Origin of the sequence: Paenibacillus sinensis (assembly GCF_019904155.1) — a bacterium.
GTDB lineage: Bacteria > Bacillota > Bacilli > Paenibacillales > Paenibacillaceae > Paenibacillus_AQ > Paenibacillus_AQ sinensis.
Map to the genome: position 1 here is coordinate 57,672 of NZ_JAHCMB010000051.1, position 40,975 is coordinate 98,646.

Genomic DNA, 40,975 nt, shown 5'->3' on the forward strand with positions numbered 1-40,975 from the left:
CAGTTCCTCGGAGCGCCCCAGACCATAGAAAAAGGCGGTGTCCAGAAAATTGATCCCGCTCCGGATTGCCTCGCGGACAAGCTCCTTGCCAACCTCTTCATCCAGATTCGGATAGATGTTGTGCCCGCCAACTGCATTGGTGCCTAAACCGATCGGATGAACATACAAATCGGACTTTCCGAGCCGAGCTTTTTCTGTCATTTCAGATAACCTTCTTTCGTTAGACTAATATTGTAGGATGGGCGTATAGTTCCTTGGTTATGCTGTGGCTGGCCTTTACCATAACAGGAATGAGGCTCCGCATCGTTTTTTTGGGCATATTCCCGGCAGAGTCAGCAATAGAGAATGATGCTACGACCTTTTGATCATAGAAAATAGGGCAAGCGATACAATGCATTCCTTCGAGAAATTCCTCATAATCAGTGGCATAGTGCTGCTGTTGGATGACCTCAAGATGGCGGAGAAACAACTCGGGGTCCGTAAAAGTCTGTTCGGTTGCTCTCGTTAAGGATAGATGCTCGGTCAGCTCCAGCTGCTCCGTCTGTCCCAGATTGGCCAGCAAGACCTTTCCCAGCGCACTTTGATGAAGGGGAGTAGACCCCTTTTTGACATACATCATCTGCTTGGAATCGGCATGGAACACCTGATGTTCAACGATGTTGGTGCCGTCCAGAGTGCCAACGAATATATTTCTCGCGACTTTCACCCCTAATTGATAGAAGGTTCGCAAATTAGACCAGTTAGGTGCTTGACCGCTGTCATGATCAGCGGCAAACAGATGCGGGTGAAGCTCATACAGCTTACCGACCTTGGTGATGTAATTCATCTCTTCCAGGGTGTATAACAGCCGAAAAGCAGTGGTCTTGTTTATTCCCAGATAGTCCGAGATATCGGCAAGCTTTAGCCCATGCTTCTCCTTTAACAGATCTAGAATTTGCAGTCCTTTTCTTAAACTGGATACCTCATATCTGGAAATGATCCTCACCTCAGCCTCAAATCTAGCATAAATGAAATTCCGCAGCTTAATCAATGAACGCAGCTTTTGTTTCACAATGTGAAATATTCAAGCTCAGTATCGTCTGCAGATGAGCAAAATAAAAATACGTACCCGAGCGACTTGAGCATAAAAGCGTCAAGGCGCTGCGGACACGTATTTAAGTAATACTTTACAGATTGTAGACGGTACTCTCACTCTTAATGAGCCCTACTCCCACATATAAATTGGGGGCAAAATGGGGGGCAAACAAGCAATGAGCTTCAAGTATTGGTTCAAAAAGCCTTGCTGCAACAAGGTTTTATCGAACTTATCCAATACTGCCCTCCATCTCGAATTTGATGAGACGATTCATCTCAACTGCGTACTCCATCGGAAGCTCCTTGGTGAACGGCTCGATGAAGCCCATAACGATCATCTGGGTCGCTTCGGCTTCCGACAGACCGCGGCTCATCAGATAGAAGAGCTGCTCCTCGGATACCTTGGAGACGGTCGCTTCATGCTCCAGCGTAATGTTATCGTTCATGATCTCGTTGTATGGAATCGTGTCCGAGGTGGACTGGTTATCCATAATGAGCGTGTCGCACTTGATGTTCGACTTCGCGCCTTCCGCCTGACGGCCGAAGGAAGCGAGACCGCGGTAAGTCACCTTGCCGCCGTGCTTGCTGATCGACTTGGAGATAATGGTCGAAGTTGTATCCGGCGCCAGATGAATCATCTTGGCTCCGGCATCCTGGTGCTGGCCTTTGCCTGCAACCGCGATGGACAGAACAGAGCCCTTCGCGCCGCGTCCCTTCAGGATAACGGCTGGATACTTCATTGTCAGCTTGGAACCGATGTTGCCGTCGACCCATTCCATCGTCGCGTTCTCTTCAGCGACCGCGCGCTTCGTTACCAGGTTGTAGATGTTCGGCGCCCAGTTCTGGATCGTCGTATAGCGGACGCGGGCGTTCTTCTTGCATATAATTTCAACAACGGCACTGTGCAGCGAGTTCGTGCTGTAGATCGGAGCGGTACAGCCTTCGACATAGTGTACGAAGCTGTCTTCGTCTGCGATAATCAGCGTTCTCTCGAACTGGCCCATGTTCTCGGAGTTGATGCGGAAGTACGCCTGCAGCGGCACTTCACATTTCACGCCCTTCGGAACATAGATGAAGCTTCCGCCCGACCAGACGGCGCTGTTCAGCGCGGCGAACTTGTTGTCGGTCGGAGGAATAACCGTGCCGAAATACTCCTTGAAGATTTCAGGATGCTCGCGGAGAGCCGTGTCGGTATCCGTAAAGATAACGCCCTGCTCTTCCAGATCCTTCTGCATGCTGTGATAGACAACCTCGGATTCATACTGGGCGGATACGCCGGCGAGGAACTTCTGCTCCGCCTCCGGAATACCCAGCTTGTCGAAGGTCTCCTTGATTTCGGAAGGCACTTCCTCCCATGTCTTGCCCTGTTTCTCAGAAGGTCTTACATAATATTGAATGTCATTGAAATCCAGTTCGTCGAGGTCTCCACCCCAGCGCGGCAGCGGCATCTTGCCGAACTGCTCCAGGGATTTCAGCCGGAAATCCAGCATCCATTGCGGCTCATCCTTGATCGTTGAAATTTCTTTGACAATTTCCGGCGTCAGGCCTTTACCCGTTTGGAATACCGCCTTGTGCTCGTCCCGGAATCCATATTTGTACTCTTCAATCTCAGGCGCTTTCTTGGCCATGGGGTACGCCTCCTTCAGTTCGTTTAGTGATGATGCCGTTCTTCCTCGTCGATGCCTTTGCGCAGCGCATTCCAGGCCAGTGTCGCGCATTTGATGCGGGCCGGGAATTTATTAACGCCGGAAAGAGCTTCGATATCCTCGTAATCGTCGAACGTCACGTCCTCGCCTTTCATCAGAGAAGAGAAGCGTCCGGCCATATCGAGAGCCTGCTCCACTGTCTTACCTTTAACCGCCTCGGTCATCATTGAAGCGGAAGACATGCTGATCGAGCAGCCTTCCCCGACATACCGGGCTTCCTTGACAATCCCGTCCTCGACCTTCAACTGAAGCGTGATGCGGTCGCCGCAGGTGGGATTGTTAAGCTCCACCTTCATGGCGTCATCCGCAAACAGGCCGCGGTTCCGGGGATTCTTATAATGATCCATAATGACGCGTCTGTACAAATCATCCAATTGCATCGGCGAAATACTCCTTTGTGCGGATTAGTGCCGAAGCCAGTCGGTCAATATCTTCTTCGTTGTTGTATAAATACAGGCTGGCCCGTGCCGTAGAGCTGACTTCCAGCCAGCGCATCAGCGGCTGGCAGCAGTGATGACCCGCGCGAATCGCGATTCCTTCCGCGTCGAGCACTGTCGCTACATCATGGGGATGAACATCCCCCAGGTTGAAGGTAACAAGTCCCACCTCGCGGCCCCGAGGACCGTAGATCGAAATGCCGTTGATTTCGGAGAGACGCTGCTCGGCGTACTTCGCGAGCTTCATCTCATGCTGGTGAATCTCATCGAGGCCAACTTCCAGCAGGAAGTCGATTGCCGCTCCAAGACCCACAGCACCGGCGATGATCGGTGTGCCGCCCTCGAACTTCCAGGGCAGCTCCTTCCAGGTGGATTCATACAGCCCCACATCGTCGATCATTTCGCCGCCGAATTCGACCGGCTCCATCGCCTCCAGCAGCGCCCGCTTGCCGTACAGGGCGCCGATGCCGGTAGGTCCGCACATTTTGTGGCCGGACAAGGCGTAGAAGTCGCAGTCCAGATCCTGGACATCGACCTTCATATGCGGCGTGCTCTGCGCGCCGTCGACCACCATGATAGCTCCGTGCCGATGGGCGATCGCCGCCAGCTCCTTGACCGGGCTCGTAACGCCCATGACGTTCGAGACATAAGCTACGGAGACAATCTTGGTGTTATCCGTGATTGTCTTCTCGGCGTCTTCCAGAAGGATGCTTCCATCCTTCTGGAGCGGAATATACTTCAGCGTAGCTCCCGTCTTCTTCGCGAGCTGCTGCCAGGGAATCAGATTGCTATGATGCTCCATCTGGGTGATCACAATTTCGTCGCCCTCTCCGACATTCGCCGGTCCATAGGAGGAAGCGACCAGATTAAGGGCCGTCGTCGTTCCGCGTGTGAACACGATCTCCTTCGTGCTGCGCGCATTGATGAATCGGGCAAGCTTCTCCCTCGCTCCTTCATAAGCGTCGGTCGCACGGCTTCCAAGCGTGTGCACGCCGCGGTGCACATTGGAATTGTCATGCTCGTAGTAGGACTTGATCGCTTCGATAACCTGGCGCGGCTTCTGCGAGGTCGCTGCGCTGTCCAGATATACAAGAGGATGACCGTTGACGTTCTGATTCAGAATTGGAAATTGCTCACGGATGGCGCTGTTCATTGTCCTAACTTCCTTTCCACGAGAGACTGAAGCTGTTCGCGAAGTCCCTCCAGTGGAATTTGCGATACAACCGGCGCCAGGAAGCCATAGATGACCAGCTTCTCCGCTTCGCCCCGCGAAATGCCGCGGGACATCAGATAGTAGATCTGCTCCTGATTGACCTGACCAACGGATGCCGCATGACCTGCGGAGACATCGTCCTCGTCGATCAGCAGAATCGGATTGGCGTCGCCTCTGGCCTTGGGACTCAGCATGAGCACCTTCTCGGTCTGCTGGCCGTCGGCGCGGGTAGCACCTTTCTCAATCTTCGTGATGCCGTTGATGATGGAGGTTGCACTCTCACGCATCACGGCGCGGGTGATCATATCACTCGGCGTACTTTTTCCGAAATGCTGGGCTTGGGTCGTATAATTCAATTTCTGGGAGCCCGAACCTACCGCGATTACCTTGGCGTCCGAGGTGGAGCCGTTGCCCTTCATCACCGATTTGGTGTCGCTGGCGGTATCGCCGTCGTTCATCTCCCCTATGATCCACTCGATCGATCCATCGTTCTCCAGAACGGCACGGCGGTAAGTAATATCCGTCATGTCCGCGCCGAATTGGTGTACGCTGGCGAAGCGGACCTTGGCGCCCGCAAGGGCGAATACTTCAACGGCTCCGTTATGGAGTCCGGCTTCGCTCTTGGACGATACATAGTTATCGACATAAGTGACCGAGCTGTTCGTGTCAGCCACGATCAGGATATGCGGAGCGAATGTCGCTTCGGCGTCGTCGCTCAGGAAGATCGCCTGCAGCGGCGTATCGATGACTACATTTTTGGGAATATAGAGGAATACGCCTCCGTTCCACAGCGCCGCATGCAGCGCCGCTACCGAATGCTCATCCGGCTTGATTGCGGTGTGCAGGTAGCTCCGGACCAAATCCCCGTGCTCGCGGACGGCGGTCTGCAGATCCGTGAAGATTACGCCCTGCGAGGCCAGCTCGGGAGCCAGGCTCGTATACACCGCGCCGGAGTTGCGCTGAATGATCAGGCTGCCTCCTTCAGCGCCCGTAAGCGCATCGATCGAGGAGGGAACATCGCTCAGCGCGGAGATCGCCGCGCTTTCTTTATAAGTACCATACTGTTGAATGTTCCACCGTTCAATCTTCATCTTCTCAAGCTTCGGCAGCTCCAGCTGCCCGGCAAGCTCAAGCGCCTTCAGGCGGCTTTCCTTCAGCCATTCCGGCTCTCCGCTGCTCAGCGACAGCTCGCTTAAACGGCCGGCATCCACCGGAAGAATGGTTTGCGTCGTCATAAATGGTCTCCTCCTTCCTGCCGTTTGTTAAGCTTCCTGTCCTACGGTCTCATCTTCGATTCCAAGCTCTTCCTTGACCCATTCGTAACCTTCGGCTTCCAGACGCTCCGCGAGCTCCGGACCGCCGGACTTCACGATTCGGCCCTGCATCATAACATGGACAAAATCAGGCTTGATATAGTTGAGCAGACGCTGGTAGTGAGTAATGACAAGGAATCCGCGGTCTTCGCTGCGCAAAGCGTTAACGCCTTGGGCCACGATCTTCAGCGCGTCGATGTCAAGTCCGGAGTCGATCTCGTCCAGAATGACGATCTTCGGTTCCAGCATCATCATCTGCAGAATTTCATTGCGTTTCTTCTCGCCGCCGGAGAAGCCTTCATTCAGGTAACGGTGCATGAACTGCGGGTCCATCTCCAGGTCCTTCATCTTGCCTTCCATCAGACGGATGAATTTGATCAGCGATATTTCGCTGCCTTCCTCGCGGCGGGCGTTGATTGCGCTGCGCAGGAAGTCGGAATTCGTGACGCCGGCGATTTCGCTCGGGTACTGCATGGCCAGGAACAATCCCGCGCGGGCGCGTTCGTCAACAGCCATTTCCAGCAGGTCTTCGCCTTCAAGAGTTACCGTTCCTTCCGTTACTTCGTATTTCGGGTGTCCCATGAGCGAGGAAGCCAGCGTACTCTTGCCTGTGCCGTTCGGTCCCATGATGGCATGAACCTCGCCGCCCTTCATTTGAAGATTCAATCCTTTCAGAATCTCTTTCCCTTCAATCGTCGCCTTCAAACCCTCAATGACAAATTCTGCCGCCATAAGTATTCCCTCCATTGATCGATTTGCGAAATCAGAAGTTTGTATGCAACAGGTTTCCCTGATCCCAGCATTATGTTTGTATTGCTTATCAAATTAAAATAATTATAATTTGATTCTCACTGATTATCAATGATTTTCACTCATTTTATTATAACAAACCTTCACTTTCAAACTGAATTTTCATTTTCAAGGGTTTTCAGGACGGTTATTGGGGGCTTTGTCAAATTATTGCCCAAAATGGACAGAATTTCATTCCTGCGTTCGGTATAAGCCTGCTCGCTTAGGACCGGAGTCATTTTTATCGCCGGTGGAGGCGGATCGAGGGCAATCCAGGAGCGGCAGCCGCTATATTCGGGAAGCATCGGGATTACGGCTGGCACTTCCAGCAGATACACGCGGAGCAGCAGCACATGCAGCGGCTGCTTGGCCTTCCACTTCAGCCTCTCCTCAGCCAGCTGATCACTCCATACATGAAAAGGCGACAGAAGCTCCAGTTGTTCGAAGTCATAGATCTCCAGATCGTCGGTTGCCTCGGCACATGCCTTCAGCACAACTGCACCGGACTCGCTGTCGTAATCCGAGAAGGAGCGCTCGACATAAGGTTTGTACTCCTCCTTCATCAGCTCAATCCGCTGATGTTCGTAGGTCGGGAACAGATAGAAGAACCGGCTCTTCAGCTCAAACCGCCTCGTCTCTTCAGCAATCCCGCCCTTGCGGAGCACAAGGATCTGATCCCCTCCGCACAGCGCATCGACAGCCGACGCCCATTCTTTCAGGGCTACAGGGCTCTGATTCACGGCAATCTCCCTCCTTAGTGCAGCGGATTTCCAAGCTGTTTGTTATTGTCTATTATAGCGGCATTCGCAGCATTTCGACAGACCGATGTAAAAAAGCCTGCCGCAGACCTCCGCCAAATGGCTGGCATTCCACCAATTTAGAGCTGATGGCTATACCTTTCCTTCCCTGGCGGCGGCATATTCATCCTTTTTTTCACCTGACTTCAAACACAAAGAGAGACACCTTCATAAGGTGCCCCCTTTATTAAACGATGACCTTCATCAGCGGAGAAGCTTCACCGAAGGAACGTCCTCACTCCGATAATGAGCCGCCGGTCGCGGTCCGGTCAGGATCATCATCCGAGGAATGAGCGGAGCATCCAGCTCTGCTTCTCCAGATCGGAACGGATTTTGATGAACAAATCGCCCGTAGGCTGATCTCCGGCTTCTTCGGCCAGCTCAATTCCTTCCGCAAGCTCTTCGGCGACCGTCGTGAAGTCCTCGATCAGGGTCTGAACCATGGCACGGGTATCTTCCTTGCCTGTCGCTTCCTCAATGCTCGCAATTTCAAGGTATTCCTTCATCGTAGCCGCGGGAGTTCCCTTGATGCTCAGCAGACGCTCGGCAACCTCGTCCATTTTAAGGGTAACATCATCATACAGTTCCTCGAATTTCACATGCAGAGAGAAGAACTGCTCGCCCTTCACGTACCAATGGTAGTTGTGTATTTTGACATAAAGGACGTTCAGGTTGGCTACCTGCCGGTTCAAAGCCTGCTCGATCGAAGTGCTGCTTGCCTTGTTCGTTGCTTTTGCCATGGTAAATCCCTTCCTTATTCGAAAAAGTAGCCGGCCTTGCTAGTCTTACCCGGCCCTGCGGCTGTCTACTGTCCCTTTAACCGTCTCCAAGATTGTCGAAACAGCAATCGCGCTTATCCATCATATTGTCAAAAAAAGATAAAGCAGCGATAGTAGCATGCTCGCCCTTTCCGTCGATTATTCGGCTTCCCGTTCTTTCGTAAATATGTAAATGTTGAAAAAGACCGCCTTCCAGAAAGGAAGACGGCCTTGATCGGCGGCTGCATCCGGATTATGCTACAGCATCTTCAGCAGGGCGTCCGCACCCGACATGCCCGGCACGATTCCCATTCGCTCGGCCTGCACGGTAACGGATTCGAGCGGTGCTGCGAGAAGCTGCTCAAGCGTCCGCACTCCCACGGCACGGCCGGCTATAATGCCTCTGTCCGCGAGGCGTTCGTTCAGCAGTCCGACATCCAGTGCCCCGCACATAATGTAGCCTTTGTCGGTGCTGATGGTCAGCAGCGTCGTCTTGGGGAGCTTCACCTCAACACCGACCAGCTTGTGCCCCCCCACCTCAACCGGCTCCAAAGTCACCATACTTAAGGCGCCTCCTTCCCTTCACTAAATCTTCTGTATGTGTATGTTCGCCCGCCTGTATTCGTGTAGACGATAGTCCCGGATTTTTGGGCAAAACCAGGAGACTATGGGCCTATTTCTTTCTCATCCGGGTATATAAATATTTCATATTTAGTGTTATAGTTTATTTACTAAGTACCATTTCTATTGTAAATGCTGGGGGAATTATGGACGATAAAAAACTTCAAAGCAAAGACGGTCACTACTTGTTTAACGTCGACATCCTGATTAGTGCCAACACCGACCCGCTTGCTTTGCAATATCTGCTTGAACTGATGAACGGGAGCAAGGTTGTGACCGACTTCAAGATCAATTCAGAGCTTCCCCTGGGCAAGACGATCGACGGACTGTTAAAAGCGAGAATCGCCAAGTCACGCTTGGAAAACGCTACCAAAGAAGGGAAAAACGCCGGTGCCGACAAGCCCGAGGCTCCGCAGCCTGCAGCCCCCGCAACCGGGGGGACGAGCAGACCGGCACGGCCGAAGCAGCAGATGTCCCTGCCGGAGGACGCATTTGGACAGATTCGGACCTTTATCCAGGAGAACCGGCTTGTCCGGCTGAGAGCGAACCGCCAAGGCAAGCAGGTGTCCCTGCCCTGCCGCATCCTTAACTTCGACGAGACAGCTGGAACCCTGAACGTCTATCATGTGGATGAGAAGCAGGTATACATGTTCAATCTCAACGAAATCGATGAATTCACGTAAGACAGATGAGGGTGCTTCCATAGCCGCCAAGCGGCCGGAAGCACCCTCATCTGTCTAATGGCCACCGCCCGCCTGACAATAGGCTGTTGCAGCGGCATATTGGTCAGCTTTTTCTGCGGGAAAATGCCTCTATGGCGAACAGCAGCCAGCCGACGATAAAGCATACGCCCCCGATCGGAGTAATGGCGCCGAGTACCTTGATGCCCGATATGCTGAGTGCATACAGACTGCCCGAGAACAGCACGATTCCCGCGATCAGCAGACCGCCCGTCCAGCGCAGTCTCCGGCTCTCTCCCCAGTGGCCTGCGGCCAGACCCACGATCAGCACACCGAGGGCATGCATCATATGATACTGAACCCCTGTCTCGAAGACCGCCATAGAGCTTTCGCTGAGCGTCGATTTCAAGATATGAGCCCCAAAGGCGCCAATGGCAACCGACAGCATCGCCAGCAGCGCTCCCCAGGCTGTAAACATGCGTTGCACAGCAGACATCTCCTCACTTGCTTGGTCTGGAATCATGACCATCTTATCACAATCGGTCAAACGTTGGAAAATCAGGTCATAATATGCGTATTACGCTTGCATGAATGGGGTCATTTGTGAAAAACTGTATGTAGCGTTTACGCATAATCGACCTTACATCAGGTCATGAAGGAGTGAACAACCTTTTGAACGAACAGGATCTCACTAAGAACGAGTATCCGGGGACGGAGACACCGTCCGGAGCTTCGCCTGCATTTTCACCTTATCCTTCCCCTTATCCGGGGGACCGGTCACTGCTCAAGCATTCGGGACCCGGTATCGCCTCATTTGTCATCGCAATGGTTGCGCTGGCCGGTTACATTATCGCTTTTGCCGTCGCCGGAAGCATGATGGGACCTTTGATTGATGAAACAGACGGGCTCAGCTCGGGCTCGGGAGGCGCCTTCCTCCTGCTCGGCTTCTCCATGCTTGGACTTGGCGCGCTTAATGTGATCGGCGTCATCGTCGGAATCATCGGCCTGGTGCTTCGCCAAAGGCGCAAAGTATTCGGAATCATCGGTACTATCATCAACTCTTTGGTCATCGTAGCTTTCGTCCTGTTGATCGCGCTTGCGCTTGCGGCGGCAGGCAGTCTTAGCTAAGCTGGACCGGCCTCAAGTCAAAAATGCCCCTTTCTCTCTTCTCCTGGCATCGTCAGGGCAAGTGGAGGAAGGGGCATTTGATGATCGGGGTCGCCGTTAGTTCATCGGTTGCGCCGATTATTTTGCTTTGGCCAGCTTGGTCAGCACATGCTGCTTGAGTGTCGCGTCTCCCGGAACCGCTCTATCCACGTATTCAAAGACGATCTTGTCTTCTTCATTCAGTGTATCGGGGACATTCTCCAGACCTTCGCCAAGTTCAAACGCAACCGGTCCGTCCTTGGTCTCGATCTCGATCGAATGGCTGTCGATTTGTCCGTTATATACACCGGTGCCGCTAATGGGGGCAGACTCGGCGGGCGCGCTCTGGCCCGGAGCGGCGGACGGTTCGGCACTTGGAGCCGCCGCACTGGCTGATGGAACGACGCTCGGAGACACGGCAGCCGATGCCTCTGGGGATGTGGATGTCGTTGCCTCTGGAGCCAGGGCTGCGGTTGCGGACGGTGAAGCTTCAGCCGAAGCAGCGGGAGAAATAGTGGCGGAAGGGGCTTCAGCGGCTTTGTCGCCTCCGCAGGCCGACAGGGCCAGCGTTAATACGGCGAGAGCGGCGGCCGATAGCGATCGATGTCGTTTCATAGAGTTTGAACCTCCTACTTTCGTTTCGCGCTGTTTCGCGTCTATCTCTTAAACGCAGCTAGGGCAGGCGGGGTTGCATTTTTTTATCCTTGCAGCAGCCAATCCAGTCCTATTCATCATCGAAAAAGAAAGAGACCGAACTTGCAGCATACTTGCCATCCTGCTTGACATACCGGACCTCGGCTTCTCCGACGAAATCGGAAATCCCATAGGAGCCCGCCAGAAGCGCAATCAGTGCGCCATCCCGGATTTCGTACCGGATAACCGAGCCGAAGCTCAACTCTTTGCTCTGAGACGAGTCCGATCCTGCAGTTCCACTGCGGTCCAGAGTCTGGTCCATAGCCGATCCGTCTGCGGTTACCCGGATATGAAGCTTCTCCCCGCTGCGTTCAACGGACGACTGAATTCGGCTGCGGACAGCCTGCAGTGCATCTTCCACCGGAATCTCGCGGTAGGTAAGACTGTCCACCACATGAATTTCTTCCAGATATACACCGGTTCCGCTCCCTGCGTTCAGGACGACAATTGCCTCCCGGCGTCCGTCATCGTCGATATCCTGGTCTTCGAGACGGGGCGGCGACTCTACATTGGAGGGATTCACCCAGCCCGGATAGGATTTCAGCTTTTCCTTCCATTCCAGGGTAATGCCTTTGTACTCCCCGTCCCGCTCCGCCATCGGAAACAGGCGCGTCCTTGTTCCCGGCACGGAAGCGATTGCGTTTCTCTTCTGGATGACCTGCACCTGGTTATCTTCCCGGTCCCAGTAACAATCCGCCCCGGCCATCTCGGCAATAAACCTTAGGGGCAGCATAATCTCCCCATTTGAGACAGAGATGGCAGCGCCTATCGGGTACCGCATGTCCATATCCTCCGCATAATCGGCGCCTGGCTTGAAATCAAACACTCCGCCTCGATCCACCCAAAGTCTTGCCAGCGACTCTTCGTCGATCCAATGCACGGAAATCCCCTTCAGATTGGAGAGCAGGGAAATCGGAACGAACGTGATTCCGCTGCGGATATAGGAAGCCTGTCCGGATTGAACCGGCTGGCCATTCCATACGATCGATACAGTCTTCCGCTTACTCTCGGGGCCTGGCTTATGTTCTGGCTTCAGTATATCGGTCTTCTGTTCATCTGTCCCCGGTTGAACGGTTGCGGCGTTCTGTGCGGCGGATACTCCAGGCGGGTGTAAGGCTGTCAGTACAGCAACGGAAGCCAGCAGCGACAGCACGGCAGCTTGAAACTTCATGAGGGCGGACTCCTTCGCTATCTCTTTTTCTCTATTATAGACGCAACCGTCGGCCCAATAGTTACCACGCGTTTACAATCCGGACTAAAATCCGACTCATCTCCCGGTTATGCTTCTTCATAGGCGATGATCCCGTTCACCACCGTCATTTTCGTGCGGACCGACAGCAGCTCGCCTTGATTTCGGGTGATATCCCGGTCAATAACGGTAAAATCCGCGAAGTATCCGGTCTCAATCGCACCACGTTCCCGCTCTTCACCCGCAGCCGCCGCGCTGCCGCGGGTGAACAGGTGAATCGCGGTATCCACGCTGAGCTTCTCCTCCGGCAAATAACCCTCATGCTTCTCTCCGGGTCTGCTGCGGGTGACCGCCGCATGCATACCCAGAAAAGGATCGAGCGGCTCGATCGGGGCGTCGCTTCCGCCTGCGCAAACAACCCCGGAAGCAATCAGCTTCTTCCAGGCATACAGATATTCCGTCCGATCCGGTCCCACACGGTCCAGCACCCAGGGGAAGTCGCTGGCTACGAACCGGGGCTGAATATCGGCGATCAGCCTCAAGCCGCGCATCCGCTTCACCAGCGCCTCATTCAGCACCTGGGCGTGAATCAGCCGGTCGGGAAGCCGTGAATCGTATGGCAGAGGCACACTCTCCATTGCGCCAAGCGTCAAGCCGGCCGCGCCGTCCCCGATCGCATGAACCGCAACCGGGTACGAGAGGCGCCGCGCCTCCGCCACGAGCTCAGCCAGCCGCTCCCGGCTGTGGAGCGCCATTCCCGATGTATGCGGCGCATCATGGTAAGGCGCAGCCAGCAGCGCGGTCCGGCCGCCAATTGCTCCATCGGAGAAGAGCTTGACCGCGCCGATGCGCAGCCAGTCGTCTCCGCTCCCGGGACGGAGACCCAACCCTTCCGCTTCCGGAAGATAATCATGGAAGAGCAGCTGATGCGTGCGGAAGCACAAGCCTTCTTCACGCAGCTCCTTATGGATGCGCAGCATCGTATCGACGCTCCCGAGCAGCCGGAGATCCTCCGTATGCCCCGCCGTCAGCCCGAGAGACAGAGCATGCCGGCAGGCCCGGCGCATGGCGTCCTTCAGCTCCGTATAATCGGGAGCCGGCGTTACAGCGTTAAACGGTCCGCAGGCGTCTTCATAGACCCAGCCGTTAAGCCGGCCGTCCTCCCCCCGGCCGTAGGCGCCGGAGACGGGGTCGGGGGTAGACTCCGCAACGCCCGCCAGCCGGAACGCTGCGCTGTTGCCCAGGAAGGCGTGGAAGCAGGTGCGGGTCAGAAAGACCGGATGGCGATCCGTTACGGCATCAAGCTCAAGCCTCGTCGGCGCAATTGGCGGATCGAACTGGTTCTCATTCCAATTGAGCCCGAGAATCCATTCCCCCTCCGGTAAGGTACAGGCCCGTTCGGCGACCATTGCCAGCATTTCCTCCTTGGAAGCTGCACCCGTGAAATCCAGCATCCCCAGCTTCATGCCCTGCATGCCAAGATGCAGATGCGAATCGGCAAGACCAGGCAGGACGAACCCGCCGTCCCAATCGATCTTCCGGTAATCCTTTCCCGCAAGCTGAAGCATAAGCTCGTCCCTGCGGCCTATCGCCGCTATTTTGCCGTTCTCCACATATACGGAATCCGCATCCTTCGGTCCGGCTGTATACAGCCTTCCGTTAATGAACAATGTGCCTGACATTGCCGCAAATCTCCTCTCTTCTCACGTCAGGCTGTGAAGCCTGTCCGCCGTTCGTCCATCAAGCATATCGCAAAGCAGTGCAGTTAGGAAGTTAAGCGGCCAAAGTCCAGCCTGCCGGATTCCATAAGGTTCGGGCGCACATATCCCTCGTACACGCGAATATACTTTAGTTACAACTGCCGGCAGCAGCCGGGAATTTGTATTCGTACAACGGATGCGCCTCTATCCGGACGAACAGAAGGCGCATTTTTCGTTCCATATCTTAGGAGGTGATCATCTTTGCCGCACTCGCCGGAGTCTTTTTCGTTCGTCGTGTCGAAGGAGGACTGGTCCCTGCACCGCAAAGGACACCAGGATCAGGAGCGCCACCAGCAGAAGGTCAGGGAAGCGATCAAGAGCAATCTGCCCGATCTGGTGACGGAAGAGAATATCATCATGTCGGACGGCAAGCAGATTGTGAAAGTGCCGATCCGCAGTCTTGACGAATACCGGATTATCTACAATTTCCGCAAGCAGAAGCATGTCGGCCAGGGCGACGGAGACAGCCAGATCGGCGATGTACTGGGCAGGGAGCCCTCGCAGAGCAGCGGTCCCGGCAAGGGAGACAAGGCTGGCGATCAGCCGGGTCAGGATCTCGTGGAGGCCGAGGTCGATATCGAGGATTTGGAGGATATCCTGTTTCACGATTTCGAGCTGCCGCATCTGAAGCCGAAGTCGAAGGAAGAGATTGAGGTCCGCTCCATCGTCTTCAACGACATCCGCAAGAAAGGCATGATGTCGAATATCGACAAGAAGCGCACGCTGCTTGAGAATCTGCGCCGCAACGGCCGGAACGGCAATCCCGGCATTCACGGCATCTCTCCCGACGACCTGCGCTACAAAACCTGGGATGAGACGCGCACTCCTCATTCCAACGCCGTCATCATTGCGATGATGGACACCTCGGGCAGTATGGGAACCTTTGAAAAATACTGTGCCCGCAGCTTCTTCTTCTGGATGACCCGCTTTCTGCGCCGCCAGTACGAGAAGGTGGAGATTGTCTTCATCGCCCATCACACGGAGGCCAAGGAGGTCAGTGAGCATGACTTCTTCACCCGGGGCGAGAGCGGGGGCACCATCTGCTCCTCGGCCTATCAGAAAGCGCTGGACATTATCGATTCGCGATTCCCGCCGTCCAAATACAATATCTACCCCTTTCACTTCTCGGACGGCGACAACCTGAGCTCGGACAACGAACGCTGCGTCAAGCTGATCGGCGAGCTGCTGAACCGGAGTAACATATTCGGTTACGGCGAAGTCAATCAGTACAACCGGAGCAGCACGCTGATGTCGGCTTACAAGCATATCAAGAACCCGCAGTTCATGTACCATGTCATCAAGGACAAGAAGGAAGTGTATCAGGCGCTCCGAACGTTCTTCAGTAAAAAAGAAGCCGTGGCGAAGTAGCCCGCAAGCCGCCGGGAGGGCGGCTGGGTTCGGTTTCGTGTCTCTGGTTCGCATTCGGCCTCGTGGCTCTGGTTCGCATTCGGTCTCGTGGCTCTGGTCAGCATTCGGTTTCGTTGGCTCTTGTTCACATTCGGATTCGAGCTTGAGTCTTCATCTTAAAGATCTGCACTTGCAGCCAAAAAAAGGCTGTTCCCGGCATCCTACTCGGATATCCGGAAACAGCCTCTTCTCTTCTCAACCGCAATCCCCCGGTTTAGTGCAGCCGGGCGATTATCATCATTATTTCAGCAGACGGAACAGCACCGCTGCCGCCTCTGCTCTCGTGGAATAGGCCTTCGGGGCAAGCTGGCTTGCCGAGCGGCCGTTCAGAAGACCGGCGCTCAGACTCTGATTGAACGCCTCAACCGCCCAGCCGCTGATGCCGGCCCGGTCCGAGAACGCCCCGGTCAGATCATTGGCTGTGGAAGGCGTCTTGCCTGTCAGGTTCAGCGCGCGGATGAGCATTACCGCCATCTCCTCGCGGGTAATCCCGTCATTAGGCTTGAACTGCTTGTCTCCCCCGCCTTGAATCAGTCCCGCTTCATAAGCGGCCGCAACAGTTTCGGCGTACCAGCTTCCCGCCTTGACGTCCGTGAATGGAGTGAACTCGTTCTGCGTTGCCTCAAGTCCGAGACCCCGGACAAGCAGTGCCGCGAATTCGGCCCGGGTGACTCTGCCGCTCGGATCGAACTGCGTCAGCGTCTTGCCCTGCACAATATGCTTGGCGGCCAGGTTCCGGATTTCGGTGTAGCCCCAGAACGCAGGCGTTACATCAGTGAATGATTTATCATAAGTCAGCGCGGCGTACGTGCTGAAATGATAGACCTGAGCGGTTACAGTACCGGCATCTGCGGCTGTGCCGCCGGCATATTCAACCGTCCCGGTATCGGAAATATGGTAAATGCCCGCGAGCGCGGCATCCGCCTTAGCGTCAACCGGGAGGCTCAGCGCAACCGGCCGGCTGAACCGGGTGAGCTTCTTCGCTGTGCCGTCCGGCAGAACGGCGAACAGCTCGAGGTCATAGGCGCCGCTGGCCGCAGCCAGCGCGGCGCCGGATTGTGCGCCCGCCCGCACAAGGACGGGTGCAAGCGAATCTGCGGCCACTGGCGTCAGCCGCAGCAAGAGATGCGCGCCGCTCCGGCTATCCGCCGGAACGAGCGCCTGCAGCTCGGCCAGCGTAGCGGCCGGCAGCGCAAGAGACAGATCCTGCGAATGCAGCCGCAGGGTCTTGTCTCCCAGGAGAGCGGCCGCGTTCACTGGCAGCTGTACCTGCTTCGCGCGGGCGACCGTTCCGATCTCGACCGTGATGACGCCGCCCGTGCCTGCACTGCTCAGAGCCGGCTCGTCGACAATCACGATATCGGAAGCCGGGCTTGCGGAAGGCGAAGCCGAGGACGGTGTCGCTGCTCCGGTATCCGGCGTTGGAGTTGGCTCCGGAGTTGGAGTCGGCGTCGGTGTCGGAGTAGGGCTCGGACTTGGACTTGGCGAAGGACTAGCCGATGGCTCAGGCGCCAGTGTCTTCAGCGCCAGAATTACCGTGCCGCCATCATCCCGGGACGGCAGGCTCACATTCACCCGTCCCTGTGCATCAACGGTGTAGTCCACACCATTATACTTATCGGCCAGAACGGTGCCGGCCGGATACGATACGGTGAACTCCGCCGTCTTGGCTTCCGTCGCCGTATTCAGACCGACGTAGACGGTGCCGCCGTCCTCTCCGTCATAGCTTCTGGCGTACACCAGATAGCCGTCTCCATCCCCGCCCGCAATCTTGGCGTGGGTCCCCTTGGCGAAGATTTTGGAATAGTCGGAACGGATATTCAGCAGCTTCTTGTAGTGGTCGTGCAGGGTCTGCTCCGCGGACACCTTGTCCCATGCCATGTCGTAACGGTTGAGATTGCCTGCCGACTTGCCGGACTGGCCAAGCTCTTCACCGTAATACACGACTGGCTGACCCTTCACCGTCATCTGCAGAGCCGCTGCTACCTTCAGCTTGCCTTCGTCTCCTCCGGCCCGTTCGGACAGGAAGCCGTCCTCGTCATGGCTGCTGAGGAACTGGCCCATCGTAGCGGTATTGTCCATCGCCGCATTGCGATGCTCCAGATAAGCCTCGGTCTCGTCGATCTTGCCATTGATGAGATCCGCTGCCGATGACTTGAACTGGAAGTCAAGCAGGGAGTCCATTTCGCCGGAACGCAGCTTGCCGCCGTCTGCATCAATGCTGGCACCGTAGTATTCCCCGATCATTTTGAATGCTGGATTGATAGACGTTAATTCGTTCTTGAAAGCTTTCCAGGTCGTATCGTCCACATGCTTGACGGTATCCACCCGGAAATAGTCGATCATATCGCCGCGATCGGTCTTGGCGCGCTCCAGCCAACCGGCCTGCCAGTCGATCAGCTTGGCGCGAACTTCCGGGTTCTCCGTAATGAAATCGGGCAGTCCGGACAGCTCGCCCTTAATGGCATCGGTTCCCGAATCTACGGCGTCCGTACGGAACATGCCTGCGAAGCGGTCTTTGTCCGCCTGCGTCACGCCCGGATTGTTGTCACTCTCCTTCAGTCCGTAACCGGCATGGTTCAGCACAACGTCCACCATAATCTTCATGCCTTTGTCATGGGCAGTATTGATGAGCGTCTTGAAATCATCCATATTGCCCAGATGCTCATCCAGGGCTTCGAAATTTTTAGCCCAGTAACCGTGATAGCCATAGGATTCGCCGGTCGTGGAGTTATTGAAATCGATATTGTCCACGATCGGTGTGATCCAGATCGTATTGATGCCGAGATCCTTAATATAATCCAGCTTCTCGGTGAGGCCTTTGAAGTCGCCGCCGTGATAGGCATCGACTGCATTTTTATCCACATTGTAGTTGTTGGAGGCATCACCGTCATAGAAGCGGTCGGTCAGCAAGAAGTAAATCCGCGCCTCATCCCAGTCGAAGTCAAGCGGTCCTCCGGCCGACTGCCGGGGCTTCACATTCAGGTTCACAATTCCCGTATGCTTGTTGCCGTATTGGTCGACTGCCGTCACTGTCAGAGCTTTGTCACCCGCAGTCGTCGTATCCGTAACAGCCAGTGTTGCCTGCTGCAATTCCGGGTCGATCTCTTCCTTGGCCGGTCCGCCGACCGGCGTCAGATCGATATACAGATCCTTAATTCGGACGCTGTCATCACCACTGTAGGTTACGGTCAGCACCGTATTCTCATTTGCGGAAACAGAAGCCGGAGCGAGTGTACCCTGAACCGAAATCTGGGGATTACGGTATTCGAACGAGGAGACGCCGTCCACCGTATTTTCCGGATCGGTTACTTCCACAGTCTGATCTCCCTTGGTAATCAGGAACGAGTACGTGTATGTCCCTTCCTCCAGAGCCGGAAGCCGGTAGCTGAAATATTCATCCAGACTGTTATAGGTCATCGGGTAAATAGCCGTCTGTCCGTTAATCGTCACTTTAACTTTGGCGTCCGTAATATCGCCCATTTGCCCGGCATTGAACAGATCCCGGTCGCGGTAAAAGAACGTCACGCCGCCGTCTTCCAGCACCGGCCCGTGCAGCGCAGGTATGATATGCAGTTCCTTCTGTCCCTGATAAACCGTTACCTTGGTGACTGTCTGATCCAGCGGTGTATCGATATAACGGTCGAAGTTGACGTCCACCGTATTGTCCGGAGCGTTCCAGTCATGATACTTCACCTTGAAGCCGATGCTCGTCGCATTGGTGCCGATCTTGATTTTTGCCACGGCATAATTGTCCGTAATCTCATCAAACTCTTTGAGCCCGTCCTTCGCTCCGGTATTCCAGAGCCAGAGATCCCAGCCGTTGTAATCATTGTTCGTACGCACATAATGCAGCTCGATATAGCGTTGAACCGGAGCATTGGCTTTGGCAGCCAGCGCTTCTTCCCGGTTGTAGTAGACCGCGTTCTTATCCTGCACCATCCAGATATCTGCGGCAGTTCCCTCCGAAATGGAAATCGCATGGGTCAGATCCTGGCTTACCCAATCCCCGAAATGAGGGATGGCTTTGATTGAACTGTATGGTAGCTTCACAGTAAGCGTTGCGAAGCCGTCGCTGTCGGTCTGGGTGAACGGATAACGGACGCCGCCCGGTCCCCCGTCAGCCCAAATCCAGCTGCTCCAGTTCGTATAATCCTGGTCATACCGGTAGTAGTGCAGGTTATACGTATACATCTTGTCCTGGATGTGAATAACCTTCTCAGTCGAATAACCCCCGCTTGACGCTATAACCGTGACGGTGTCGCCAGAGCCGATAGCATAATCGGAACTTACGCTAAGCGTGCTGTCCTGAAGGGTAATTCCCGGGCGGACATCCTTCAAACTCCATACCGGTGATACAGGTACGGATGAACCGTCCGTGCCATCGACCATAACAGCCGTAAGCGCCAAGCTGTCACCCTTCGCAATGTCTTCACCCGAGGTAACCTTCACGCCCGGTACATAGACAACGGAGTTGCCGCCCGATTCATTCGGGTTCAGCGGATCGGTGATTGCGCCATTCCAGCTTCCCAGAGTCGGAATGAACTTGTAAGGATAAGTTCCAGGTTCCAGATTCAACTTCACCGAAAAAGCGCCCGTATCCGGGTCCTTCGGCATCGCAATCGCGTTCACCTCGCTCCATCCGTTCATGCTGCCGACCAGATAGAGGGTTGAGCCAGTGTGAGAGATGTTGTTGAAAATGACAGAACCGTCCTGTCCAACGACGGGGCTTGCAATCGTGCCGTTCAGCACGGTCAGACTTTTGGATACGGACAGCCCTTCAAAGAATGCGCTTACGATAATGTTTGTACCTGGCGGGATCGAGGAGGGAACCGTTACCAAACCTCCTGTCACCGTAACGCCGGCACCGGATGCAGCCGAATCTACCGACCAGTCGGCCTGAGCGTTCAGGTCAAGCGGCGATCCGTCGCCCAGTGTACGCTGTGCATTAACCTGAAGCTGTCCACCAGGGGCTACCGTAGCAGCGGCCGATTTCAGCGTCATGGCGGAGACGACGGAGTTCTCTCCCGCGTGCGGTGTTTGATTCAGCGGATCGGCGTAGGCCCCATCCCATGCCGCATCCGGCATGAATTTGTATTGGACCTGACCGCCTCCCGCCTGAAGCTGTGCGGTAGTGAATATATAATAGAAGACATTTTTCGGGGTTCCATTGTCCACAACCGGATCGCCTGCACTCATTTGAACGAAATGATTGCCATCCCAGTTGTTGAAATCCCCATTGATATACTGCTGGCTCACCGAGGCGTCTGTAACCGCATACACAGCTGCTGTTACTGTTCCTCCATTCAGTGCGTATACCGGACTTGCGACTGCTGTCACATCGGCTGGCACCGGTTCGGCCTTCGCCTGCCTTACGGCAGGGAAGGTTCCGGCAACCAGAGCGACAGTCAGCAGCGAGGCCAGTATTTTGGACCATCTGCTTCTCATCTGTTCGCGTTTCTCCTCTCAGAATGGGTTTATATCATGAAAAAGGCCGTTTAAGCCTTGTTCATCTTGCGATGCTGCGGTCTTCATTCACTGCCGCCGGTCTCGGTCTGACCGGAAGAATTCGCAGAGACAGGCTCATCTGCCGTCGGCTCCGTTTCTCCGTTCGACTGCGGACCCTGAAAGAGAATCAGCGACTCCTTCAGGCCGTCGGACAATCCCTTCAGCAGACCAGATAGCCGGACAAGCTCTTGGCTAACCGTCAACTGCTGCGACGACATGGAAGCGACCTCTTCCGTTGCCGCGCTTGTCTCCTCTACCACAGAGGCCACGCTGTTCACGGATGCATCCAGTTCCCGCTGGAACGACAGCAGCTCCGCAACCGCATCGGAGGACTGCCCCAGCTGCTCGGTGAACCGCTCCATCTCGTTCTTGACGCCGGCAAAAGCTGCGGACGATTCATGCACATACGCGATCTGCTCCTGAAAGACCGGCGCCGACTCGCCCACGATCCGCACCATCCCTTCAATTTCAGCCGCAACCTCGTCGGTAATATCCGAAACTGAGGAAATGGAGCGGTTGGAGCGCTCGGCCAACTGGCGGATTTCATCAGCAATCACTATGAAGCCCCTTCCGGCCGAGCCGGCTCGCACAGCCTCAATGGAAGCGTTGAGCGCCAGAATATTCGTCTGCTTGTTGATCTCGACCATCGGCGCCAGGATGCCGGCAATCAGTTTCATGCACTCCCGCAGATTGTCGGTATGCTTCTGGATCGATTCCATTTGACTGAGCGCGGTGCCGCTCTTCGCCACCAGGGTTTCCATCAGCCCCGCTCCCTGTTCACTGACCCCGATTACCTTCTGCGCGGAATCGTTCATGACGCTATTGATCGCGGACACATCATGAATCTTGTCGCCCATTGTCGCGACATTCCGGTTGCTCTTATCCATCTCTTCCGCCATATCGGCTGTACCGCCGGCGATCTGCTCGGAAGCACCCGCCACCTCCTGCGCATGCACCGATATTTGGGCCGAAGCCTCAACCAGAAGTTCCGAGGTCGTCAGCACTTCATTGGCGGAAGAACCGCTCTTCCGGACAATTAAAGAGATCTGCTCCATCATATGATTGAAGCTCTGTCCTAGCCGGGCGATCTCGTCACGCCCTCTAAAGGCAGTTCGTACCTGAAGATTGCCCCGCTCTCCTTCCTCCATGAGCTTGGCCAGATTGCCCAGCGGCTTGCCGATCATACGGACCAGCACCATCCCTAGCAGACCGGCAATCAATGCGGCGGCAAGCAGGGCAGACAGGGTGATATAGAGCAGCTTGTCCGCCGATTTGGTGAAATCACTGACAGGGGCATAGCCAAGCATCGTCCATGGTGCCGTAGCCAGCGGATGATACACAGCCAATTGGGTAATCCCGTCTTCATCTTCCGCGCTGAATGATTGCTCATCCGTCTTTTTGCTGTCTTCCACCGTATGTATGTAGGATTTTTGTCCAAGCAGCGCTATGTCTTTGGCATATACAATTTGACCGTCCTTTGTCAGAAGACGGATTTCGCCGGATTGTCCAATTCGAAGGCTGGATAAAATATTGGTTAGCGCTGCACCTTTGATTTCAATCAGCATGTAATACTCCAACTCGGGATGCTGGATATTTCGGAGCAGTCTGCCCATGGTAAGGGATGGCTCGGCGGCAACGTTGAAGAAGCCTTTGGCTCTTACAGGGAACCATACCGGGTTACCCTTGGCGTCTTCGATTTCCTTAAGGTCCTTCTGAATCTGCTCATCGCTTCGGATGCTGATGAGACCGGCGGATTTATAGGATTCCGCGTCCACAAGACTTTTGGCGACAAGCCTTATGCCCAGCAGCCTGTCATCGGAGCCGACTACTCCGTCGAGTTTATGGCGGATACGATCCTCCGCCGCCACTTTTTTCACTGTACCGGCTGAAGCATCATGAATGGTGGCAATGTCCGATTTGACGACGGCATCGACGGCGAACTGTCTTGATATCGCTTCATACCCGGCAAACAGAAAATCCAGCTTGTCCGAAGCCTGCACGATCGATTGTGATGAAGCCGAAGCAACCTGATCCGTAATCGTCCGTTTGGAGATGGAATAAGAGGCAAGCCCGAGCCCCGAACAGAGGAGCAGAGTCGAGCAGAAGATAATGAGGAACAACTTGAGGCCGACCGATTTGAAACGCAAAGCTCCGAACTTTTTCATAGGTCTTTCCCCCAGACTTCAATTTCCTACGAAAGAAAAAGGTACAGCCCGGTCATATTCCTACCGCAGCTGTACCCGTGCAGGGCCTTAAGGTATCAGCAAGGAAGCAAAGGGAGCCTTATCCCAAAAGGGCTTGCCCCCTCGATATTACTTAACATCTTTAACCTTTGCTGGCTCCCGCTGTCAAGCCGTCAACCAACAGGCGTTGCAGGAAGGCGAAGAGAACCATGATCGGTATGGAGATCAGCACCGCACCGGCTGAGAACAGCGTAAAGTTCGTGTTCGTATTCGAATTGACCATGTCCCACATACCGACAGCAACGGTCCAGTTCTCCTTGGTCCGCAGGATCAGACGGGCGAAAATAAAGTCGACCCACGGTCCAACAAACTGCGTCAGCGCCATGTACGTAATCATGGGACGGGATAATGGCAGGATCACTCGGGTGAAAATCCCGAAGTTGCTCGCCCCGTCGATTCTCGCCGCTTCATCCAGAGAACGCGGAATCGTATCCAGGAAGCCCTTGGCGATAAAGGTTCCACCGAGCGGAGCGCCAGCCGCGTATACAATAATCAGAGCCAAATGTGTATCCAGCAGGTGGAACTCTTTGAGCAGCAAATAAATGGCGATCATGCTCATGAATCCCGGGAACATCCCCAGAATGAGCAGCGTCGACAGCGCCGTCTGGCGGCCCTTGAAGCGGAATCTCGAAACCGCGTAGCTGGTGAGCAGCGTTAAGAAAACGCCGATCAACATGGAGAAGACTGCAATCTTCAGCGTGTTCATATACCAGGTGCCAAACATATATACCTGAGAGGTGAACAGTTCCTTATAATGGGCAAGCGTGAACGTATCCGGAATAAAATGCTTGCTGTACAGCGACTTGCCGGGACGAAGCGAACCGAACACGATCCACAGTGCCGGATACAGCGCCGAAATCGCCAAAATAATCAGTACGACATAGCTCGCGATCAGACGGATAAGATTCCCAAGTTTGCGTCCTATCATTGGATCATGTCCTCCTGTTTAAACGAATTGGTCCGACGGTAGTTGTAGATGGAGAAGGAGGCGATAATCACAAAGATAATAATACCGACGGCCGCGGCCATATTGTTCTTGTTCTGATCGAGCGTCAGCTTATACAGCCAGGTAACGAGCAAGTCTGTTGAACCGGCATATTGATAGTTGCCATTTACCGGATTACCGTTGGTCAACAGGAAGATCGCGTTAAAGTTGTTGATGTTGCCAGCAAACTGTGTGATAAGCGTAGGAGCGGTAGTAAACAGCACCATAGGTAATGTAACGATGCGGAATTTCTGATAAGCTGTAGCTCCATCCACCTCGGCTGCCTCATACATATCCCGAGGTATGGTTGTAAGCACACCCATAATTAGCAGCATGGATACCGGGATACCCACCCACATATTTACAACAATTACGGTAACCTTTGCCCAGAACGGGTCGGTCAGCCAAGGCAGTCCCCCCATACCAAAATAGCCCAGGTACTGGTTGATCGGACCGAACTGCCCGTTGAACAGGTTACGCATCAGAAGCAGCGAGATCAGCTGCGGAATAGCATAAGGAACGATCAGGATGGCTCTCCAGAAGCCTTTGAACTTGATTCCCTGCTGACTGATCAGCAAGGCCACTAGCATGCCTCCGAAATAAGTCGTGACCGTGGACAGAATTGCCCAGACAATCGTCCATGTCAGAACGCCATAGAAGGTATGGCTCCATGTCTTGAGAACGAGCAAATTCTTGAACGTCTCCAGTCCAACCCAATCGACCAGCTTGGCCGGCGGAATATGATTTGGAGCCGCGTAGTTCGTAAAAGCGATCAGGATCATGAAAATAATCGGCATGATGGTGAAGAACAGAATTCCGACTGCCGGCAAAATCAGGAAGGTTTGCGCAAACTTATAATCCAGAATATAGCGCAGCGTTTGCTTGCCGGTATTCGAAGGAATTCCTTTCTCCAGCAAATTGCCGATCTTGTAAGCATCACGGATATTCATAATCCAGGCAATCAGGAACAATGCCAGTACGAGCAATGTAATAAGACTTTGAATCAAAATATAAATGGAGTGGTCGCCCGCCACCATTTTGGCGATGCCGTTAACCTTCTCCAAATGGCTGGGGGTGTCCCCCAAAGTGACGATTCCCCAAAAAGCTCTTCCCAAGTTGTTAATAAAGTAATAACCACAAGCAGCTTCGACTAATACGAAAATAATACCCTTAATGAATTGGCGGTTATATATTTGTCCCAATCCCATGAAAATCGTCGACAGTATCGCGGATATAGTTCCTTTGCGCTGCATTTCTCTTCCAATCTCCTCTCCTGGGGAATCGGACATCGCCCGCCGAACATCAGCCGGCGGGCGAGCGGATTCTTGTTCAAGCTCTAGTCAAGTTCAATGTTCCACAGGTTATTGAGCTGCGCCATTGTTCAGATCCTTGATTTGCTGTACCGCTTTATCCATAGCCGTCTTCGGATCGACGTTCTTGTCCCAGATTTCAGGCAGTGCGGCGTTTACAGGACTCCAGACGTTGCCCATTTCCGGAATGGAAGGCATCGGTTGGGAGTTCTTGGCTTGCTCGGCAAAGGCAGAGATATATGGATCATTCTTGATTTGCGGATCTTCCAGAGCTTCCAGGTTAGTCGGGATGGAGCCAATCGTCTTGTTCAGTACCAGCTGTGCTTCCTTGCTGGAAGCGAACTCGGCATACAATTTGGCTGCATTCGGATATTGGGTATAGGCGTTGACAACGAAGATCTTGATACCCGAGAGAGTGATCGAGGTCTTGCCATTGACTGTAGGAATCGGAGCTACGCCAAGGTTGTCGCCAAGAGCTGCCTTATATCCGGCTAGTTCCCAAGGACCGTTGATATCCATGGCTACATCGCCCGAGTTAAACAAGCTGCGCTTGATATCCGGATTAATGTCGCCGCTCTTGACCGGGAGAACTTCTTTCAGTTTCTGGTATTCTTTCAAGCCTTCAAGTGCGCCTGCGTTGTTCAGGCCGATGTCGTCCTTGTTCGTGCCGTTATCACCGAAGAAATAGCCTCCGGTCGTACCGACGAACATGTAGTTGAAGTAGAGATTGCCGACTTCCCACATGATGCCGTATTTGTTCTTCGACTTGTCTGTGAAGCCCTTGCTGAAGTTGATTACATCGTCAAAAGTCTTAGGAACATCCTTGACGAGTGATTTGTTGTAATACAGGGCGTAGGTTTCAGCTGCGCGAGGATAGCCATAAAGCTCGCCGTCATAAGAAGCGCCCGTGATTGAAGCTTCCGTATTGTTCTTCTTGGTTTCTTCCGCGAAGACATCGTTTGGCAGGATCAGGCTGGCTGCTACCGCTTTACCCAGATTGTCATGCGGGATAACTCCAACGTCAGCTGCCAATCCGGAAGGTCCGTCCTGTGCGAATCTGCCTGCCTGGTCGGTCGGGGCCACTTCTTCGATCTTTACCGGTACATTATATTTTTCAGTAAACTGCTTAGAGATTTCTTCAGCGAATGCTCTCTCTTCTTTACTCTCCCAAATAGTCAGGGAGGCTCCTGCTTCCGGGGTGATCGATGCTGTCGTTCCGCCTCCACTGTCAGTTGCCGCAGCGCTTGCCGCAGCACTTGCTGCCGGAGCGGCGGATGAAGCGGCTTCGCCCGAGTTGTTACCCCCATTGTTTCCGGAACCGCAGGCTGTCAGCGACACGGCCATCGAACAAGCCGCAGCCAACGCCATGATCTTTTTCATCTTCATTGCATTTACCCCTTTCATTTTTTAAATCCATGTAATGAGGCATCATTCACTGTGCACACATTTGCGCAAACGATTTCAGAAAGGTTCTGAAAAATATGTATTCTGCCTTTCCTCCTCTTGAATCCGCTTCATCTGCACTTCGAAAGCGCTTCATCTACGAATCCATCTTACAACAGGGTACACCATTTGTAAAAACGTTTGCACTAAGTAAAATCAACTAAATCAGACGATTTATTGGATATAACACTTAAATATCTCTCCGTTTTAAAGTATTACTCCTGTTTACTCTNTATTTTTACAACAACTTAATGCTTTAAGGAGTCCCAATGCTTTTAAAGCCTCCCTAATGAAAACGAATTCTTTTTGTGCAAAGGTTTGAACAAAATCATTGTAAGCCCCCTGACCTCATGCTATAATCCTAACCATTGTGAACTCAGCCCGTCCGTCAAGCGGCATTTTCGCAAATAAGCGGAGCGGGCAGCCATCATATTTGGGAGGTAAAAAACTGTATGCTGCTCGAAGCGATATATCATAGGCCCCGTGTTAACTGGTCCTATGCTTACAACGAGACTACAATTCATCTGCGGCTTCGCGCCAAAAAAGACGATTTGTCCGAGGTCTATGCCTGGGTTGGAGATAAATACGATTGGGACAATAGCAAAGAGCTTGTTCCTATGACCGTGTTCACCTCCGATGGCATGTTCGATTATTGGGAATGTGAGTATGTCCCTCCGTTCCGCCGATTGAAATATGGCTTTCAACTGGTCAAAGATGATGAGCGAATCTGGATGACCGAAAGCGAGTTCCAGACCGACCGTCCGGCGAATCCGAATCGGCTGTTTGAATTTCCATATATTCATCGTGGAGATCTCTTCTCGCCTCCGGCATGGGTAAAGGATGCCATCTTCTATCAGATCTTTCCGGAACGCTTCGCCAACGGAGATCCCAGCCTCGACCCGGAAAATGTGCAGCCTTGGGGCGGCCCTCCGGAAAGAGACAATTTCTTCGGCGGCGATCTGCAAGGAGTAATCGATCATCTGGACCATCTGTCGGAGCTTGGCATTAACGCCCTCTACTTCACGCCGATCTTCGCCGCACCGACCAACCATAAATACGACACGGAAGATTATATGAAGATCGATCCCCATTTCGGCGATACCGATACGCTGAAACGGCTCGTGAACGCCTGTCACGAAAGGGGAATCCGCGTCCTGCTCGACGCCGTATTCAATCATGCCGGCCGCAGCTTCGTTCCGTTCCTTGATGTGCAGGAGAATGGCGAGAATTCCGTATACAAAGACTGGTTCCATGTTCGCGAATTTCCGCTGCGCACCGATGACGGAATTCCTTCGTACGATACCTTCGGCTTCGTTGCAGAGATGCCGAAGCTGAACACGGAACATCCCGATGTGAAAAATTATCTGCTTGGCGTTGCGGAATATTGGATCAAGGAAGTAGGCATTGACGGCTGGCGGCTGGACGTGGCGAACGAAGTAGACCATCAGTTCTGGCGGGATTTCCGCCAAACGGTCAAGCAGATCAACCCCGAAGCTTACATACTCGGCGAAATCTGGCATGAGTCCTCGCCTTGGCTGGAAGGAGATAAATTTGACGCGGTCATGAACTACCCGTTCACTGACGCGGTTATCGACTTCTTCATACACGAGAGCCTGGACGCCTCTGGCTTCGCAGCCGCCATCGGCAAGCAGTTGTCCCGCTACCCGCTCCAGGCAAGCGAAGTAGCCTTCAATCTGCTGGACAGCCATGATACGCCCCGCGTGCTCACGCTGTCCGGCGGGGACAAGAAGAAGCTGAAGATGGCTGCAGTCATTCAATTCACCTTTATGGGCACACCCTGCATTTATTACGGCGACGAAATCGGCCTCGACGGCGGAGAAGATCCCGGCTGCCGGAAATGTATGGAGTGGGACCCCAAGAAGCAGGATCATGACTTGCTAGCCTTCTATCGCAAGCTGATCGATATCCGGAAGAGCCATTCGGCGCTGCGCACAGGAACGCTGACATTCCTTGATGCCGGCAACAGCGGCAAGCTTGCCTACGAGCGGCGTCTCGGAAATGAATCGGTGATCGTGCTGTTCAACCGGGAGGATTCGGGCGTGACATTCCAGCTGCCGGTTCCGGAAGCTGGCTGGCGCGATCTGTTCACAGGCGATGTTCATACCGCAGACCGCGGCACGCTATCCGTCAGACTCCCCGCCTACGGCTATGCGGTACTTACTCCATGCGCTCTGTAACCCGGCATGCGGCCGGGTTTGACATGGGAAGGCTTGTCAGCTTGTCTATTTACAATTAAAAAAACTTCGATTAAGATAAGCGTAGCAAACGGTTCCATCATAAGGAGGCTTCTATGACAGTTACCATCAAGGATGTGGCCAAGAGAGCGGGCGTTTCCCCCTCTACGGTTTCCCGGGTGTTGTCGGGCCATCCGAGAATCAGTGTGGAAACCTCCCGCAAGGTCAAGGGCATCATGGAGGAAATGGGCTATCACCCGAATATCATGGCGAAGAGCCTGGTGTCGAAGACGACGAACAGCATCTGCATTATTTTGCCGAAGCCGGCGGAAGAGCTGTTCTCCAATCTCTTCTTCATGGAATTGATCCGCGGGATCGTCACGCAGGCCAGCCGTTCGGGCTACGATGTGCTCATCAGCTCCGGCGCCAACGAGAAGGAAGAGCTGGATGCGGTAACGCGTCTCTTGAAAGGCCGACGGGTAGACGGAGCAATCCTGCTCTACTCCCGGAAGGATGACGCGGTCATTGAGTTTCTGCAGAGTAACGGTTATCCGTGCGTACTGGTCGGACGAAGCGACAAGCATGAAGAAATGCTGTCGGTCGATACGGACAATGTGATGGCCGCCTATGACGCAACCTCACACCTAATTTCAATGGGACATGAGCGGATCGGCTTCGTCAGCGGTCCTCCGAATCTGATGATCTCCCGGGACCGGCTGCAGGGATACCGCAAGGCCATTGAGGAACACGGCCTCGAGTCACGGCCTGAATGGATTGTGGAAGGTGAGTTTCTTCAAGATAGCGGCTACCGCGCCATGTCGTTCTTCATGAATCTGCCTAACCGGCCTACGGCGCTCGTTGTCGTGGATGATATGGTATCCTTCGGCGTACTGCGCGGACTGAATGAACTGAAATTCAAGGTCCCGAACGATCTGGCGATTGTCAGCTTCAACAACATCCCGCTTGCGGAGCTTTCCAGCCCGCCGATCAGCAGCATTGACATCGGCATCTACCATCTGGGGTACACCGCTTCTCAGGTGCTGATTCAGAGCATACAGACTCCTAACAAAGAGACGGGTTACACGAACAGGTTCATTATTCCCCACCGGCTGATCGTACGGGAGTCATCCATGTATTCACCGAAGAAATGACATCCCTGGAGCTTCGGAAATATTATCAGGAAATTCAGCGTTCCCGTAAAGAAAATAAATGAAGCCTCAAGCGCTTCATTTATTTTTTGGAAGATTGCACAAACGTTTGCACTTTATTGGGCTTTCAATTGTTTTCACCATATCATGTACCGCCCTACATTCTCCCTAATAATCTAGGCAATAATATGAAATGAAGGAGGCTAATTCCATGAATACCATACAAGCCTGTCTGTTTGATCTTGACGGGGTGCTCGTCGATACTGCGAAGTATCATTATATCGCCTGGAAAGAGCTTGCCGACAAGCTCGGCTTCGAGTTTACCGAGAAGGATAACGAAAGACTAAAAGGCGTTAGCCGCGCCGCCTCCCTGAACATTCTGCTTGAAATCGGCGGCCTCACCTTCGATGAATCCGAGAAAGCCAGACTCGCTGAAGAGAAGAACAATCGCTATGTCGAATACATCTCCAAGATGGACAGCTCGGAAATTCTGCCGGGGGCGCTTGATTTTCTGAAGGACTGCCGGGAGAGCGGCATCAAAGTCGCTCTCGGCTCCGCTAGCAAGAACGCGATGACCATTCTGAACAATACCGGACTCACTCCCTACTTCGACGCCATCATTGACGGAACCAAGACCTCCGCAGCCAAGCCTGATCCGGAAGTGTTCCTTCTCGGCGCCGCAGAACTTGGCGTTCCCGCAGAGAACTGCATTGTCTTCGAAGATGCCGAAGCCGGAATCGAAGCGGCGAGCCGTGCCGAAATGGCCAGCGTTGGGATCGGTTCACCGGATACGCTGGGGGCCGCCAATATCGTCGTTCCCTCCCTGCAGGATATGAATGTCGCCCGGCTTCGCGAAGCCCTTTCCGCCGTGTAGCACCGGATGCTTCCTGTCTTAACAGGCATCCCGGTATACGGAGATGAAGCGCCTGTTTACACGGGACAGCCGCCGTCTATTTATTCTTATATATATTTATTGTAAAAGGAGCCGATTAAGTATGAAACAATATTTGAAAGTCGACGAATGGTCCATTATTGAAGAATCCTTCGATCCTCAGACACAGGAAATCTCTGAGAGCGTGTTCAGTCTGGGCAACGGTTATATGGGCGGCCGCGCCAATTTTGAAGAGAAGTACAGCGGTCCCAGCCTTCAGGGCAGCTACGTGGCAGGCGTGTACTATCCCGACAAGACCCGGGTTGGCTGGTGGAAGAACGGCTATCCCGAGTACTTCGCCAAGGTGCTGAACAGCACCAACTGGATCGGAATCGACATCGACATCGAAGGAACAACGCTTGACTTGGCAGCCAGCACGGTTACGGAGTTCCGCCGTGAGCTGAACATGAAAGAAGGCACTCTCTCCCGCAGCTTTACAGCCACCCTGGCGGATGGCAAGAGCGTAAAGGTGGAGAGCATCCGCTTCGTCAGCATGACACGCCGGGAGATCGGTGCGATCCGCTATTCCGTCACTCCGCTTAACTTCAGCGGTACAATCACAGTTACTCCTTATCTCGACGGCGATGTGAAGAACAAGGATTCCAACTATGACGAGAAATTCTGGAACGAAGTCGAGAAGAATGTCGAGTCCGGCAACGGCTATTTGACGCTCAAGACCAAGAAGCTGGATTTCCATGTAACGACTGCTATGGTCTATGACATCCACGTTGCCGGCGCAAAGCTGGACACAGAAACTGAAACGGTAACCCGGGAAAAATATGTCGCTAATATCGTGAACGCTCCCGTTAAAGAGAACGAGCAGCTTGTGATCTATAAATATGCAGCAAGTGTAACCTCCCGGAACTACGGGCTGGGTCAGCTGGTGGAAGCGGTGCAAGAAGCGCTGCAGTCCGCCAGAGAAGCCGGCTTCGTGGCGCTGCTGACCGAGCAGGCGGAGGCCTGGAAAGAGAAATGGAAGGAAAGCGACATAATCATCGAAGGCGATGCATCCGCACAGCAGGGCATCCGCTTCAACATTTTCCAGCTGAACCAGACGTACACTGGCGAGGACGACCGTCTAAATATCGGCCCTAAGGGCTTCACCGGCGAGAAATACGGCGGCAGCACCTACTGGGACACAGAAGCGTACTGCGTGCCCTTCTACCTCAGCACGGCGGATTCCTCCATCGCCCGGAACCTGCTGATTTACCGCTACAAGCATCTGGAGAAAGCTAAGGAGAATGCCCGCAAGCTCGGCTTCACCAAGGGCGCGCTGTATCCGATGGTGACGATGAACGGCGAGGAATGCCATAACGAATGGGAAATCACATTCGAGGAAATTCACCGCAACGGAGCGATCGCCTACGCGATTTACGACTATGTGAACTACACCGGAGACAAAGCATATCTCGGCCAGTATGGCCTTGAGGTGCTCGCTGAAATCTCCCGTTTCTGGGAAGAACGCGTGCATTACGTGGCGCATAAGGATAAATACGTAATGCTCGGCGTTACCGGCCCCAATGAGTATGAGAACAACGTCAACAACAACTGGTACACGAACCGGATCGCCGCCTGGACGATGGAGTACACGCTGGAAGCGCTGGACTACCTGCGCCAGAATGAACAATCCCGCTATACCGAGCTTGTGGAGAAGCTGAACCTTCAAGACAGCGAGACGGACAAGTGGACAGACATTATCGCCAAAATGTACTACCCGGCAGATGAAGAAAAAGGTATCTTCCTGCAGCAGGACGGCTTCCTTGACAAGCAGCTCATCCCGGTCAAGGAACTGGCGCCCGATAATCTGCCGCTGAACCAGAAATGGTCCTGGGACCGCATCCTGCGCTCCTGCTACATCAAACAGGCGGATGTGCTTCAGGGTCTGTACTTCCTGAACGACCGCTATGACCTGGCGACCAAGAAACGCAACTTCGACTTCTACGAGCCGATCACCGTTCATGAGTCCTCCCTCTCCCCTTGCATCCACTCCATTCTGGCGTGCGAGCTCGGGTACAAGGAGAAGGCTTACGAGATGTATCTCCGGACCTCGCGGCTTGACCTGGACAACTACAACAATGACACCGAAGACGGCTGCCATACGACAAGCATGGCAGGCACCTGGATGTCGATTGTTCACGGCTTCGGCGGTCTCCGCGTTCAGAATGACCGCTTGATCCTGAAACCGTCCAATCCGGGCCACTGGACTTCGTATTCGTTCAAAGTAATGTTCCGCGGCTCCCGTCTCCTGATTACCGTTACCGATCAGAGCGTAACGGTAACCAACGAGACCGAGACGCCGGCTGCGCTCACGCTCTTTGACAAAGAGTACACCGTGAGCGGCCTTGGATCGGTATCCGCACAGAACGTGCCGGTAACAATCTAGTCGATTATCGATCTAATCCAGTAACGATCTGATCACGTAATGATCTGATCAGGAACGTTCCAATCTCATAACGATCCATTCCGCTAACGATTTGAACCGGCGACAATTTAATGGACATAGCCCCCGCTAACAGGTACCCCCGCCTGCGCGGGGGCTTTGCCGTCCGTATCCTTATCTTACACACGCGAAGGGAGCCTTTACCTTGAACCGAACCTTTTGGAAAGAAGCCGTCGTCTACCAGATTTATCCGCGAAGCTTCCAGGACAGCAACGGAGACGGCATTGGCGATCTGCGGGGCATCATTTCCCGTCTCGACTATCTCAAGACACTGGGCGTGGACGTGATCTGGCTGTCGCCGGTGTACAAATCCCCGAATGATGACAATGGCTACGACATCAGCGACTACCAGGACATTATGGATGATTTCGGCACGATGAAGGACTGGGAGGAGCTGCTGGAAGGCTTGCACGCCCGGGGGATCAAGCTGATGATGGACCTTGTCATCAACCACTCCTCGGATGAACATGCCTGGTTCGTCGAATCCCGTTCATCCAAGGACAGCCCTTACCGGGATTACTATATCTGGCGCCCGGCGCAGCCGGACGGCAGCCTGCCGAACAATTGGAGCTCCGTCTTCAGCGGCCCGGCCTGGGAATATGACGGGAAGACGGACGAATATTTTCTGCATTTGTTCTCCCGCAAGCAGCCTGATCTCAACTGGGAGAACCCGAAGCTGCGCCAGGAACTGTATGACATGATGACCTTCTGGCTGGACAAGGGCGTGGACGGCTTCCGGATGGACGTGATCAACATGATCTCCAAGGTGGAGGGCCTTCCCTCCGTCGAGTCGGACGGATTGAAGCAGGGTGAGCTGGCAGGCGGCGGCGAGTTCTATATGAACGGCCCCAAAGTCCATGATTATCTCCAGGAAATGAATCGGAAGGTGCTGTCCAAGTACAATGTCATGACGGTCGGTGAAACCCCGGGCGCCACGGTAGAGGACGCGATTTTGTACACAGACGAGGATCGCAATGAGCTGCAAATGGTGTTCCAGTTCGAGCATATGGATGTCGACTCCGGTCCGACCGGCAAATGGGAGGTTGTGCCGTGGAACCTGGCCAAGCTGCGCGACATTCTGCATAAATGGCAGGTCGGACTGGCCGATAAAGGCTGGAACAGCCTGTATCTGAACAATCATGATCAGCCGCGTATGGTGTCCCGGTTTGGCGATGACGGGGAATACCGGGTCATTTCCGCCAAGATGCTGGCCACCCTGCTGCATACCCTGAAAGGAACGCCTTATATTTACCAGGGTGAAGAGATCGGTATGACCAACGTTCAGTTCGCGGGCCTGGAGCAGTACAAGGATATTGAAATTCTGAACATGTACCGGGAAAAAGTGACCGAAGGCGGCGCCAAGCATGAAGATGTGCTTCATTCCATTCACATTAAAGGGCGCGACAACGCGCGCACGCCGATGCAGTGGGATGCTTCTCCACAGGCCGGATTTACGAGCGGAACTCCATGGATTGAAGTGAATCCGAACTATACCGATATCAATGCCGAGCAGGCGTTAGCTGATCCTGGCTCGATCTTCCACTATTACCGGAGGCTGATCGAGCTTCGCAAGAGCAACCCTGTCATGGTCTATGGCGACTATGAGCTGCTCCTGCAGGATCATGAGTTCATCTATGCCTATACCCGTACGCTTGCGCAGGAGCGCTGGCTGGTACTGCTCAACTTCTGCAAGGAGCCGCAGGATATTGGCCTGACGGAAGAGCTTGCACAGACTAAAGAACTGATTATCGGCAACTACGCCAAAGAACCGTCCGACAAGTCCGTTCTCCGTCCCTTTGAAGCCAGAGTGTACCGATTGGGCGGCGCCGTATAAGAACCGGTCGAAACCAGAAGATTCATTTTAAATAAAAATTCAATACATTTTGATAAGCAAACAGCGGCAAACCGGGAGCTATTCACAAGCCATCCTGGTCTGCCGCTGTTTTTATACTAACATGTCGTGTCAGTCCTTGCGATGATCGGAGCCTCGGTTTCATGTGAAGCCGCATCTTTGAACAGAAAGCCAAGCACTCCTCTCGCATACGGAAGGCCCCGGAACAAGCGAGATATTGGGTATTCCTGCATCGAATAACGGCTGGCCCTCCGAAATGGATGTTGTTCTTGGGCCTTAAGGTGATACTTCTGACGGCAAGCCCGTTCGTTTTGCAAGTTCGCCTCTTGTCATCCTCTCCATCTGAAAGCTCCTTTCCATGTTATTTTAAGTATAAGGGTTGAAGTACTCTTCAAGGTCAAGGCCGAATTCGTACTTAAAATGCGGTTGCAGCGAACGCTCTGCTGACCAATAATGATAAGAGGAACCCCCGGATGTCTGGCGATCATCGATCCCGCTTCCCGGCTCACCTTGATGTATGCGCAGCATTGCTCAATAATGAGTAGCCTTACTGCACACCCGCACCTGAAAAATATCATCTACGCTTGCCTGTAATAAGCCTGATGCGCAGCCCGCGAAGCAGCAAGATGCCGCATTACCGGACCCGGCCTGCCGATCTGTCCAAAGAACGCACGGAAGAACAGGACCGGCAGCGGCTGCCGGTGATAGGATGTAGACAAAGGAGATGGCATGCTTTGGAATGGCTGAACCGCATGATGGATGCTTTGGATTATATGGAGAACCATATGACGGAACCGATGAACATGGAGGAGATCGCAAAGGCTGCCTGTTCCTCCTCCTTCCACTTTCAGCGGATGTTCAATCTCGTCACAGGCGTAACCGTGGCGGAGTATATCCGCAAGCGGCGCCTGACGCTGGCCGCCCAGGAGCTGGCCATGTCGCCGGTCCGCGTGCTGGATGTCTCGCTGAAATACGGCTACGATTCGCCGGAAGCGTTCGCCAAGGCTTTCCGGAAGGCCCATGGCATCTCGCCTTCGGCGGCCCGTGAACCGGGAACCGTTCTCAAGGCATTCCCGCGCCTCACCTTTACTCTATCCTTGAAGGGAGACAAAGAAATGGACTATCGTATCGAACATAAGGAAGCGTTTCGCGTTATCGGGAGAAAGCTTGAAACCACAACACGGGATGGGGAGAATCTTCGCGAGATTCCGAAGTTCTGGGACACCTGCAACAGCGACGGAAGCTCGGACAGGCTGGTGGAGCTGGGCGGCGGCGTACATGACCTGCTCGGTATCTGCGCCGATATGAAGCAGGAGCAGGAGACGCTCTCCTACTGGGTCGCCGTGGAGAGCGAGACGGCTGTGCCGGACGGGTACTCCTCTACCGTTATTCCTGCCGCTACCTGGGCGGTCTTCACCTCGGTCGGACCGATGCCGCATGCCATCCAGAAGGTGTGGGAACGCATCTTCCAGGAATGGTTCCCCGGCACCCGGTATGAGCATTCCGGAGGCCCGGAATTCGAGCTGTATCCTCCCGGCGATCCTTCTGCCGAGGACTACCGCTGCGAGGTCTGGATACCGGTCATGAGCAAATAAGCGGCCTCCCCTGGAAGGCACGGGCAAGATGAAGAGAAAGACCGAGCGGACAGCCGCCCGGTCTTCTTTTGTAATACAGCTTTCAACATATACAACGCTCAACTTGCCATTTCCACAACCCATTCGCATGTACAATTCTAAGTGTTAGTTGCTCTGTTTCACCGTCGCTGTAGGGTTTGCCGAATGGTTCTTTGCCAGAAGATAGCCCTAGGAATTGGACTCCACGACCGACAGTTCCTCCCCGGCGATCAGTCTCTCATTGCTTGCGGTGCGGGGAAGCATCAATAATCCTCTGGATTCCTTTTGAAAATCTTCCAGTGCCCCCGTATCCGACACCTTCAGATCAACGTACAGCTTGGAAGCCAGCATCACGCTCTGAGGGACGTTCCTCGTATCCGGATGCTCATAATAGAACAGGGTATAAGCGGAATAGTCGCCTTGCTCCTGAATCTGCCGAAGCAGCGCCTGCTCCGCCCCGTGATCCGACGTGAAACCGCCGGTAAGCGTACGGACAATATAAGTCTGCGTCAGAATGAACACCGCAGCGAACGCAGACGCGAGCGCAATCCGGAAGCTGCGGCGGCTCATCGCGTGAAGCATCCCGGTGAACAGGAATGCCGTTACAATCGCAAGCGGCGGGTAGATGGGGAGAATATACCACATTAACTTGGTCGAAGCGGCGGTGAACATCGTGAAGGGAACCGCAATCCACAGAACCGTCCCGAGGGTGAAGCTGTCGAGCGGAAGATGGCGGACCGTTCTGCGGCGGAGCATGACGGCGAAATAGTACAGAACGATCATAAACAGTGTAAGCGACCACTTGGTATGGAAGACTCTGAGTATATGAAGATAATAAACAGGGCCGTTCGTATGGCCTTCAAGCGTCGACGAGGCGCGGGCGAGCAGATCATACCGGATCATTTCCTTGATGAAGGTGAATTTATCGTGTGGAAAACGCAGAACGAGCCAGACCAGAACGGGGACAACAGATGTGGCGATAAAACCAAGCACATTCCCAGGATTCAACCGGCGAACCCGGTGCGTAAGCAGCATGTACAGAAGGATGATCGCCAGAATCGTCCCCGCATGCCAGCTTTTTGTGAGAAAGGCAAGGGAGAACATCAACCCGGAGACATAGAGCCAGCGGATATGGAGTTCCGTCATCATCAGAGAGAGGATCGCGGCGGTGAACCATAGGACGAATAGAGCGTCCGCATCGCCCGCCCTGGCCGAGTGGCTCAGAATGAACTGCGAGCTGGTAGCGAGTACTGCGGCGGACAGCAGTGAAGCCGTATTGCCATATCTGTATCTTGTAAAAAGAGCCGTGATTGCGATCGTGATCAGCGCTGCGAATGCGGAGAACAGCCGGAGGCCGAGCGGGTTGAAGCCCGCGACCTTATATCCAAACGCCACGCTCCAGAAGCTGAGCGGCGGCTTGAGATTCCAGTAATCGTCATGATAATTGTATGTATTGATCATATAGCTGCCTTTTCTCAGCATTTCATAGGCGCTGACGCCGTGTCTCGCTTCATCCCAGTCCTCAATCGGCATGGCGCCCAGCCGGTAGAACAAATTAAAACCGATCAGCACCAGCAGACAGGCTCCAAGTATCCAATAGGCCCTGTCATTGAGCCAATCGCGTCTCTTCATTTCCTCCCGGTTCCAAACCATTCGCCCTTCCCCCTTACGAGCATTGTTGGGAGACGGCCGGCTGCCTCCTTTTTTCCCGTATACCAGGTTTTCCATGACTTGTATTTATTGGAATGGTATTCGCCATTTCTCTTCTGTTCCCTGCTTTGAAGTCTGGAACGGTTTAAGATTATGGAGAACCTTGGTATAATGAATAGATATGCGATACTGATTAGGATGATTAACCGATTATCGGTGAAGGAGAATTACATGTCTACGCTAAAAATCTTTACAGACAGCACTTCCGATGTGCCGCAGAACTGGAAGGAAGAGTATGATATCGGCATTGTTCCGCTCTATGTCGTATTCAAGGACGCGACGTACCGGGACGGTATGGATATTACCCCGGAGGAGGTGTACCGCAAGGTAGCAGCCGCCGGCGCGCTGCCCAAGACGGCTGCTCCTTCGCCCGCCGATTTCATTGCCGCCTTCGCTCCCGCCATCGAGGAAGGACGGGATATCGTCTACCTCAGTCTATCCTCTGCCTTGTCCTCCACCTATCAGAACGCACGTCTGGCCGCAGAGGAATTTCCGCCCGGACGGGTCCGGGTAATCGACTCCGGCAGCCTGTGCGGCGGCATCGCGCTGTTGGCGGTCAAAGCTGCGCGCGCTGCGCGGGATGGGCAGAGTACCGATGAGGTCGTCGCCATGCTGGAGAGAGACCGCAATCTGCTCAGCACAGAATTCGTCGTCGACACTTTGGACTATTTACATATGGGCGGCCGGTGTTCCGGCATGCAGAATTTCATCGGAAGCCTGCTGAAGATCCGGCCGGTGCTTCGGCTTGTGGAAGGCAGCATCATTCCCGTCGGCAAGATCCGGGGCAAGAAGGAAAAGGCTGTGGAGCAGATGCTGAATCACGCGCTGTCCGATCCGGCTCCTATCGATACCGACCTGCTGATTATCGCCAACACACTTGCGGAAGAGGATGCCCGGCATCTGCATGACGCTCTCAAGTCGGCGACGGGCGCGAAGGAAATCGCCATTATTGAAGCCGGCTGCGTGATCGGCAGCCACTGCGGACCGCACACCGTAGGTATGATGTACTTAAGACGCCCGGAAGGCAGTTCCTAGAGGTATAGACGTTTATCACTTTGATAATCGATATAGGCAGGAGAGACAATTCTGCTGATGAGAAGAAAATAAAGGATTAGATTGGTCGCAACTATAAGAAGAGCGGCAGTCTGGGACGAGAGATAACGTCAAGACTGCCGCTCTTTTATTGAGTTAACGTTTACCGTTTGTTCAATAACCCGTATTAATTAATCCGTGCTCCTCCCTATGTTACGGTTCTCCACACTACTTGTAACGGCAAGTTTAGAGCCAGCCTAACGGGATGGGTCTGTGTTGTTCGAATAAATAGGCAATAACACTTCGTCGACGAATGAAGTCAACCAGGACTCCGTCAAATTTCCGCCTTGAATAATAAATTCATATCTCATCAAGTTAAAAGGCAGCTGCTTCTGCAGAGTAGTGAAATCGCTTGTTATTTCTCCACGTTTCTTGGCAAAGTCCTGAATCTTCTGCATAAAATGAGTATTTACTTCATGCGCATGTACGCTAATTTCTTTCAAGCTATCCGGTTGCTGACTTAGCTCTTGCAAGACGGTGCCAAGTATTTCTGCTCCGATGTCAACCATAAACTGATGATACAGCTTTACCATGTCCAGTAAATCTGCTCTCAAGCTTCCACGATCTTTGATGAGTTCAAGTATGGTGGGCACGCCGAACACTTGTGAGATTCGATAATGAGCCATTTCATGCAGTAGATTCAGTTGAGTTCCATACTGGCGATACAGCACCGTCCGACTTGTGCTTGCCTTCTTCGCAACATTTTGAAAGGTCATCTCTTGGTAACCAGAGGTTTGACAAATTTCATATGCAGCTTCCAATATCGCGCTTTCAAGCTCTTTCCCTCGTTTTCTTATACTGGTCATTTCATAGCTCCTCGATAAATTCTATATAGTTGACTATAACATAATTTAAGATACATATTGCATCTTATTTGCATTCGGTATATACTTCAGAATGTCAATAAGATACAGATTGTATC

The 40,975-nt window shown here is 53.7% G+C and carries 31 protein-coding genes (1 of these 31 running past the window's edge); 10 read left to right on the forward strand and 21 right to left on the reverse strand.

Annotation, left to right across the window (positions count from 1 at the left end):
• From KIH86_RS07045 to KIH86_RS07090, 10 genes are all read right to left on the reverse strand, one after another.
• Window positions 1–201 carry the start of an aldo/keto reductase gene (locus tag KIH86_RS07045; protein WP_223084901.1) on the reverse strand. The gene continues 735 nt to the left of window position 1, outside the view, so the window shows 201 of its 936 coding nt (coding positions 1–201); it begins with the start codon at window positions 199–201; its stop codon lies beyond the left edge, outside the window.
• 19 nt (window positions 202–220) lie between these two features.
• Window positions 221–1,051: an IclR family transcriptional regulator gene (locus KIH86_RS07050; RefSeq protein ID WP_223084903.1), complete on the reverse strand. Its 831-nt coding sequence runs from the start codon at window positions 1,049–1,051 to the stop codon at window positions 221–223.
• 253 nt (window positions 1,052–1,304) lie between these two features.
• On the reverse strand, window positions 1,305–2,702 hold the full coding sequence (sufB, locus tag KIH86_RS07055; protein ID WP_223084905.1) for a Fe-S cluster assembly protein SufB: 1,398 nt from the start codon (window positions 2,700–2,702) through the stop codon (window positions 1,305–1,307).
• A 23-nt stretch (window positions 2,703–2,725) separates the two neighbouring features.
• A complete protein-coding gene (sufU, locus tag KIH86_RS07060) occupies window positions 2,726–3,160 on the reverse strand; it encodes a Fe-S cluster assembly sulfur transfer protein SufU (protein WP_038694731.1) in 435 nt (144 codons plus the stop codon).
• Window positions 3,147–4,370, reverse strand: coding sequence for a cysteine desulfurase (locus tag KIH86_RS07065; RefSeq protein ID WP_223084906.1), 1,224 nt, complete (start codon window positions 4,368–4,370; stop codon window positions 3,147–3,149). Before KIH86_RS07065 ends, sufU begins: the two co-directional genes overlap by 14 nt.
• On the reverse strand, window positions 4,367–5,665 hold the full coding sequence (sufD, locus tag KIH86_RS07070) for a Fe-S cluster assembly protein SufD (RefSeq protein WP_223084908.1): 1,299 nt from the start codon (window positions 5,663–5,665) through the stop codon (window positions 4,367–4,369). The genes KIH86_RS07065 and sufD overlap by 4 nt, the downstream gene beginning before the upstream one ends.
• A gap of 27 nt (window positions 5,666–5,692) precedes the next feature.
• On the reverse strand, window positions 5,693–6,475 hold the full coding sequence (gene sufC / locus KIH86_RS07075) for a Fe-S cluster assembly ATPase SufC (protein ID WP_038694728.1): 783 nt from the start codon (window positions 6,473–6,475) through the stop codon (window positions 5,693–5,695).
• A gap of 167 nt (window positions 6,476–6,642) precedes the next feature.
• The gene (locus KIH86_RS07080; protein ID WP_223084910.1) at window positions 6,643–7,272 is read right to left on the reverse strand and encodes a DUF1802 family protein; all 630 of its coding nucleotides are present in this window, start codon (window positions 7,270–7,272) and stop codon (window positions 6,643–6,645) included.
• A 335-nt stretch (window positions 7,273–7,607) separates the two neighbouring features.
• Window positions 7,608–8,069, reverse strand: a complete 462-nt coding sequence (locus tag KIH86_RS07085; protein WP_223084912.1) for a Dps family protein — start codon at window positions 8,067–8,069, stop codon at window positions 7,608–7,610.
• 276 nt (window positions 8,070–8,345) lie between these two features.
• Window positions 8,346–8,648, reverse strand: a complete 303-nt coding sequence (locus KIH86_RS07090) for a YunC family protein (protein ID WP_223084914.1) — start codon at window positions 8,646–8,648, stop codon at window positions 8,346–8,348.
• Between the two features lie 206 nt (window positions 8,649–8,854).
• Here KIH86_RS07090 and KIH86_RS07095 point away from each other — a divergent pair, with 206 nt between their 5' ends.
• Window positions 8,855–9,391 carry a hypothetical protein gene (locus KIH86_RS07095; protein WP_223084916.1) on the forward strand — a complete coding sequence of 179 codons (537 nt, stop codon included), beginning with the start codon at window positions 8,855–8,857 and terminating at the stop codon, window positions 9,389–9,391.
• A 103-nt stretch (window positions 9,392–9,494) separates the two neighbouring features.
• On the opposite strand, the gene KIH86_RS07100 is transcribed toward KIH86_RS07095, so the two are convergent.
• Window positions 9,495–9,875, reverse strand: a complete 381-nt coding sequence (locus KIH86_RS07100) for a DUF423 domain-containing protein (RefSeq protein ID WP_223084918.1) — start codon at window positions 9,873–9,875, stop codon at window positions 9,495–9,497.
• Window positions 9,876–10,060: 185 nt separating this feature from the next.
• Here KIH86_RS07100 and KIH86_RS07105 point away from each other — a divergent pair, with 185 nt between their 5' ends.
• Window positions 10,061–10,516, forward strand: coding sequence for a hypothetical protein (locus tag KIH86_RS07105; RefSeq protein WP_223084920.1), 456 nt, complete (start codon window positions 10,061–10,063; stop codon window positions 10,514–10,516).
• A gap of 117 nt (window positions 10,517–10,633) precedes the next feature.
• On the opposite strand, the gene KIH86_RS07110 is transcribed toward KIH86_RS07105, so the two are convergent.
• The 3 genes from KIH86_RS07110 to KIH86_RS07120 all read right to left on the reverse strand — a co-directional run bounded on the left by KIH86_RS07110 (window position 10,634) and on the right by KIH86_RS07120 (window position 14,098).
• A complete protein-coding gene (locus KIH86_RS07110; RefSeq protein ID WP_223084921.1) occupies window positions 10,634–11,149 on the reverse strand; it encodes a hypothetical protein in 516 nt (171 codons plus the stop codon).
• A gap of 109 nt (window positions 11,150–11,258) precedes the next feature.
• Window positions 11,259–12,398, reverse strand: a complete 1,140-nt coding sequence (locus tag KIH86_RS07115) for a stalk domain-containing protein (RefSeq protein WP_223084923.1) — start codon at window positions 12,396–12,398, stop codon at window positions 11,259–11,261.
• 107 nt (window positions 12,399–12,505) lie between these two features.
• Entirely contained in the window at window positions 12,506–14,098 is a 1,593-nt protein-coding gene (locus KIH86_RS07120) for an amidohydrolase (RefSeq protein ID WP_223084924.1), read from the reverse strand.
• A gap of 279 nt (window positions 14,099–14,377) precedes the next feature.
• Here KIH86_RS07120 and yhbH point away from each other — a divergent pair, with 279 nt between their 5' ends.
• Complete coding sequence (gene yhbH / locus KIH86_RS07125; protein WP_223084925.1) at window positions 14,378–15,544, forward strand: sporulation protein YhbH; 1,167 nt, start codon at window positions 14,378–14,380, stop codon at window positions 15,542–15,544.
• A 279-nt stretch (window positions 15,545–15,823) separates the two neighbouring features.
• Here the strand turns inward: yhbH and KIH86_RS07130 are convergent, their stop codons facing one another.
• The 5 genes from KIH86_RS07130 to KIH86_RS07150 all read right to left on the reverse strand — a co-directional run bounded on the left by KIH86_RS07130 (window position 15,824) and on the right by KIH86_RS07150 (window position 27,015).
• Window positions 15,824–21,031 carry an alpha-amylase family glycosyl hydrolase gene (locus KIH86_RS07130; RefSeq protein ID WP_223084932.1) on the reverse strand — a complete coding sequence of 1,736 codons (5,208 nt, stop codon included), beginning with the start codon at window positions 21,029–21,031 and terminating at the stop codon, window positions 15,824–15,826.
• A gap of 83 nt (window positions 21,032–21,114) precedes the next feature.
• Window positions 21,115–23,256, reverse strand: coding sequence for a methyl-accepting chemotaxis protein (locus KIH86_RS07135; RefSeq protein WP_223084933.1), 2,142 nt, complete (start codon window positions 23,254–23,256; stop codon window positions 21,115–21,117).
• A 160-nt stretch (window positions 23,257–23,416) separates the two neighbouring features.
• Window positions 23,417–24,262 (reverse strand): sugar ABC transporter permease, encoded by an 846-nt coding sequence (locus KIH86_RS07140; RefSeq protein ID WP_223084935.1) that lies wholly within the window; start codon window positions 24,260–24,262, stop codon window positions 23,417–23,419.
• Complete coding sequence (locus tag KIH86_RS07145) at window positions 24,259–25,572, reverse strand: sugar ABC transporter permease (protein WP_223084937.1); 1,314 nt, start codon at window positions 25,570–25,572, stop codon at window positions 24,259–24,261. The genes KIH86_RS07140 and KIH86_RS07145 overlap by 4 nt, the downstream gene beginning before the upstream one ends.
• A gap of 108 nt (window positions 25,573–25,680) precedes the next feature.
• Window positions 25,681–27,015, reverse strand: coding sequence for a sugar ABC transporter substrate-binding protein (locus KIH86_RS07150; RefSeq protein ID WP_223084939.1), 1,335 nt, complete (start codon window positions 27,013–27,015; stop codon window positions 25,681–25,683).
• 509 nt (window positions 27,016–27,524) lie between these two features.
• On the opposite strand from KIH86_RS07150, the gene KIH86_RS07155 reads away from it, so the two are divergent.
• From KIH86_RS07155 to KIH86_RS07180, 6 genes are all read left to right on the forward strand, one after another.
• On the forward strand, window positions 27,525–29,270 hold the full coding sequence (locus tag KIH86_RS07155; protein ID WP_223084941.1) for an alpha-glycosidase: 1,746 nt from the start codon (window positions 27,525–27,527) through the stop codon (window positions 29,268–29,270).
• 113 nt (window positions 29,271–29,383) lie between these two features.
• Window positions 29,384–30,418, forward strand: coding sequence for a LacI family DNA-binding transcriptional regulator (locus tag KIH86_RS07160; protein ID WP_223084943.1), 1,035 nt, complete (start codon window positions 29,384–29,386; stop codon window positions 30,416–30,418).
• Between the two features lie 208 nt (window positions 30,419–30,626).
• The gene (pgmB, locus tag KIH86_RS07165) at window positions 30,627–31,289 is read left to right on the forward strand and encodes a beta-phosphoglucomutase (protein WP_223084945.1); all 663 of its coding nucleotides are present in this window, start codon (window positions 30,627–30,629) and stop codon (window positions 31,287–31,289) included.
• 121 nt (window positions 31,290–31,410) lie between these two features.
• Window positions 31,411–33,729, forward strand: coding sequence for a glycoside hydrolase family 65 protein (locus tag KIH86_RS07170; RefSeq protein ID WP_223084947.1), 2,319 nt, complete (start codon window positions 31,411–31,413; stop codon window positions 33,727–33,729).
• 202 nt (window positions 33,730–33,931) lie between these two features.
• Window positions 33,932–35,620 (forward strand): glycoside hydrolase family 13 protein, encoded by a 1,689-nt coding sequence (locus KIH86_RS07175; protein WP_223084948.1) that lies wholly within the window; start codon window positions 33,932–33,934, stop codon window positions 35,618–35,620.
• Between the two features lie 752 nt (window positions 35,621–36,372).
• Window positions 36,373–37,233, forward strand: coding sequence for an AraC family transcriptional regulator (locus tag KIH86_RS07180; RefSeq protein ID WP_223084950.1), 861 nt, complete (start codon window positions 36,373–36,375; stop codon window positions 37,231–37,233).
• A gap of 207 nt (window positions 37,234–37,440) precedes the next feature.
• On the opposite strand, the gene KIH86_RS07185 is transcribed toward KIH86_RS07180, so the two are convergent.
• Window positions 37,441–38,904 carry an ArnT family glycosyltransferase gene (locus KIH86_RS07185; RefSeq protein ID WP_223084951.1) on the reverse strand — a complete coding sequence of 488 codons (1,464 nt, stop codon included), beginning with the start codon at window positions 38,902–38,904 and terminating at the stop codon, window positions 37,441–37,443.
• A gap of 228 nt (window positions 38,905–39,132) precedes the next feature.
• Here KIH86_RS07185 and KIH86_RS07190 point away from each other — a divergent pair, with 228 nt between their 5' ends.
• Window positions 39,133–39,996: a DegV family protein gene (locus tag KIH86_RS07190; RefSeq protein WP_223084953.1), complete on the forward strand. Its 864-nt coding sequence runs from the start codon at window positions 39,133–39,135 to the stop codon at window positions 39,994–39,996.
• Window positions 39,997–40,250: 254 nt separating this feature from the next.
• Here the strand turns inward: KIH86_RS07190 and KIH86_RS07195 are convergent, their stop codons facing one another.
• On the reverse strand, window positions 40,251–40,859 hold the full coding sequence (locus KIH86_RS07195) for a TetR/AcrR family transcriptional regulator (RefSeq protein ID WP_223084954.1): 609 nt from the start codon (window positions 40,857–40,859) through the stop codon (window positions 40,251–40,253).
• Window positions 40,860–40,975 lie beyond the last annotated feature (116 nt).

Bases quoted from the DNA above. Each gene is read 5' to 3' on its own strand.
- KIH86_RS07170 (WP_223084947.1), top strand. From the start codon at position 31,411: ATGAAACAATATTTGAAAGTCGACGAATGGTCCATTATTGAAGAATCC.
- KIH86_RS07195 (WP_223084954.1), bottom strand. From the start codon at position 40,859: ATGACCAGTATAAGAAAACGAGGGAAAGAGCTTGAAAGCGCGATATTG.
- KIH86_RS07085 (WP_223084912.1), bottom strand. From the start codon at position 8,069: ATGGCAAAAGCAACGAACAAGGCAAGCAGCACTTCGATCGAGCAGGCT.
- sufC (WP_038694728.1), bottom strand. From the start codon at position 6,475: ATGGCGGCAGAATTTGTCATTGAGGGTTTGAAGGCGACGATTGAAGGG.
- pgmB (WP_223084945.1), top strand. From the start codon at position 30,627: ATGAATACCATACAAGCCTGTCTGTTTGATCTTGACGGGGTGCTCGTC.
- sufB (WP_223084905.1), bottom strand. From the start codon at position 2,702: ATGGCCAAGAAAGCGCCTGAGATTGAAGAGTACAAATATGGATTCCGG.
- KIH86_RS07160 (WP_223084943.1), top strand. From the start codon at position 29,384: ATGACAGTTACCATCAAGGATGTGGCCAAGAGAGCGGGCGTTTCCCCC.
- KIH86_RS07110 (WP_223084921.1), bottom strand. From the start codon at position 11,149: ATGAAACGACATCGATCGCTATCGGCCGCCGCTCTCGCCGTATTAACG.
- KIH86_RS07185 (WP_223084951.1), bottom strand. From the start codon at position 38,904: ATGGTTTGGAACCGGGAGGAAATGAAGAGACGCGATTGGCTCAATGAC.
- KIH86_RS07095 (WP_223084916.1), top strand. From the start codon at position 8,855: ATGGACGATAAAAAACTTCAAAGCAAAGACGGTCACTACTTGTTTAAC.
- KIH86_RS07065 (WP_223084906.1), bottom strand. From the start codon at position 4,370: ATGAACAGCGCCATCCGTGAGCAATTTCCAATTCTGAATCAGAACGTC.
- KIH86_RS07150 (WP_223084939.1), bottom strand. From the start codon at position 27,015: ATGAAGATGAAAAAGATCATGGCGTTGGCTGCGGCTTGTTCGATGGCC.
- KIH86_RS07145 (WP_223084937.1), bottom strand. From the start codon at position 25,572: ATGCAGCGCAAAGGAACTATATCCGCGATACTGTCGACGATTTTCATG.
- KIH86_RS07115 (WP_223084923.1), bottom strand. From the start codon at position 12,398: ATGAAGTTTCAAGCTGCCGTGCTGTCGCTGCTGGCTTCCGTTGCTGTA.
- KIH86_RS07120 (WP_223084924.1), bottom strand. From the start codon at position 14,098: ATGTCAGGCACATTGTTCATTAACGGAAGGCTGTATACAGCCGGACCG.
- sufD (WP_223084908.1), bottom strand. From the start codon at position 5,665: ATGACGACGCAAACCATTCTTCCGGTGGATGCCGGCCGTTTAAGCGAG.
- KIH86_RS07155 (WP_223084941.1), top strand. From the start codon at position 27,525: ATGCTGCTCGAAGCGATATATCATAGGCCCCGTGTTAACTGGTCCTAT.
- KIH86_RS07135 (WP_223084933.1), bottom strand. From the start codon at position 23,256: ATGAAAAAGTTCGGAGCTTTGCGTTTCAAATCGGTCGGCCTCAAGTTG.
- sufU (WP_038694731.1), bottom strand. From the start codon at position 3,160: ATGCAATTGGATGATTTGTACAGACGCGTCATTATGGATCATTATAAG.
- KIH86_RS07190 (WP_223084953.1), top strand. From the start codon at position 39,133: ATGTCTACGCTAAAAATCTTTACAGACAGCACTTCCGATGTGCCGCAG.
- KIH86_RS07140 (WP_223084935.1), bottom strand. From the start codon at position 24,262: ATGATAGGACGCAAACTTGGGAATCTTATCCGTCTGATCGCGAGCTAT.
- KIH86_RS07090 (WP_223084914.1), bottom strand. From the start codon at position 8,648: ATGGTGACTTTGGAGCCGGTTGAGGTGGGGGGGCACAAGCTGGTCGGT.
- KIH86_RS07130 (WP_223084932.1), bottom strand. From the start codon at position 21,031: ATGAGAAGCAGATGGTCCAAAATACTGGCCTCGCTGCTGACTGTCGCT.